The 56,926-nt window shown below is 70.1% G+C and carries 45 protein-coding genes and 6 pseudogenes (1 of these 51 cut by a window edge); 22 read left to right on the top strand and 29 right to left on the bottom strand.

Features of this window, described 5'->3' with window-relative positions; genetic code table 11:
* A protein-coding gene (locus ACIRPX_RS18255) for an SDR family NAD(P)-dependent oxidoreductase (RefSeq protein WP_404195134.1) crosses the window boundary here: on the bottom strand, positions 1 to 693 show its 5' portion. The gene continues 279 nt to the left of window position 1, outside the view; only the first 693 of its 972 coding nucleotides appear in the window; it begins with the start codon at positions 691 to 693; its stop codon lies beyond the left edge, outside the window.
* A 62-nt stretch (positions 694 to 755) separates the two neighbouring features.
* On the opposite strand from ACIRPX_RS18255, the gene ACIRPX_RS18250 reads away from it, so the two are divergent.
* Positions 756 to 1,328 carry a TetR/AcrR family transcriptional regulator gene (locus ACIRPX_RS18250; protein WP_404195131.1) on the top strand — a complete coding sequence of 191 codons (573 nt, stop codon included), beginning with the start codon at positions 756 to 758 and terminating at the stop codon, positions 1,326 to 1,328.
* Positions 1,329 to 1,673: 345 nt separating this feature from the next.
* Here the strand turns inward: ACIRPX_RS18250 and ACIRPX_RS18245 are convergent.
* Positions 1,674 to 2,001, bottom strand: a pseudogene (locus tag ACIRPX_RS18245) (transposase family protein); the annotation flags it as partial.
* Positions 2,002 to 2,099: 98 nt separating this feature from the next.
* Positions 2,100 to 2,678 carry a suppressor of fused domain protein gene (locus ACIRPX_RS18240; RefSeq protein WP_404195128.1) on the bottom strand — a complete coding sequence of 193 codons (579 nt, stop codon included), beginning with the start codon at positions 2,676 to 2,678 and terminating at the stop codon, positions 2,100 to 2,102.
* A 329-nt stretch (positions 2,679 to 3,007) separates the two neighbouring features.
* On the opposite strand from ACIRPX_RS18240, the gene ACIRPX_RS18235 reads away from it, so the two are divergent.
* On the top strand, positions 3,008 to 3,571 hold the full coding sequence (locus ACIRPX_RS18235; protein WP_404195125.1) for a DinB family protein: 564 nt from the start codon (positions 3,008 to 3,010) through the stop codon (positions 3,569 to 3,571).
* 480 nt (positions 3,572 to 4,051) lie between these two features.
* Here ACIRPX_RS18235 and ACIRPX_RS18230 read toward each other — a convergent pair whose 3' ends face one another.
* On the bottom strand, positions 4,052 to 5,278 hold the full coding sequence (locus ACIRPX_RS18230; RefSeq protein WP_404195122.1) for a serine hydrolase domain-containing protein: 1,227 nt from the start codon (positions 5,276 to 5,278) through the stop codon (positions 4,052 to 4,054).
* Between the two features lie 160 nt (positions 5,279 to 5,438).
* Between ACIRPX_RS18230 and ACIRPX_RS18225 the strand changes: the two are divergent.
* The 4 genes and pseudogenes from ACIRPX_RS18225 to ACIRPX_RS18210 form a co-directional block, all read left to right on the top strand.
* A pseudogene (locus ACIRPX_RS18225) lies at positions 5,439 to 5,921 on the top strand (IS5/IS1182 family transposase); the annotation flags it as partial.
* A 945-nt stretch (positions 5,922 to 6,866) separates the two neighbouring features.
* Positions 6,867 to 10,670 carry a helix-turn-helix domain-containing protein gene (locus tag ACIRPX_RS18220; RefSeq protein ID WP_404195120.1) on the top strand — a complete coding sequence of 1,268 codons (3,804 nt, stop codon included), beginning with the start codon at positions 6,867 to 6,869 and terminating at the stop codon, positions 10,668 to 10,670.
* 252 nt (positions 10,671 to 10,922) lie between these two features.
* Complete coding sequence (locus ACIRPX_RS18215) at positions 10,923 to 11,549, top strand: nucleotidyltransferase family protein (protein ID WP_404195117.1); 627 nt, start codon at positions 10,923 to 10,925, stop codon at positions 11,547 to 11,549.
* A gap of 238 nt (positions 11,550 to 11,787) precedes the next feature.
* The gene (locus tag ACIRPX_RS18210; protein ID WP_404195114.1) at positions 11,788 to 12,681 is read left to right on the top strand and encodes a MafI family immunity protein; all 894 of its coding nucleotides are present in this window, start codon (positions 11,788 to 11,790) and stop codon (positions 12,679 to 12,681) included.
* 4 nt (positions 12,682 to 12,685) lie between these two features.
* Here ACIRPX_RS18210 and ACIRPX_RS18205 read toward each other — a convergent pair whose 3' ends face one another.
* Together ACIRPX_RS18205 and ACIRPX_RS18200 are read right to left on the bottom strand one after the other, a co-directional pair.
* The gene (locus ACIRPX_RS18205) at positions 12,686 to 13,273 is read right to left on the bottom strand and encodes an Imm21 family immunity protein (RefSeq protein ID WP_404195111.1); all 588 of its coding nucleotides are present in this window, start codon (positions 13,271 to 13,273) and stop codon (positions 12,686 to 12,688) included.
* 76 nt (positions 13,274 to 13,349) lie between these two features.
* Entirely contained in the window at positions 13,350 to 14,243 is an 894-nt protein-coding gene (locus ACIRPX_RS18200; RefSeq protein ID WP_404195108.1) for a helix-turn-helix transcriptional regulator, read from the bottom strand.
* A 225-nt stretch (positions 14,244 to 14,468) separates the two neighbouring features.
* Here ACIRPX_RS18200 and ACIRPX_RS18195 point away from each other — a divergent pair, with 225 nt between their 5' ends.
* The 3 genes from ACIRPX_RS18195 (at position 14,469) to ACIRPX_RS18185 (ending at position 16,150) form a co-directional block, all read left to right on the top strand.
* Entirely contained in the window at positions 14,469 to 14,789 is a 321-nt protein-coding gene (locus ACIRPX_RS18195; protein WP_404195105.1) for a carboxymuconolactone decarboxylase family protein, read from the top strand.
* A gap of 72 nt (positions 14,790 to 14,861) precedes the next feature.
* Entirely contained in the window at positions 14,862 to 15,296 is a 435-nt protein-coding gene (locus tag ACIRPX_RS18190; protein WP_404195102.1) for a cupin domain-containing protein, read from the top strand.
* Positions 15,293 to 16,150 (top strand): aldo/keto reductase, encoded by an 858-nt coding sequence (locus ACIRPX_RS18185; protein ID WP_404195100.1) that lies wholly within the window; start codon positions 15,293 to 15,295, stop codon positions 16,148 to 16,150. Before ACIRPX_RS18190 ends, ACIRPX_RS18185 begins: the two co-directional genes overlap by 4 nt.
* Positions 16,151 to 16,337: 187 nt before the next feature.
* On the opposite strand, the gene ACIRPX_RS18180 is transcribed toward ACIRPX_RS18185, so the two are convergent.
* From ACIRPX_RS18180 to ACIRPX_RS18140, 9 genes and pseudogenes are all read right to left on the bottom strand, one after another.
* A complete protein-coding gene (locus ACIRPX_RS18180) occupies positions 16,338 to 16,799 on the bottom strand; it encodes an OsmC family protein (RefSeq protein WP_404195098.1) in 462 nt (153 codons plus the stop codon).
* Positions 16,800 to 17,466: 667 nt separating this feature from the next.
* Complete coding sequence (locus ACIRPX_RS18175; protein ID WP_404195095.1) at positions 17,467 to 18,807, bottom strand: phosphoribosyltransferase family protein; 1,341 nt, start codon at positions 18,805 to 18,807, stop codon at positions 17,467 to 17,469.
* A gap of 149 nt (positions 18,808 to 18,956) precedes the next feature.
* Entirely contained in the window at positions 18,957 to 19,211 is a 255-nt protein-coding gene (locus tag ACIRPX_RS18170) for an acyl carrier protein (protein ID WP_404195092.1), read from the bottom strand.
* 5 nt (positions 19,212 to 19,216) lie between these two features.
* Entirely contained in the window at positions 19,217 to 20,758 is a 1,542-nt protein-coding gene (locus tag ACIRPX_RS18165; RefSeq protein ID WP_404195090.1) for a dihydrolipoamide acetyltransferase family protein, read from the bottom strand.
* Position 20,759: 1 nt separating this feature from the next.
* Positions 20,760 to 21,815, bottom strand: coding sequence for an alpha-ketoacid dehydrogenase subunit beta (locus tag ACIRPX_RS18160; protein ID WP_404195089.1), 1,056 nt, complete (start codon positions 21,813 to 21,815; stop codon positions 20,760 to 20,762).
* Between the two features lie 2 nt (positions 21,816 to 21,817).
* Positions 21,818 to 22,870 carry a pyruvate dehydrogenase (acetyl-transferring) E1 component subunit alpha gene (gene pdhA, locus ACIRPX_RS18155; protein WP_404195086.1) on the bottom strand — a complete coding sequence of 351 codons (1,053 nt, stop codon included), beginning with the start codon at positions 22,868 to 22,870 and terminating at the stop codon, positions 21,818 to 21,820.
* The gene (gene acsA / locus ACIRPX_RS18150; RefSeq protein WP_404195083.1) at positions 22,867 to 24,669 is read right to left on the bottom strand and encodes an acetate--CoA ligase; all 1,803 of its coding nucleotides are present in this window, start codon (positions 24,667 to 24,669) and stop codon (positions 22,867 to 22,869) included. Before acsA ends, pdhA begins: the two co-directional genes overlap by 4 nt.
* A gap of 252 nt (positions 24,670 to 24,921) precedes the next feature.
* On the bottom strand, positions 24,922 to 26,034 hold the full coding sequence (locus ACIRPX_RS18145; RefSeq protein WP_404195081.1) for an acyltransferase family protein: 1,113 nt from the start codon (positions 26,032 to 26,034) through the stop codon (positions 24,922 to 24,924).
* A 348-nt stretch (positions 26,035 to 26,382) separates the two neighbouring features.
* A pseudogene (locus tag ACIRPX_RS18140) lies at positions 26,383 to 27,254 on the bottom strand (universal stress protein); the annotation flags it as partial.
* A 264-nt stretch (positions 27,255 to 27,518) separates the two neighbouring features.
* Between ACIRPX_RS18140 and ACIRPX_RS18135 the strand changes: the two are divergent.
* Both ACIRPX_RS18135 and ACIRPX_RS18130 read left to right on the top strand, forming a co-directional pair.
* Entirely contained in the window at positions 27,519 to 28,019 is a 501-nt protein-coding gene (locus ACIRPX_RS18135; RefSeq protein ID WP_404195078.1) for a cation:proton antiporter regulatory subunit, read from the top strand.
* A 4-nt stretch (positions 28,020 to 28,023) separates the two neighbouring features.
* Complete coding sequence (locus tag ACIRPX_RS18130; protein WP_404195075.1) at positions 28,024 to 29,199, top strand: cation:proton antiporter; 1,176 nt, start codon at positions 28,024 to 28,026, stop codon at positions 29,197 to 29,199.
* Between the two features lie 190 nt (positions 29,200 to 29,389).
* Here ACIRPX_RS18130 and ACIRPX_RS18125 read toward each other — a convergent pair whose 3' ends face one another.
* Positions 29,390 to 30,277 carry a universal stress protein gene (locus ACIRPX_RS18125; protein WP_404195073.1) on the bottom strand — a complete coding sequence of 296 codons (888 nt, stop codon included), beginning with the start codon at positions 30,275 to 30,277 and terminating at the stop codon, positions 29,390 to 29,392.
* A gap of 452 nt (positions 30,278 to 30,729) precedes the next feature.
* Here ACIRPX_RS18125 and ACIRPX_RS18120 point away from each other — a divergent pair, with 452 nt between their 5' ends.
* On the top strand, positions 30,730 to 32,250 hold the full coding sequence (locus ACIRPX_RS18120) for a SpoIIE family protein phosphatase (protein ID WP_404195070.1): 1,521 nt from the start codon (positions 30,730 to 30,732) through the stop codon (positions 32,248 to 32,250).
* Positions 32,251 to 32,961: 711 nt separating this feature from the next.
* On the top strand, positions 32,962 to 33,357 hold the full coding sequence (locus ACIRPX_RS18115; RefSeq protein WP_404195067.1) for a BlaI/MecI/CopY family transcriptional regulator: 396 nt from the start codon (positions 32,962 to 32,964) through the stop codon (positions 33,355 to 33,357).
* Positions 33,358 to 33,792: 435 nt separating this feature from the next.
* On the opposite strand, the gene ACIRPX_RS18110 is transcribed toward ACIRPX_RS18115, so the two are convergent.
* The gene (locus ACIRPX_RS18110) at positions 33,793 to 34,311 is read right to left on the bottom strand and encodes a hypothetical protein (protein ID WP_404195064.1); all 519 of its coding nucleotides are present in this window, start codon (positions 34,309 to 34,311) and stop codon (positions 33,793 to 33,795) included.
* Positions 34,312 to 35,102: 791 nt separating this feature from the next.
* Between ACIRPX_RS18110 and ACIRPX_RS18105 the strand changes: the two genes are divergently transcribed.
* A complete protein-coding gene (locus ACIRPX_RS18105; RefSeq protein ID WP_404195062.1) occupies positions 35,103 to 36,431 on the top strand; it encodes a glycosyltransferase in 1,329 nt (442 codons plus the stop codon).
* Positions 36,431 to 37,183, top strand: a complete 753-nt coding sequence (locus ACIRPX_RS18100; protein ID WP_404195059.1) for a polysaccharide deacetylase family protein — start codon at positions 36,431 to 36,433, stop codon at positions 37,181 to 37,183. Before ACIRPX_RS18105 ends, ACIRPX_RS18100 begins: the two co-directional genes overlap by 1 nt.
* Positions 37,184 to 37,455: 272 nt before the next feature.
* On the opposite strand, the pseudogene ACIRPX_RS18095 reads toward ACIRPX_RS18100, so the two are convergent.
* A pseudogene (locus ACIRPX_RS18095) lies at positions 37,456 to 37,662 on the bottom strand (undecaprenyl-diphosphate phosphatase); the annotation flags it as partial.
* Positions 37,663 to 38,015: 353 nt separating this feature from the next.
* Here ACIRPX_RS18095 and ACIRPX_RS18090 point away from each other — a divergent pair.
* On the top strand, positions 38,016 to 38,453 hold the full coding sequence (locus ACIRPX_RS18090) for a DedA family protein (RefSeq protein WP_404195056.1): 438 nt from the start codon (positions 38,016 to 38,018) through the stop codon (positions 38,451 to 38,453).
* 134 nt (positions 38,454 to 38,587) lie between these two features.
* Here ACIRPX_RS18090 and ACIRPX_RS18085 read toward each other — a convergent pair whose 3' ends face one another.
* The 3 genes from ACIRPX_RS18085 to ACIRPX_RS18075 form a co-directional block, all read right to left on the bottom strand.
* Entirely contained in the window at positions 38,588 to 39,631 is a 1,044-nt protein-coding gene (locus ACIRPX_RS18085) for a Crp/Fnr family transcriptional regulator (RefSeq protein ID WP_404195053.1), read from the bottom strand.
* 201 nt (positions 39,632 to 39,832) lie between these two features.
* Positions 39,833 to 40,654 (bottom strand): class I SAM-dependent methyltransferase, encoded by an 822-nt coding sequence (locus tag ACIRPX_RS18080; protein ID WP_404195050.1) that lies wholly within the window; start codon positions 40,652 to 40,654, stop codon positions 39,833 to 39,835.
* Positions 40,651 to 42,276 carry a radical SAM protein gene (locus tag ACIRPX_RS18075; protein ID WP_404195048.1) on the bottom strand — a complete coding sequence of 542 codons (1,626 nt, stop codon included), beginning with the start codon at positions 42,274 to 42,276 and terminating at the stop codon, positions 40,651 to 40,653. Before ACIRPX_RS18075 ends, ACIRPX_RS18080 begins: the two co-directional genes overlap by 4 nt.
* Positions 42,277 to 43,093: 817 nt before the next feature.
* Here ACIRPX_RS18075 and ACIRPX_RS18070 point away from each other — a divergent pair.
* Complete coding sequence (locus ACIRPX_RS18070) at positions 43,094 to 43,564, top strand: pyridoxamine 5'-phosphate oxidase family protein (RefSeq protein ID WP_404195045.1); 471 nt, start codon at positions 43,094 to 43,096, stop codon at positions 43,562 to 43,564.
* Positions 43,565 to 43,594: 30 nt separating this feature from the next.
* Here ACIRPX_RS18070 and ACIRPX_RS18065 read toward each other — a convergent pair whose 3' ends face one another.
* Positions 43,595 to 44,167: an SRPBCC family protein gene (locus tag ACIRPX_RS18065; RefSeq protein WP_404195043.1), complete on the bottom strand. Its 573-nt coding sequence runs from the start codon at positions 44,165 to 44,167 to the stop codon at positions 43,595 to 43,597.
* A 180-nt stretch (positions 44,168 to 44,347) separates the two neighbouring features.
* On the opposite strand from ACIRPX_RS18065, the gene ACIRPX_RS18060 reads away from it, so the two are divergent.
* Positions 44,348 to 45,007, top strand: a complete 660-nt coding sequence (locus tag ACIRPX_RS18060; RefSeq protein WP_404195041.1) for a CDP-alcohol phosphatidyltransferase family protein — start codon at positions 44,348 to 44,350, stop codon at positions 45,005 to 45,007.
* Positions 45,008 to 45,233: 226 nt separating this feature from the next.
* Here ACIRPX_RS18060 and ACIRPX_RS18055 read toward each other — a convergent pair whose 3' ends face one another.
* From ACIRPX_RS18055 to ACIRPX_RS18040, 4 genes are all read right to left on the bottom strand, one after another.
* Positions 45,234 to 45,749 carry a sensor histidine kinase gene (locus ACIRPX_RS18055; RefSeq protein WP_404195038.1) on the bottom strand — a complete coding sequence of 172 codons (516 nt, stop codon included), beginning with the start codon at positions 45,747 to 45,749 and terminating at the stop codon, positions 45,234 to 45,236.
* A gap of 665 nt (positions 45,750 to 46,414) precedes the next feature.
* A complete protein-coding gene (locus ACIRPX_RS18050; RefSeq protein WP_404195036.1) occupies positions 46,415 to 47,242 on the bottom strand; it encodes a ZIP family metal transporter in 828 nt (275 codons plus the stop codon).
* A gap of 524 nt (positions 47,243 to 47,766) precedes the next feature.
* Positions 47,767 to 49,017: an MFS transporter gene (locus ACIRPX_RS18045; protein WP_404195033.1), complete on the bottom strand. Its 1,251-nt coding sequence runs from the start codon at positions 49,015 to 49,017 to the stop codon at positions 47,767 to 47,769.
* Positions 49,018 to 49,789: 772 nt separating this feature from the next.
* On the bottom strand, positions 49,790 to 50,107 hold the full coding sequence (locus tag ACIRPX_RS18040; RefSeq protein WP_404195030.1) for an immunity 53 family protein: 318 nt from the start codon (positions 50,105 to 50,107) through the stop codon (positions 49,790 to 49,792).
* A 120-nt stretch (positions 50,108 to 50,227) separates the two neighbouring features.
* Between ACIRPX_RS18040 and ACIRPX_RS18035 the strand changes: the two are divergent.
* Positions 50,228 to 50,501: pseudogene (locus ACIRPX_RS18035) on the top strand (LysR family transcriptional regulator); the annotation flags it as partial.
* A 128-nt stretch (positions 50,502 to 50,629) separates the two neighbouring features.
* Here the strand turns inward: ACIRPX_RS18035 and ACIRPX_RS18030 are convergent.
* Complete coding sequence (locus ACIRPX_RS18030) at positions 50,630 to 51,763, bottom strand: FAD-dependent oxidoreductase (RefSeq protein WP_404195027.1); 1,134 nt, start codon at positions 51,761 to 51,763, stop codon at positions 50,630 to 50,632.
* Positions 51,764 to 51,874: 111 nt separating this feature from the next.
* On the opposite strand from ACIRPX_RS18030, the gene ACIRPX_RS18025 reads away from it, so the two are divergent.
* Positions 51,875 to 52,603, top strand: a complete 729-nt coding sequence (locus tag ACIRPX_RS18025) for a TetR/AcrR family transcriptional regulator (RefSeq protein WP_404195024.1) — start codon at positions 51,875 to 51,877, stop codon at positions 52,601 to 52,603.
* Positions 52,604 to 53,183: 580 nt separating this feature from the next.
* The gene (locus tag ACIRPX_RS18020; protein ID WP_404195022.1) at positions 53,184 to 53,690 is read left to right on the top strand and encodes a DinB family protein; all 507 of its coding nucleotides are present in this window, start codon (positions 53,184 to 53,186) and stop codon (positions 53,688 to 53,690) included.
* A 205-nt stretch (positions 53,691 to 53,895) separates the two neighbouring features.
* Here ACIRPX_RS18020 and ACIRPX_RS18015 read toward each other — a convergent pair.
* Positions 53,896 to 54,081: pseudogene (locus ACIRPX_RS18015) on the bottom strand (ISL3 family transposase); the annotation flags it as partial.
* Between the two features lie 431 nt (positions 54,082 to 54,512).
* Positions 54,513 to 56,003, bottom strand: a complete 1,491-nt coding sequence (locus ACIRPX_RS18010) for an MOSC domain-containing protein (RefSeq protein WP_404195017.1) — start codon at positions 56,001 to 56,003, stop codon at positions 54,513 to 54,515.
* 374 nt (positions 56,004 to 56,377) lie between these two features.
* On the opposite strand from ACIRPX_RS18010, the gene ACIRPX_RS18005 reads away from it, so the two are divergent.
* A complete protein-coding gene (locus tag ACIRPX_RS18005; RefSeq protein ID WP_404195014.1) occupies positions 56,378 to 56,809 on the top strand; it encodes a VOC family protein in 432 nt (143 codons plus the stop codon).
* Positions 56,810 to 56,926 lie beyond the last annotated feature (117 nt).

Below are 56,926 nucleotides of genomic sequence, written 5' to 3'. Positions count from 1 at the left end.
GTTCCGCTGCAGCCCGGTCGCGATGCCGCCGGGGTTCACCGCATTGGCGACGATGCCGTCGGACGCCCACAGGCGGGTCGCCTCGACGGCGAAGAGGGAATTCGCCGTCTTCGACTGGGCGTAGGCGATCTGCGGGTCGTAGCTGCGGCGCTCGAAGTGGAGGTCGTCGAAGTCGATGCCGGACCGCATGTGGGCCGTCGAGCTGACCGAGACGATCCGTGCTCCGTCGCGGTCGGCTGCTCCCCGGGCCAGGGCGTGGTGAAGACCGGTGGCCAGCGCGAAGTGGCCGAGGTGGTTCGTCGCGAATTGCAACTCCCAGCCTTCATAGGTCCGTTCGAGGCCACCGGTGACCACGCCGGCGTTGTTGATCAGCAGGTGAAGCGGGCCGTCCCACGCGTCGACGAACCGTGTGACGGTGGCCCTGTCGGAGAGGTCGAGCCGGACGACGCGGGGCCGGAGCCCCCCGGTCGACTTCCCGATCGTTTCGGCGACGGCGTCACCCGCAGCCGTGTTGCGTACGGCGAGCGTCACGTCCGCCCCGGCGGCGGTCAGTGCGCGAGCCGTCTCGATCCCGAGTCCGGAGGAAGCCCCCGTCACGATGGCGCGAACACCGGTGAGGTCGATGTCCCGCAGCACCTCGTCCGCGGTGCTGGAGGAGGAGAAGGGCGTGCAGATGAGTGGGCGAGTGTCCATGGCGCGACTATACGCACTAGGCTCAATTTGTATAGTGCGGCTATCGCTCGTATGCTCGCCCCATGAGCAGTCCCGACGCCGGCCACTCGCCGTCGACCGTCGCTGATACCGACCGTCGAACCATGGTTCTGGAGTCCGCCATGGCCACGTTCGCGCGATTCGGCTACCGGAAGACCTCGATGGAGGAGGTGGCGCGGGCTGCACGCATCTCCCGGCCCGGGCTCTACTTCCTCTTTTCCTCGAAAGAGACACTGTTCCGCGCTGCGGTCACCCAGGCCCTGGATCGCGACATCACCGCGGTCGAACAGGTCCTGGCCGACAGCGGCCGCCCCTTCTCCGAGCGCCTCGTGGAAGCGTTCGACCAGTGGGCCGGCCGCTACATCGGTCCACTGGCACGCGACGTCGCGACGGTGATCGAGGACAATCCCGACCTCCTCGGAGAGATCGTCGAGACCGCTCCGCGACGTTTCGAGGAACTGATCACCGCCGCGATCGCCGTCGAGTCAGGACGAGAGGCGGCCATCCCTGTCGCACAGACGATGATCAGCGCATCGATCGGCCTCAAGTACCAGGCGGCATCACGGGACTTCTACCTCGAACGCCTGGCCGTCGCTATCGGTCTCCTGATGCGCTGAAACGCTTGCGGCTTCCTTTTGGAACCGCCCGCGGTATGGAATCGCCCGCGGTTTCGGAGGTCGACGGGCCGGACCGCCCGTCAGATCAACTCGGGCGAATCGGCTCGATCGTCCCGGAACGCGCAACGTGCAACGAGGACGTTCATTCGTGCGCAACCGGGGAGAGAGATTTCGTACGCCGACACGCCGGATCGTGACGGGCGTTAGAAGCCCCGCGTCTGTGCATGGAACAGCCCCGGCTGGACGGGGGAGGCCAGCCGGGGCCGCGGGGTGGTGGCTGGCGGAGGGCGGTCGCCTCTCGGCGGAAGGCTCCACGGGGCTTCAGCCGGACGATCGTCCCCATGGGGTTACGTCCAGGATGACCACCGTGTCCTTCGCGAATCGCCCCCGCAACGGGAGTGCGAGATTCGGGCCAAGGTCGTGAATGACTGGTCGGCGTCAGACTTCGACACCGCGAACAGCGGCGCCAGTTGGCGCAGGGTGAGGTTGGTTCGCCAATACGCGGCGACCAACAGCCCCCGGTCTTCCAGTGCGAGCTTCCTGGGGCGGCCCTGCCTGTGCGCAGCGGCGCCCTCACGGCGCAGGGCGTCAGCAACCGACCGAAGGCGCGCGGGCTCATCCCGGTGAACGGAGCTATCCAGGACGCTTCCGATGCCGTGATCACACCAGCCACGATCAAGATCATGACACTTCAAGATCATGTGTGTGAGGGAGCCGATCCGTGCCGGGCCCCTCGCACATTACGAGCCGCGACCGCAGGAAACCCGGAGCTTAGGCGACCGATGCTCGGAAGGGATCAGTGGGGATGATCTCTGCCTCGTCGAAGAGTTGTTCCAACGCCTCGTGCCCGTGACGCCTGCGGAACTCGATCTCGGCGGTCGTCACCGGCAGGGTCCACAGGATGCGAGCGTGTCCCCCAGGCAGCGGGCAGTGTTCAAGGTCGGGTCCGTGAAGATACGGCAGGCTGATCAGCAAGTGGTCGCAGGCCGAACCCGGCACCCACGGTTCGCCGATCGGTATGCTGTGCTCCAGATCGAGTTGATGCCCTCCGCAGTGGTAGTAGGCAACCATCGTCATCAACTCGATGAACCGCTGGTCGCGGACGTACGCGGTCATGACGAACTCAAGTCCGTGACCGTGTTTCTCCACCGAGGCCCAGCATCCAGCGGTCACAAAGGCCCAGCTGTCGCTGCGGGGGCCGGGCTCCACCACGAGAACTCGCAGTTCGGGCACTACCTCTCGCCGATCTGCCCCGAGGTCGTAGTTGACGACCGCCACGGTATGCCCTGTGAAGAACGCCCGGACGTGTGACTCGACGGCCTCCACGGCCAGCAGCCTTGCATCACTCACCACGCGATCATCCCAGACTGCGATCTATCACCTTTGACGCTCACACAGCGCCATGGAGCTGCGGCCCCAGCCGCCGCTAGCCGGCACCCCAAGATGGAGCCTCACCAGCGTCGCAGCCGTAACGCGACAGTCCTCAGGATGATATTGGGTCATTGAACCCAACCCGGCCAGCCGGGTTGTGAATGTCGATCCGCCGTGGGCGGCGGCGCGGCCTGATGGGCGCATCAGCCCTCGCTTCAACTCCCGGTGCGGTATGCCCCGCCGCCCACGGTCGGCGACGGCGTCCGCGGGTGGCGTAGCCGGGTCTCGGTTGTATGTAGTGTGCGGACATGTCAAGAAGTGAGCGGCTCGCGGAGCAACTGGACTGGTACTGGCACAAGAACCTGCGGCCGCGGCTGGACGGTCTTACCGATGAGGAGTACTTCTGGGAGCCGGTGCGCGGCTGCTGGAGCATCCGCCCACGTGGCACGTCGGCAGCACCGATGTCGGCGGGTTCGGGGGAGTGGACCATGGACTTCGCGTCCCCTGACCCGGTACCGGCGCCGGTGACCACCATTGCCTGGCGGCTGGCGCACATCATCGTCTCGTGCCTGGGCTATCGGGTCGGATGGTATTTCGGCGGCCAGGACGGCGACTTGGAACCATTCGCCTACGCGGGGACCGCTGACGAGGCGCTGAAGCAGCTCGATGAGATGTATGGGAGATGGAACGCCGGAGTCCGCGAGCTCTCGGACACTGACTTGGAGAATCCGCCCACGAGGGGTCCTGAGCGGCTTCCCATGGAGAACAGGGTCCTGCACGTCAACAGGGAGCTGATCCATCACGGCGCCGAGATTTCCTTGCTGCGCGACCTCTACCGCTGGCAGGACGGAGCCGCACCGCGCCGGATGTGATCTTCCGGTGATTGGTGATCGAGCTTCGAGAACGTACGTGGACTCCATGTCGCTCCGTCGCTGTGCGCTCCGGCGAAGCTGCGCCCTCTTGAAGTAGCTGTTCAGGGTGGTGGCGTGGCAGTCGTTCGGGGTGGTCATGCTGGTGGTGCGCGGAGCCTTCTCGGGTGTAGGTCGTCTCTCAGCGGGCTCCTTCGAGATGCGCCAGGCCAAACAGGGCGCGGAGCAGGCCGTTCGCGCGGGCGGCATCGGTGTGGAGCTCGGTGAGGATGCGCATGTTCTTCGGCCTTTCGCGAGCATGCGTCTCCTGCGGCGGGGAGACCTGTGCGCGACGGTGGACCGTGCGGCATCGCAGCCCTGGCCCGCCGCCTGCTGCGATACCCCGCCTTCCCGCGGACGGGCTGTGACACGGTGCGGCTCCTGGGGACGGCGGGGGTGCCGGGGGCGGTCCGGGGCCGCGGCCCGCCCCCGGCACGGGCGGTGTCAGTCCGCGAGCGGGTGGCCGGGGTCCAGGAGGGCGGCGATGCGTTCGGTGATGGTCTGTGCGGTGTTGCCTGCGGGGGCGTTCGGGCCCACCGTCGTGGACACCGCGATGGACAGCCGGTTGTGCGGCTCGTAGGCCATGACGGCGGCATAGCCGAAGAAGGACGGGTTCTGCACCACCCAGCCGTTCTTGACGACGATCCCGAGCCCGAAGTGGAACTGCTCGGTCTGGGGCAGGCAGACGGTGGCGGGACAGGTGTCGGTGGGGCGGCCGAGGCCGACCGTACCGGGGTTGAGCTGGGTGCGGAACGCGGCGGGCGAGAGCAGTTCTCCGGCACCGATGGCCTGTCCGGAGCGGGCCAGGTCGCAGATGTCGGTGGTGAGTACGGCGCCGGGGGCGATGGTCCACGAGGGGTTGAAGTACGTGGACTCCTCGTAGAGGCCGCGCTCGTCGTCGTAGGCGTGCAGGACGGGCTGCGGGATCAGGGCCGTGTCGTTGTTCCGGGTGTTGCGCAGCCGGAGCGGGCCCGTGATCCGCTGCTGCAGCAGCCGGTCGAGCGGGGTGTGCGTGATCTGCTCCAGGGCGCGGCCCAGGAGGACGAAGTTGGCGTGCGAGTAGCTCCAGTTGGTGCCGGGCTCGTACCACAGCGGGTGGCTCAGCGAGATCCCGACCAGTTCCTGCGGGGTCCAGTGCTGCCAGGGGTCGGCGTAGAGCTTCTTGATGAACGCCGGGTCGGTGACATAGTCGTGCAGACCCGAGGTGGAGTCGCCGAGCATCCGCAGGGTGATCCGGTCGCCGTGCGGCAGACCGGGCAGCCAGCGGGAGACGGGGTCGTCCAGGCCGACTTTGTGCTCCTGAGCCAACTGGAGCAGGACGGTGCCCATGTAGGCGATGGCGACGGAACCCGCGCGGAAGTGCATGGCGGGCGTCGCGGGCACATCGGTGAGGGACTCGCCGTCCGCCGCCGTGACCAGTTCGCGGCCGCCGACCGTGACTTTCACCAGGGCGGCCTTGAGGTCCAGTTCCTTCCGGGCCTGGCGGACCAGGTCGACCACCTGACGTGCTTGGCCGCGCGGGCGGGCGGTGGCGGTGCAGGGCCGTCCGGGGCGGTCGGCGGTCCCGGCGGTGGCCCCGGCGCTGCTCGCGGTCGCGGAGGCGGCGCCGGTCTGGATCGTGGATGCGAGGAGGGTGACGGCGCACAGCAGCGCCGCGGTCGTACGCGTCATGCGTGCACTATGGGACGCCCGCCGTCACCCTGCGGGGGACAACACTCCGGGTGCGCCGCAGGGGACCCCGTACGGCGGAGCGCGGAGCGCAGCTTCCGCAGGGCCTGTCCGCTCAGGCCGCGGGGATTTCGTCGTAGAGAGGGGTGACTAGCCCCGGGCAGTGATTGAACCGCCGCCGGCGAAGCATGAGCGGCGGTTCCGGCACCCGGGGCGCAAGCGGATCGATGACCGTAAGACGCTGCGAGGTGCTCTCTTCGTCCTCTGCGCCGGGACCAAGGGGAGTACCTGCCATAGGAGTTGGGGTTCGGCTCGGGTCCTATCCGCTGGCGGCGGCCGGTAGTGGGGCAGGAGGCCGGCGTGGGGGAGGAACTCCAGTGGGTGCTGCTGGACGGCTGCGGGCGGCGGACCTTCTGGACTCCTCCCCTGTGACCGTGGACGCCTCGCACATGCAGGCCAGGCGGGGGGCGGGGCGGCCCAGAGGGCCGCTGCCGGTGTGGGGCAAGTGGGCCGCCCCCGGCGCAAGCCCCGGGCGCTCTACGTCGACTGCGGCGACGGCCACGACATCTGCCGACGTCGGCTCCGCGAGCGCGGCATGGCGGCCTCGGCGCCGTGCCGCGCGGAGTCCAGGGAGTCGCGCACCGGCTGCCCGGCCAGACCGATCCACGCCGCCATAATCCCCAGCACCGCACAGGCGATGGCTGCCAACAGCGGCCACGGCACGGCCAGTTGCCCGACCATGATGGAGGACGGCAGCTTGTCGGCCAGTACGGAGAGGACGCTACGGCGATTCGGCCGCCATGGGCCAGGAGCACGGTCTGCCGCCACAGCCACTCGGCGACGGCCCGCAGCAACGTCAGGCACGGATACCCGAAGGCCGGCAGCACCCCCGCGACGAAGGCCGCCGTCTTCAGGAAGGGGTCGAGGGCGTGTTCGCCGACCCGTCCGGGATCGGAACACCTACGCGCCCACGACCTGGCCGCCCGGCTGACCGGGGTCAGCAGGCCCTGCGTGCCCGGCCCGCCGACCGCACGCTGAGCCTCACCGTTCCTGAACCGGACGCCCCGCTACCGATGACCGGATGGGGCTGGCCCGCGACCGTCCTCGATCTTCAGCCCCGGCGCGCGTGGGCGGTGCTCGGCCGGCTGGACCGTACGGACGACCGGCCTGGACCGACTCACGGAGGGGCTGCTCCCGGGACCGCCGAGAGAGTGGCCGCCCACTCTCTCCGCCGTCCCGAGGTGCCCGCCCTGCAGACGCGCTGACGGGCCGTCGGCGGCGGGATGCCGAGGTCACCAGCGGTCGTCGGGCTTCTCCGGATCGGTGTGGCGGCGGGTCGACCGGATCTGCATGAGGACGTACATCTTCTTCCCCGAGGACGGCGGTTCGTGCGTGGATTTGAGGACGGCGGCGCCGGGCCCGCACGGCGGTGGCTCCCCCCGGTGCCGTGCGGGCCGGCGCCCTACTCGACGACAGCAGTTCCGCGTCGGCCGGGACACCCTGTTGCCCCGTCTGCGGGGGAGCCCGGACAGTGGGCGGACAAGCCCGGACAGCCCAGCCGTCCATGGACCGACACACCGGGGGAGCACACGTGCCAAAGGAGCAGGAGGGGCACGAGCGGCACGACAGATCCGATCCCGCGGGCATCGCCTCGGTGACGGACTTCGCGCACGCGCTGACGGTGCTGCGGCAGCGGGCGGGCCTGACCGTCCGCGACGTGGCCCGCGCGGTGCGGCTCGCGCCGAGCACGGTGGGCGACTACTTCTCCGGCCGTCACCTGCCGCCGGTCAGGGCACCGGAACTCCTCACCGGCATCCTGCTGATCTGCGGGGTCGAGGACTCGGGAAGGCTGGAGGCGTGGCACGAGGCGCTCGTCCGGGTCCGGATGACCCCCGGCCGCCCGCCCGCCGGGGCCGTACCGCCGTACCGGGGTCTGCAGGCCTTCGACGAGGAGCACGCCGAGTGGTTCTTCGGGCGGGAGAACCTGACCGCGGCCCTGACCGCCCGCGCGTCCGAACTCTCCGCGGCGGGCGGCGGACTGCTCGCGGTCGTCGGCCCCTCCGGATCCGGCAAGTCGTCCCTGCTGCGCGCCGGACTGATCCCCGCGCTCCGCGGATCCTCGACGGCGGAGCGACGGTCCGTCGTCCTGATGACGCCGGGGGAGCGGCCCGCCGACGACCTGACGCAGCGTCTCTCGGCGGTAGGCCCCAACCCTCTCGTGGTGGTCGACCAGTTCGAGGAACTGTTCACCGCCTGTGCCGACGAGACCGCCCGCGCCGACTTCGTCGACCTGCTCACGAGCCTCCCCATTGTCGTGGTCATCGGGCTGCGGGCCGACTTCTACCCCCAGGCGCTGCGCCACCCGCCCCTGGCCGAGGCCCTCCAGGACCATCAGGTCGTCATGCGTCCCCTGTCGGGCGAGGAGATGCGCGAGGCCATCACCGGACCGGCCGGAAAGGCCCGCCTGGAGGTCGAGAGCGGCCTGGTGGAGCTGCTGCTGCGGGACCTCGCGCCCCGCTCGCCCGCGACCGCCGGCGACGACGGCGCCGCCGGACACGAACCCGGCGCCCTTCCCCTGCTGTCGCACGCCCTGCACGCCACCTGGCAGCGGGCGGACCGGGGGCGTCTCACCGTCGCCGCCTACCGCGCCAGCGGCGGTATCCAGGACGCCGTGGCGCACACGGCCGAGGCGGTCTACGCCGAACTCCCCGACGTCCAGCGGGAGATCGCCCGTCAGATGTTCCTGCGTCTGGTACACGTCACGGACGACGCCCTGCCGACCCGGCGCCGTGTCCCCCGGACCGAACTGGTCGACACCGCGGACACCGCCCGCTCCGCGGAACCCACCGCGGTCCTCGCCGCCTACGTCGAACAGCGCCTCATCACCGCCGACCGGGACACGGTCGAGATCTCCCACGAGTCCCTGCTGACGGCCTGGCCCCGCCTGCGGGCCTGGATCGACACGGGCCGCGGCGGGCTGCGGGTGCACCGGAGGCTGACCGAGGCGGCCCGCGGCTGGGAGGAGTCCGCCCGGGACCCCGGACTCCTGCTGCGCGGCACCGCGCTCGCCCTGACCCGGGAATGGGCCGACGACCCGGCCGCCCCGGGAACCCTCAACACGTCGGAACGCGCCTACCTCGACGCGTCGATCCGCCACGAGGAGCGAGAACGGCGCACAGCGAGACGCCGCACCCGCCTGCTGGTCCAGTCCCTGTGCGCAGCGCTGGCCCTCCTCCTCATCGCCTGCGGCCTGTCCCTGTACGCGCGGCACCAACGGGACAGCGCCGAAGTCGCGCGCCGACAGGCCGTCTCCCGCGCCCTGGCCGCCGAGGCCGACCGCGTCGGCAGCCACGACCTGTCCGTCAGCGCCCAGTTGGCCCTCGCCGCCTACCGCACCGAAGCGACTCAGGAAGCCCGTGCCGCGCTGATGGATTCCTCCGCGGCCCCCACCGCCGCCCGGCTCACCGGGTTCACCGGCCTGGTGCAGTCGGTCTCGGTCGACCGCGACCACACCCTGCTCGCCGCGGGCTCCTCCGACGGCACGGTCCGGCTGTGGAACATCGCCGACCGGACCCGCCCCCGGCACCTGGCGACCCTGCCGGTCTCGTCCGATCTCGCGGTGTTCGCGGTGGCACTGAGCCCGGACGGCGCCACCCTGGTGGCCGGCGGCGGCATGGGCCTGCTGCGCCGCTGGGACATCGCCGACCCCCGGCAGCCCCGGCCGCTGTCCGCGCTGCCCGGCGCCCCCGACGCCACCGTCTACTCGCTCGCCTTCGCCCCCGACGGCCGCGCCCTGGCCGCCGCCGGTGCCGACCGTACCGTCCGCCTGTGGCGGGACGCCGGCGCGACCCCCACGGACGAGCCGACGGTCCTGCGCGGCAGCACCGACTTCCTCCAGTCGGTCGCCTTCAGCCCCGACGGCACCCTCGTCGCAGCCGCCGGACTCGACGGCCACGCCCGGCTGTGGCGCGCCCGCCCGGGCGGCCCCGCCCGCCCGCTGGCCACCCTCGACGCCTTCCACGAGGCGGCACTCACCGTCGCCTTCAGCCCGGACGGCAAGCGGCTCGCGGTCGGCAGTCAGGACCGGACCACCCGCTGGTGGGACATCTCCCGCCCGACCGCCCCCGGCCACCCCCACACCGCGGGCGACAAGGCCACCAGCTGGATCAACGCCGTCGCCTTCAGCCCCGGCGGCGACACCCTCGCCATCGGAGGCAGCGACGACGCGGTACGGCTCTGGGACCTCGACGCCGACTACGTCTCCGGTACGCTCCCGCACCCGGGCGCCGTCACCTCCATGACCTGGATCGACCGGGGCACCCTGGTGACCGGCTGCGCGGACGGCACCGTACGCCTGTGGACCCTGCCCTCCCCGGTCCTGTCCAGCGCGCAAGGGGTCAACGCCCTCGCCTACAGCCCCGACAGCCGCCTGCTCGCCGTCGGCACCCTCGAACTCCAGCTGTGGAACCTCGCCCGCCACGAACGCGTCGGCACCTCCTGGAAACCCGCCGGCGACACCTTCGTGCAGTCGGTGGCCTTCGCACCCCGCGGACGACTCCTCGCCGTCGGCTACGGCACCGGCCTCGTCCAGCTGTTCTCCTACGGCTCCGACGGCACCCTGCGCACCCGTGGATCCCCCTTCCAGGTGTCGGCCAAGGGCTCGGTGGAATCCCTGTCCTTCAGCCCGGACGGCGCTCTCCTGGCCTCCGGAGGCGACGACGCCACCGTACGACTGTGGAACGTGCGCCGCCCCGACACGGCAACTGCCCTGCGCACGCTCGACGGTGCGACGGACGAGGTCCTGTCCGTGGCGTTCAGCCCCGACGGACGGCACCTGGCCGCCGGAAGCATCGACCGGGCGGTACGGATCTGGCCGGTCCGGGGCGACAGCACCCGCCCCCTGGCCACACTGCGCGGTGCCACCGGGTACGTGTGGTCCGTCGCCTTCAGCCCCGACGGCGGCCTGCTGGCCGCGGGCAGCGCCGACCGGACGGTACGCCTGTGGTCCACACGCGACCTGCGGCACCCCGAGCGGGTGGGCCCCGACCTCACCGGGTTCACCAGCTACGTCTACTCGGTCGCCTTCAGTCCCGACGGCCGGACCCTCGCCGCGGGCAGCACCGACTCCACGGTCTGGCTCTTCGACGTCGCCCGCGTGGGCCACCCGGACCTACAAGCCGTCCTCACGGCGGCCACCGACCATGTGTACGCGGTCGCCTTCAGCCCGGACGGCCGGACCCTCGCCGCCGGGGGAGAGGACCACACCGTACGACTGTGGACCACCGACCCGGACGCCATCGCCCGACGCCTGTGCGAAGCCCGGGGCGACCCTCTGAGCCCATCCGAATGGCAACGCTTCCTGCCGACCTCACCACGGGTGTCCTTGTGCGCGTGATCTCACCGGTGCGTCCGGTTCCCCCGTCAACCGCGGTACGCGAGCGCCGTCGGCGGGCTTCGGCAGCCACCCCACGCACGTCCCGACGCCTTCGCACAGGAAGCGGGCCGCGACCTGGATCGCCTCGGGGCAGGTAGTGCGTACGGCCTCCGATGGTGGAGTCGGGTATGGGGACCGGCTGAAGGCCTCTGGGCTTTGGGGCCTCCAAGAGGAATTCGGACCCCCGCGGGCGACCTGTGGTAGGCAGTGCTGGTGATCAGCCGACTGCCTCTCGACCTGCAACTCGATTCCCTGCGTGCGGCGCTGTCCCGCAACGACGTATTGACGGAGGTGCTGACGCGGACCGCGACGCTGGACCTTCCCGGGTGGTACGTAACGGCAGGATGCCTGTTCCAGACCGTGTGGAACGTGGTCACGGACAAGCCGCCGACCAGTGGCATCAAGGATTACGACGTTTTCTACTTCGACGGCAGCGATCTGTCCTGGGAAGCTGAGGATACGGTGATCAAGGCCGGGCAGGAGGTCTTCGCGGACCTGTCGGCAGACGTTGAGATCCGTAACGAGGCACGGGTTCACCTCTGGTACGAGGACAAGTTCGGCGTCGCGTGTCCGCCGTATGAGTCGAGCGAGGCGGCGATCGACAGTTTCGCCTCGACGACCTGCTGCCTGGGTGTACGGGTGGAGACCGACGGCCGGTGGCGCGTGTACGCGCCGCATGGGCTGTCGGACGTGTTCAATCTCGTCGTCCGGCCGAACCCGGTACTCGCCCCTCGCTCGGTCTACGAGACCAAGGCAGCGCGATGGCAAGAGCAGTGGCCCGAGTTGACGGTGCTGGAATGGCCGTCCACGGACATCTCGAGGACCTGTTCCGGCGGTTGATGTCGGCTGCGTAGGCAGCCGCTCAGCGCGACCTCTTCGACCGCATGATCGGACAGCTCTGCCGCTGCCTCCGGCAGGGTCGCTGCTTCGACGAGGCCACGGCCCTTCCGGCGCCACCCTCAGCCGTCGCGGAGGTGGCCCGAATGCGGGAACCTCATAGGAGTCCGGCGGCCTGCCGAAGCGTCGCCCGACCGGCAGGGCTGATCAGCACCTCCGGCAGCCTCGCCACCACACTCGCATGTTCCGCGAAGACCGCCCTGCATCGCTCACGTTCGGGATGATCGCTGTCGCTGCCGAACCACCGCACCATTGCCTCATTGCGCGCATCGATCGGCTCGGAGAACTGGGCGGCTGTGACCAAGAGGTCCAGTGGCTCGGAACGTTCGGGGATCTGCGGGTCGTTGACCAGACGAAGCAGGAACGGCAGAGCTTCCGGCATGGCCGGGTTCATGTCGGAGATGCTGAACATGGTGTTGGTGAGCACACGCCGGGCCTCGGCAGCGGCAGACTCATCGAGAGGGCCGGCATCAGCTACCTCCGGGTAATCGTGGAGAAACCGAGCGATCGCTGCTTCCTTAGCGGCCAAATCCATCTTGCACATCTTGCACACCTGTCTGTCCCCTTGTCCCGCCGCCAAGCTCCTTACCCATCGCACTCTTGCGCGAGAAGAGATCCGCACGCACGCTTCAGACGGCGAGTTGACGCGCGCCTTGCACACCTTTCTGCGCTGGCAACTGGAGAAAAGCCGCGTGACCATACGAACAGCACCGGCGACACTGACGCCATGACCGTTGATCGTGGGGCACTTCAGTCCAGCTGGAACCGGACCCGTGGCCATCTCGAAGCCGCCCGAGTCCATCTGACGGGCCTGCGGAATTCTGACCTCTCGGCGACGCTTGAGTTCCTGGAACACAACGAGTTGGGGCTCGCCTTCGAGAGTCTCGTCGATCTCGGTGGCGACCTCGACCTGCCGCTCGCCTTCTGGCAGCACCTGGATCGAGCAGCGCGTGAGATGCGGCTCTACAGCGATGCGCTGCACACACCCCACCTCACGGCTGCCGACCTCTGCCGCCGCCATCTCGCAGCTGCGTGGGCGAAGACCCACGTGACCGCACCCGATCAAAGCAACTGACCGTTCAAGATTCGATCGGCAGGATCTGGACCAGGCCGACCCAGGTCTCTTCGTCCACCTTGGTATGGGTGGCTCGGACCCTCCAGCGACCGGAGCGCAGCGAAACCGATGCCTGGGAGGGCATCCCGCCGCCGGGATACTCGGTGCCCAGCGTGGAGCCTGATTCGGCAGAGTCCATGAGTGTGGCTGGACCGTCCGATGACCACGTGCCGCACTCCTCCCACTCGGTGGCGGGGTCTGCAAGAACAGCCCTGGCCGCCGCCTTCAGCTCGGCCTCGGAGTCAGCCGCAAGCCGGCGCAGGAAGACCCGATGCTCGGGTAGAAAACAGCTGGTGGCCGGTTCGTCGGCCAGCACCAGTGCCTGCGCACCGTTCTCACCAACGGTGATCACACCGGCCAGATCGTCCACCGCGCAGGCCCGGTCGTAGTCGTCTGGAGCGGTGGCGTCTCCCGCCATGACCCCGGCCTCCGTACACCCATGCCATGCGGCCAACGCGGAGACAGGGACGACGATCAAAGGGCCGCCCATCGACTCCACCCAGACTGGGGGGGTGTGGGATGTGTGGGCTTCGGTAGACGAAGAAACGCTCATGACGTCAGTGTGCCCGCGCCCACTGACAAACCTCATGGTGGCCGACTGGCACCAGGACAGGAACGCCGGCGACGGATCAGGGACGTATGGAGCCCTCGTCGTGGTCGGCTGCTGGTTCCTGGCCGGTAGCGGTCCAGGAGGCGAGCAGGCACAGGGCGTCGTGCTCGGGCGTTCCGGGCTCGGCGCTGTAGGCGGTGAGCGTCAGGCCGGGGCTGGCGGGCAGTGCCATGGCGTCGAAGTCAAGGGTGATCTCGCCGATGGCGGGGTGGCGGAAGGATTTGCGGCCGGTGTGGTGCAGGCGCACGTTGTGCTGTGCCCACGCGGCCCGGAACTCCTCGCTGCGGGTGACGAGTTCGCCGATCAGTCCAGTCAGTGCGGTGTCGCCGGGGGCCCGTCCCGCTTCGGTGCGCAGCAGGGAGACGGTGGTGTTGACGGACAGGGTCCAATCGGGGAAGAAGTCGCGGCTGGTGGGGTCGAGGAACTGGAAGCGGGCGATGTTCACCGGGCGTCCCGGACTCGTGAACAGTGGCGCGTAGAGGGCGCGGCCGAGCGGGTTGACGGCGAGGATGTCCAGGCGGCCGTTGCGGATGAAGGCCGGTGAGCCGCTCATGGAGTCCAGGACACGCCGGAGGCTGGCGGGCACGGCGTCCTTGGCCCTGCGGGCGGCGCGGCGCGACGGGCGTCGGCGCTGGGCGGCGGCCAGGTCGTGGAGGTGGGCGCGTTCGGCCTCGTCCAGCTGCAGTGCGCGGCAGACAGCGTCGAGGACCTCCTCGGAGGCACCGGCGAGCTGGCCGCGTTCCAGGCGGGCGTAGTAGTCGATGCTGACACCGGCCAGCATCGCGACCTCTTCACGGCGCAGTCCCGGCACTCTGCGGTTCCCCCTGCCGAAGGCGGGCAGGCCGGCCTGCTGCGGGGTGATCTTCGCGCGGCGGGTGGCGAGGAACTCGCGGATGTCGTGGGCGGTGTCCATACCACCCAGGCTATGCACGGCGGGGGAGTGCTGGGGTGCCCTGTCAGTACCTGTAACGGCAGTCCCTTCCGTGCGCCTGTGAGCTGCGGTTTCCTCGATGGTGGCAGCGGATGCGGTCCGCTCCGCAGGTGGTGGGAACCCGCCGGCGGATGCCGCCGGGCCCGGTGTGGCCGACAGTGGGCAGTGCCGCATCCACGCGTACGAATCGTCACAGGGAGTCACCGCATGGCCAAGCATTCCGCGCCACAAGAGCTGGCCGGCATCGCACCGAAGTTGGTCGACATCACCGACAACGTGCTGTTCGCGGACGTCTGGGAGCGTCCGGGACTGTCGCCGCGGGAGCGCAGCCTGGTCACGGTCAGCGTGCTCGCCGCGCTGTACCGCAGCGAGCAGCTGCCCTACCACCTGGGCGTGGCTCTGGACAACGGGCTGAGCGTGGAGGAGCTGTCCGAGGCCATCACGCATCTCGCCTTCTACGCCGGCTGGCCCAACGCCATGACCGCGATCACTCTGCTCAAGAAGATCGCCGACGAGCGCTCCTCCTGATCGACGGAGCGAGCAGCGCAACGACGCCTCCGCACGGTCCGCGGGGCGTGTTCGACCAAAGGAACGAACGAGATGCCGGTCAACGGATTTGATCAGATCTTCCCCCTCGGGGAGAAGAACGACGCCTTCGCGCGGTACTTCATCGGCCAGAGCTACCTGGCTCCGCTCGCCTCGGGGAGCGTTCCCGTCAGCAATGTCTCCTTCGAGCCGGGTTGCCGCAACAACTGGCACATCCACCACGGCACGGGCGGCGGCGGTGACCAGATTCTGCTGTGCACGGCGGGCAGCGGCTGGTATCAGGCGGAGGGCGAGGATCCCGTCAGCATGGATCCGGGAACAGTGGTCCGCGTCCCGGCGGGCACGAAACACTGGCACGGAGCGAAGGCCGACTCGTGGTTCTCCCACGTCGCCCTCATCACTCCGGGCCAGGACGTCAGCAACGAATGGCTCGAGCCCGTCACCGACGAGGTGTACGGCGCGCTGCCGAAGAACGGAGCGAACGCATGACCATCCTGGACGAGACCTACACCCTGTCCAACGGCGTCGAGATTCCCAGGCTGGGGCTCGGCACCTGGTTCATCGACGAGGACAAGGCGGCCGACGCGGTCCGGGCAGCCGTTCAGATCGGCTACCGGAACATCGACACCGCGCAGGCGTACGGCAACGAGCGCGGCGTCGGCGAGGGGGTGCGCACATCGGGGGTGCCCCGTGACGAGCTGTTCGTCTCGACCAAGCTCGCTGCGGAGATCAAGGACTACGACCGGGCGCTGGCCGCGATTGACGGCTCTCTCGAGAAGCTGGGCCTGGACCACGTCGACCTGATGCTGATCCACAGCCCGCAGCCGTGGGACGACTTCCGCGGCGGCGACTACGCCGAGGGCAACCGCGAGGCATGGCGTGCCCTGGAGGACGCCCACCGGGCCGGCAAGATCCGGTCCATCGGCGTCTCCAACTTCCAGCAGCACGACCTGGAGAACATCCTGCAGGGCGCGACGGTCGTCCCGCATGTGAACCAGCTGCTCGTGCACGCGGGCAACACCCCCTCCGAGCTGCTGGCCTATTGCGAGAGCAAGCAGATCCTCGTCGAGGCGTACTCGCCGATCGCCCACGGCGCGATCCTCAAGAACGCCGAGGTCCAGGCGATGGCGGAGAAGTACGGCGTGTCCGTCCCGCAGCTGTGCATCCGCTACACCCTGCAGCTGGACACCGTGTCGCTGCCCAAGACGGCGAACCCCGACCACATGCGGTCCAACGCCGCGGTCGACTTCGAGATCTCCGACGAGGACATGGGCGCCCTGCGGGGCCTGCGAGACGTGGACTACGGGGAGCACAGCGCCTTCCCCGTCTACAGCGGCAAGTGACGCCGGACGAGCGCCACCTCGCGCCGGCCCTGACGCACCGAGTCGGACGCATCAGCGCCGACGGCCTCGACGCCGAGGTGGTTCACCGACGCGTCGGCCGGGACCGTGCACCGCGCGGTGCACGACGTCCTCCGGTGAGCACAGGGCGGGGGTGAGGCACGCCCCTGAGCCGAGGAAAGGGCACCGTTCAGTCGACGTCGACGGCGATCTCGGGCGGCATGCGCAGGGTGTTGTGGACCGCGCAGCGGCCGACCACCGCGTGCAGGCCCTCGCGCAGAACCGGGCTGAGTTGGACGGGGAGCAGAATCCGCACGTGGACGTTCTTGATATGGGGCGCTGGGTCGTCCACCGCCGAGAACTCCGTCTTGACGCGCAGATGGTCGTACGGCAGGTGGAGGAGCTGGAGGAATCGGACCGCGTCGGAGGCGACGCAGGCGGAGAGAGAAGCGACGAACAGCTCCACGGGGGTGGGACCGTCGTCGTCACCGCCGGCCTCGACGGGCTGGTCGACGGTGATTTCGTGGTCGCGGACGAAGAGAGCGAGCGCCCGGTCGGCGACGTGCGTGACCTCGATCCGTCCGGGCGGCCCCGCGACGGTACGGGCAGGGTGCGGGAAATGGGTGTCGCGGGCCGGTGAGGCCACGTTCATGTCGCACCTCCTTCACTTCGATGTGCGCACATGGTCTTCTGGCCCGAACGGGTCAGGACCGATGCCCGAGGCAGCATCCCCGGGTGAGCCCGGCTACCTCTTCCGTCCGGCGAAGGCGCTGACGATGCCGGCGAAAGCGAAGATGGCGGCTATGACGACGGCGGCGGTCGGCCGGTTCATGGTGTCCTCCCTGCTGTTCTCACGCCCACTTGACACCGGCCGGGCCCGGGCTGCCAGGTACCGAACGGCCCGGAAGACCGTCCGGATGGACCCAAGGGAGTCCAAGGGAGTCCAAGGGAGTCCAAGGGAGTCCAAGGGACTGTCTCTCCGGCCGCGTTGGTCGGCGAAATGCCCGCCCAGCGGCCCGTCACACGGGCGATGCGGTGGTGACGTGCGGGACCGGGCGGTCGGCGAGCAAGCCGGTGTCGCGCCGGACGTGGCCGTCGGCCGGGTCCGGCCAGGCGGCCTGTCGCGGGCGCTGCGCGGGAAGAAGGCGTCGTACGAGGCGCATGGGGGCCGGGGGACTGCGGGACTCTGGGGCTTCGCCTGCGGCCCGTGCTCGGTGAGCTGTACGGCGACGTGTTCCGCGATCGCCTGAGTGGATCGACGCACGCTGATGTGTCCCGGCCGCCCCGAATACCCGGTGTCGTGCGGATCTCCGCCGTGGTCACGCCGAGCGGTGCAGCGGCGCTTCGGTCGCGGGGCGGGCCAGGTGAGCGGTGAACCAGTCTTCGGCCAGCTCGGCGACCGTGGCCAGGGCGCCGGGTTCGGTGAACAGGTGGGTGGCGCCAGGAACGACGCGGAGCCGGTGTTCGCAGCGCATCCGGTCGGCGGCGAGCCGGTTGAGTTCGAGCACGGTGGTGTCCCGGCTGCCCACGATGAGTAGCGTGGGCGCGCGTACCCGGGTCAGTGCGGTGGGGGTGACCAGATCAGGGCGTCCGCCCCGGGAGACGATCGCGCGGATGTCCGGGTCGGGAGCGGACGCGGCCTCCAGGGCGGCCGCCGCGCCGGTGCCGCGCCCGAAGTGGACGACGGGCAGGCCGGATTCGTGCCGAAGCCAGTCGGTGGCCGCGCGCAGGCGCCGGGCGAGCAGGAGGACGTCGAAGACCTTGGCCTGGTCGTGTTCCTCGTCCTCGGTGAGCAGGTCGAGCAGCAGTGTGCCCAGCCCCGCCCGGTTCAGGGCGTCGGCGAGGTACCGGTTGTGCGGGCCGTGCCGGCCGCTGCCGCTGCCGTGTGCGAACGCCACCACCGCCGGTGCCTCGGCGGGGAGCGTGAGGCGCGCGGCCAACCGCGTCCCGGCGGCCGGCAGTTGCACCTGCCTGCGCCACCACCGCGGACTCGGGGCGGCGGCCACGAGCGGGACGGCGGGCACGGGACGAGCGGCGCGGACGAGCAGGTCTGCCACCTCGGCGTCGGACGTCTGACCGAAGTGGTGATACCAGGCCCCGACCGAGTCCATGTGAAGAAGGGTCTGCAGACAGACGACGTCATCTGCCACATCGTGCAGCTCCGCCACGACGGCCGCCGGTCCGACGGGCACGGCGAGGACGACCTCGGCCGCCCCCCGGGCGCGTGCGACCCGGCAGGCAGCCTCCGCCGTGACGCCGGTGGTCAGCCCGTCGTCCACGATCACCACCGTACGCCCGGCCAGCGGCAGGGCCTGCCGACCGGCGCGGTAGCGGCGTACCCACCAGTCGAGTTCGACCCGCACCCGCTGTTCCACGGCCGCCCGCTCGGCGAGGCTCAGACCGGTTTCCTCGACGACGGCCTCGTCCAGGACCCGCACCCCCCTCTCGCCGACGGCGCCGAAGATCCACTCCGGCTGCCACGGCACACGCAGCTTGCGCACCACGAGCACGTCCAGTGGCGCGCCCAGCTCCTGGGCCACTTCGTAGGCCACCGGCACCCCGCTCCTGGCGAGTCCCAGCACCACCACGTTGTGGCCGCGCAGGAACTCAAGATGCCAGGCCAGCTGCCGCCCGGCCTGCCTGCGGTCGTCGAAGAGCATCCTCGCCACCCCCAGTCCTGACAGAAGTCCGGCGGCACTCAACCGTCGTATTACGGGGGCGATTTGTTCCTCAACTCTCATTGCATCGCGCTTCGCCGGACGCCGGTAGGGACATCCGGCCCGGATCCTGGATCGTCAGGCCCTGCCGTCTACCCGGTCCTGCCGACGAGGAAGTCCACGGTGTCGGCCAGGGTGGTGAGTTGGGGATAGTCGTCCTCGTCGATCCGCATCCCGGTGCGTTCCGACAGGATCTCCACCAGGCTCAGGAAGTCGAGCGAGTCGAGTTCCAGCACGTCGCGGAACTTGTCGTGCGGTTCGACGTGGGTGAAGTCGGCGTCCGGGATGATCTGGATGATGGACTCCTTGACGATGGTGAGCGCCTGGGCGCTGGTCAGGGACTTCATCTGGCTCACAACTCCTCCGGGTTCTGCAGCAGGCGGCCGATCGCCGTGAGGTAGCGCGCGCCGATCGCGCCGTCGGAGGCGCGGTGGTCGGCGGACAGGGTGACGGTCACCACCGGGCGTACGCCCAGCAGACCGCCCGTCGCCCAGGGCCGTTCCACGACGGCCCCGAAGCCGACCAACGCCACCTGGGGCGGATGGATGACGCCGTACACCGTCTCCACGCCCTGGTCGCCGAGGTTGGTGACGGTGAGGGTGGCACCGGACAGTTCGCTGCCGCGCAGCCGTCCCCTGCGGGCCCGCTGGACGAGGTCCTTGAGGGCGGCCATGAGGTCCTCGGGTCGCAGCGTGTCCGCGTCGTGGATCACGGGTGCGAGCAGTCCTCCGCCGCGGAGCGACACAGCGATCCCGAGGTGCACACCGCTGCCGGGTACGAATGCGCCGTCCTGCCAGAAGCCGTTGAGCTGCGGTACCTGACGCGCCGCGATGGCCGCGGCCTTCAGCAGCAGGGAGGCGGGGACGAGGCGGTCGGAGGGCGGGAATCCGCGGTTACGGCGTCGCAACCATTCGACGGCCACGGTCAGGTCGACGGTCGTGGACAGGTAGTAGTGCGGGATCTCCTTCTTCGAGCGGCTCATCAGCTCGCCGATGGCGCGACGCATGGCGGTCGTGCGCTGGTCCTCGCGGCTTGCGGCCGACGGGTGTTCGGCCACCCGCTCCTCGCGCCGCCGTCGTCCGGTGCGCTGTGGCTCGCGGATCTCGTGGAGCTCGGGGCCGCCGCGGGCGCGGACGGCCGCGTGCACGTCCGCCGCGCGGACGGCTCCGCCGTCTCCGGTGCCGCGCAACGCGGCCAGATCCACACCGAGTTGGCCGGCCAGCCTGCGCGCGTACGGAGTGACCCGAACCCTGGGCGCGGAGATCGGCATGGCACGCTCGATGTCGGCGCGGGTGATCCGCCCGCCGCGCCCACTGCCGTGCACGGACGCCAGATCGACGCCCCGTTCGACCGCGAGGTGTCGTACGAGCGGCCCGACCTCGACCACCGTCTCCTCCGCGGCGAACGATCGGGGAGTGGACGGTGTCACGGGAGCCGCCGCCGTGAGCGCGGGCTCCTTGGCGGGCTTCCCCGCACCGACCGCTGCGGGAGCGGACTCGGGGCCGGGTTCGACGGCCAGGTGGGGCGCCGGTTCCGCCGCGGCCTCCACAGGTGCGCTCTCCCGCGTGGCTTCCGCCGGCGCTTCTTCCCGCTCACCGTGGGCGGGAACGGCCTCCCGTACGGCCTCTGCCGGAGACGTCTCCCGTACAGCGGCCGTCGCGGTGCCCTCGATCACCGCCAGCGGCGTCCCCACCGGCACCCGCGTTCCGGGTTCGACCAGCAGCCGGCTCATGGTCCCCGACTCGAAGCACTCGACCTCGATGGCCGCCTTGTCGGTCTCCACGACCGCCACGACGTCCCCCTTGTTCACCCGGTCGCCGGGGCCGACGAGCCATTCCTGCAGGAGCCCTTCGTCCATGTCGGCGCCGAGCGAGGGCATGGTGAACTCGGCCATCTCAGCCCGCCTTTCCGGCGCCCGACTTCTGCTCCTCGTCGACGGTGTACGGCGCGGGGCCGACCGCGCGGCGTACGGCCGTGACGATCCCGGCGACCTGCGGCAAGGCCGCCTCCTCCAGCCGCCGTGCGTACGGCATGGGGACCTCCGCGCTGCACACCCGCTCGACGGGGGCGTCGAGGTCGTAGAAGTTGTCCTCGGTGATGCGCGCGGAGATCTCCGCCGCCAGGCTGCCGGTGCGCCACCCCTCGTCGATGATGACGGCGCGGTGCGTGCGGGCGACCGACTCGGCGATGGTCGCGTCGTCCAGGGGACGCAGGGTGCGCAGGTCCACGACCTCGGCGCTGATGCCGCCGCTGGCCAGATCGTCCGCGGCGGCCAGGGCCTTGGGCAGCGAGCCGCCGTAGGTGATGAGGGAGATGTCAGTGCCGGGGCGGCGGATCGCCGCGTGGTCGAGGTCGACGGGGCCCGCGTCGGCCGGGAGGTCGCCGGAGGTGTTGTAGAGGCTGCCGTGCTCGAAGATCAGCACGGGGTCGGGGTCGGCGAGGGCCGGAGCGAGCATGTGCCGGGCGTCGGCGATGGTCGCCGGGGCCAGCGCCCGCAGGCCGGGGATGTGCGCATACCATCCCTCCAGGCTGTGCGAGTGCTGGGCCGCGAGCTGCCGTCCGGCACCGGTGGTCATGCGGATGACGATCGGTACGGGCAGCTGGCCGCCGGACATGTGGAGCAGCGTGGCCGCGTTGTTGAGGATCTGGTCGAGGGCCAGCAGGCTGAAGTTGACCGTCATGATCTCGACGATCGGCCGCATGCCCGCCAGGGCCGCGCCGATGCCCGCGCCGACGAACGCGGACTCCGACAGCGGGGCGTCCCGGATCCGTTCGGGGCCGAACTCCTCCAGCAGGCCCAGGCTGACGCCGAAGCAGCCGCCGTAACGCCCCACGTCCTCGCCCATCAGGAACACGCGTTCGTCGGAGCGCAGTGCCTCCCGCAGGGCGTCGCGCATCGCTTCGCGGTAGGTCGTCTTGTGTTCGGCGGGGTCACCTGTGGTCGTCGGCATGGTCAACTCGCCTCCTCCGCAGGACTGGTGACGTATCGCAACAGGTCCTCGACCGGCTCCTCCGGAGCCTGCTCGGCGGTGTCCACGGCCGCGTCGATCTCGGCGCTCACCCGCTGCTCCAGCGCGGCGAGCGCCTTGTCGGCCAGCCCACCGCTCTCCCGCAACCGCCTGGCGAGCCGTTCGACCGGGTCGCGCTCCTTCCACCCCTCGATCTCGGCCTTGTCGCGATAGCGGTCGGAGTCGTACATGGAATGGGCGCGGAATCGGTAGGTGCGCATCTCCAGGAAGTGCGGCCCGGTTCCGGCGCGTACGCCTTCGGCCGCGCGCCGGGCCGCGTCCTCGACGGCCAGGACGTCCATGCCGTCGACGGCCCAGGAGACCATGCCGTACGAGGCGGCGCGCATCGCCAGGTCCGTCTGGGCCTGGTGGCGCTCAAGGGCGGTGCCCATCGCGTACAGGTTGTTCTCGCAGACGAAGAGCAGTGGCAGGTGCCACAGTGCGGCCAGGTTGGCCGTCTCATGGAACTCGCCCTCCGCGAAGGCGCCGTCACCGAAGAAGCAACAGGTGACATGGTTGCGGTCGTTCATGCGGTCCGCCAGGGCGAGGCCCGCGGCGAGCGGCAGCCCGCCGCCGACGATGGCGTTGCCGCCGTAGAAGCGGCGGGAGGCGTCGAAGAGGTGCATGGACCCGCCACGGCCGCGGCTGCAACCGGTCGTCTTCCCGAACATCTCCGCCATGATCGCCTCCGCGGGGACGCCACGGGCGAGCGCGTGCCCGTGCTCGCGGTACGTGGAAACGATCGCGTCCTCCTCGGTGAGCGCCTCGCCGACGCCGACGGCGACGGCCTCCTCGCCGATGTACAGGTGCATGAAGCCCCGGATGCGTGCGGCGCTGTACAGCTCCACGCAGCGTTCCTCGAAGCGGCGGACCCGCAGCATCGAGCCGAGCAGGGCGAGTTGGTGGGCCGACTGATTCTTCGACTGCGCCGCGGGCTTGGGGTTCGGCCTGGGCTGCGCCTTGGGCTTCGGCCCGCGCGGGGTTCGGGCGGTGCTCATGCAGACCCCTCCGTCCCCTCCAGAGTGGATATGTCGCCCTCGGGCAGGCCGAGTTCGCGCGCCCGCAGCAGGCGGCGCATGACCTTGCCGCTACGGGTGTGCGGCAGATGCTGGTCGAAGACGATCTGCCGGGGCGCGACGGCGGGCCCGAGCCGACGCCGGGCAAAGGCCAGGAGCTCCTGCCGGGTCGCGAGGGTCGCCTCGAAGCCTGGCCGCAGCGTCACGAACGCCTTGACGATGTTCCCGGCGACGGGATCCGGTCGGCCGATCACCCCGGCCTCCGCGACCGCCGGGTGCTCCATGAGCGCGCTCTCCACCTCGAAGGGCCCGATGAGGTGGCCGGCCGACTTGATGACGTCGTCCGCGCGTCCTACGAACCAGTACCAACCGTCCGCGTCACGTCGCACCAGATCACCGGTGAGGTACCAGCCCTCGGCGAAGGCCGCCGCGGATCGCTCGTCGTCGTGCAGATAGCCGCGGAACATGGACGGCCAGCCCGGTCGCAGCGCCAGTTCGCCCTCCGCACCGGGTTCCGCCAGCACGGTGACATGCCCGCCGGTGACCTCGGCCCGGCCGTCGGCCCCGCGCCGCAGCACCGCCGCCGTCACTCCGGGCAGCGGGCGCCCCATCGAGCCGGGACGGATGTCGCAGGCCGCGAAGTTCGCGATCATGATGGCGCCTGTCTCGGTCTGCCACCAGTTGTCATGGATCGGCAGCCCCAGGACGTCGCGCCCCCACACCACGGCCTCCGGGTTGAGCGGCTCACCGACCGATGCGATGAAGCGCAGCGCGCTCAGGTCGTAGGAGCGGGGCAGGTCGTACGGCCCGGTTCGCGGCGTCGTGCGCATCAGCATCCGCAGGGCGGTCGGGGCGGTGTACCAGACACTGACCCGCTGCTCGGCGAGGATGCGGTACCACCGCCGGGCGTCGTAGTCGCCCTCGTCCACCACGACCGTCACCCCGTGCATGAGCGGCGCGATGATCCCGTACGACATGCCGGTGACCCAGCCCGGGTCGGCCGTGCACCAGAACACGTCGTCCTCATGGAGGTCGAGCGCGTACGCTGCGGTCGCGTAATGGGCGACGGCCGCCTCGTGGACGTGCACGGCGCCCTTGGGGGTGCCCGTGGTCCCGCTGGTGAAGTGCAGCAGGGCCATGTCGTCGGGCGAGGTCGGCGGGACGACGAAGGCGTCGGAGGCGTCCGCCAGCAGCGCGCCGTACGAGACGGTGCCCGGCAGCTCGTGCGCACCCTCGCCGACGATCAGCACGTTCTGCAACTCGGTCAGCCGGTCGCGCTGCGCGGCGACCTTCCTGCGGTACAACTCAGCGGTGGTGACCAGCACTCGGGCGTCGCTGAGCTGCAAGCGCTGCGCCACCGGATCTGGGCCGAAGGCGGAGAACAGCGGGCACAGCACGCTGGTGTTCTTCAGAGTGCCGAGGACCACGGTGTACAACTCGGGACAGCGCCCCAGCAGGGTCACGACGCGGTCGCCCCGGCCGATGCCGAGCGTGCGCAGAACGTTCGCGAACCGAGCCGTGGAGCGGGCCAGCTCGGCGTACGTCACGGTGGTCACCGAGTTGTCGCGGCCCACGCAGCGCAGCGCGACCACGCTTCCGTGACCGGATGCAACGTGCCGGTCCACCGCTTCGTACGCGATGTTCAGGCCACGACCGCCAGGAAGTCCGTCGAGTTCGGTGCGCGCTTCCGACCAGGAGAAGTCCTCGCACACCTTCTCGTAGTCGTCGAGATTGGGCGGGACCTGCGGCGGAGTGTCCTTGCGAATCGTCTCCCAGGGCATGGCGACTCCCTTCCCTGACGGCCTACCTCGACCATCCGCCCGCCCGATGGCACACGCAACGGGCCGAATGGTCCCCGCTCCCGACCGGACGGCACCGCTCCCGCTTGCCGCCCTCCCCGGTCAGGCCGGGAGGCAGGAGACGCTCGGTCTGCATGGGGGCCGACGTGACCGGCGGGTCAGAACCGGTTGCCCCGTAGCCAGACGGGCGGATCCGGACGTTGCTCCTGATACACGCGGAGCCACCCGTAAGGGTCAGCGCACCTTCGCCAGCGCCGCCCGCATCCTCGGAGTCAGCGGCTTCTCGACGAAGCGGTTGATCAGCCAGGCGAGGAGGAGCATGCAGGTGACGGTCAGCAGGAACGTCCCGTAGGACGGGATGTGCAGGCCGCGGTGCAGGACCTTGATGACCACCCAGCCCAGGTGCTCGTGGACCAGGTAGAAGGGGTAGGTCAGCGCCCCGGCCACCGTCAGCCAGCGCCAGTTCACCCAGTGCAGCCACCCGAGGGCGATCACTGCGACCGCGGCGAAGCCCAGCGTCACCACCAGGATGATGCCGAACGAGGTGCGGTGGGCGAAGGCGTGCGGGTCCGCGGCGTTCCACAGGCCGCGCACGGCGTAGTGCTGCCCGATCAGCCAGCTGACGGCCACGATGCCCCAGGCGTAGACGTCATGCCGGTCGCGGTGGATCAGGAAGAGGCCGACGCCGCCCACGAAGAACGGTGCGTACTCCGGCATCAGCACGATGTCGAGCAGCGGCTGGTGCGCGCCCTGCGCGATCGCCGCCGTGAGGATCCAGCCCGCGCAGAAGAAGATCACGCGCCGTCGGCTCGCCCCGGGCAGGACGACCAGCAGCGCGAACAGGGCATAGAAGCGGACCTCGGCCCACAGCGTCCAGCACACGCCGAGTACCCGGTCCACGCCCAGCGGTTGCTGGAGCATGGTCAGGTTCACCAGCGTGTCACTGGGTGACAGCGCCTTGAAGGCGACCGCGGGCAGGGCGAACGTCGCCGTCACGAGGACGATGGCCACCCAGTAGGCGGGCAGCAGCCGGGACGCGCGGGAGGCGAAGAAGGATGTCAGGGACCGTCCCCAGCCGCTCATGCAGATCACGAATCCGCTGATCACGAAAAAGACCTGGACGCCGAGGCAGCCGTACGCGAAATACGTGTGCAGGGTGGGGAACTGGTGCTGCGCGGACGTCCCCCAGGAGCTGGTGACATTGCCGCCCCGGCCGCCGTAGTGGTAGGCGGCCACCATGAGCGCGGCGACCAGCCGCAGTCCGTCCAGTGCCCGCAGTCGCGGCTCCGGCCGGGGCCCGGCCCGTTCCGGCCGACGGGGAACCTCGATCGCCGGTCGGACGGTCATGCTGGTCACTAAATTCCCCTCGCCGGGCGTTCCTGTGGGTATACGGCAGCACATTAGTCCGATTCACAGACTTACCTTGGCTGACGCCCCACGATTGGCCGCCCCGACCCGGGGAGTTCATCTGAATGTCGTTTCTGCTTTCCGGCTGCTTTCGTAATTGCTCCGCTGAGTGGCAAATCCACGGACGCCTGCCGACGGCGGCGTGGTGGTGATGAGCTCGGCTCGCGCCCGAGTCGCACGGCCGTTTCTGCCGGTGGTGGCAGTCACGGCGGCATGTTGCAGCCACCATGTTGCTCGCTCTCCTCTGCGGCGATTCCGAATGGCCCCACGCAAGAGCACCCGTCGGCTACGGCAACACGCGACGGGGCGGTGGGCGTGGTGCAACAGGGCCTGGCTGACCGAACCGAGGAGCAAACCGGCGAAGCCGCCGAGGCGCGGGCTCCGGCCGCCACCAGCTGCGCATCCCGGCCGGCGTCGATCAGGGCGGGACGGATCCGGGAGCGCACCAGACGCCGATCGACAGCGACCTGCGCATAGGCCTCCTGCCAGGCGGCCACCGTCTCGTCCAGCAGGTTGCTGCTCGGCCTCGCGGAGACGGTCCGCATCCACGGCCACCGCGGTCAACGGGTCGGCGGGGCCTTCGTGGGCCCGTTCGCTCCGGGTGTTCCACATGTGCAGTGCCTGCCAGTGGCGCTTTGCGCAGGGTGGCCTCGGCGAACGCGAACGCCACCGCCGCCTGCCCCGCCGGGGAGCCGTCCACGGTCAGCAGCACCGGACCGGCCGACTCGGGACGGCCGCGCATCACCATCAGTGGGCAGTGGCCGTGGGCGCCCAAATGCACCGCGGTGGAACGGAGCAGCGGCCCGGCGAAGCCGGAAAGGCCCCGGCTGCCGGACCACTGACGGCGCCGCCGAACGGGTCTCGATCTCCGGCACTTCGAACGCCTCACCCGCCACCACGGACCGGGTGATCTCGATGTCCGTCGCCACCGCGTACGCCCGTTCCTCGGCGCGGGCCGGCGTCTCGTGCACCATCGGCTCAAGGCCCTGGTCGGCCGGATTCCATGGAGCCGCACCGGTCGACGGAGGCGGTGCGGGATGGCCGAAGGCGTGCACGATCCGCAGAGGTAGCCCGCGCACATGCGCCTCATGCGCCGCGCCATCCACCGCGTCGAGGCTGGAGGCGGAAGCGTCCACCCCGCCGAGCACCGGATCACGCATCGCGCACTCCCGTCCGGCAGAGCCACCGGCGAGCGGCTGCTTCATCTTTCAGCCTCGGAGCCGCCGCGCACCGGGGCCAGGGGCCATCCGGCCGCCTGAGGGACCGCACGGCCCTGCCGACACCCCTCGGGGAGCAGGGAAACTGGCAACAACCCGCACGGCTCAGGCCGGGCCCTTGCGCCCGCGCTCGAGTACCCGTCAGCACCTGCCGAATATGTGTGCAGAGCGGGCCGCCGGTACGGGGGTCCTACGGGTTCCGGATTCATGACTGACTGGGTGATGTGCGTGGATGTCAACGAGGTGCTGCTGCCCGGGGTGGGGCTGCGGTACGAGTTCGTCAACCGGGACGGCGACCGGATCGGGGTCGTGGCGCGGCGGTCGGGCGACTTCGAAATGGTCGTCTACGAGGGCGTCGATCCGGACGAGGCACGGTCAGTGCTCCGTCTGACCGGAGAGGAGGCCGACACGCTCGCCGAGATCCTCGGCGCCCCGCGCATCGCCGAACGGTTCGCCGATCTCACCAGGGAGGTGCCCGGCCTCAGTGCCGGGCAGGTCGAGGTGGCGTCGGGTACCCCGTTCGCCGGTCGGCGGCTGGGGGAGACCCGGGCGCGGACCCGGACCGGTGCGTCGATCGTGGCGGTCGTCCGGGGCGAGGAGGTGATTCCCTCCCCGGGACCGGGGCAGGCCCTGCGCGCCGGGGACGTCCTGGTGGTGATCGGAACACACGAAGGGATCGCCGCCGTGGAACAGATCGTCCGGGGCTGAACCGGTGCAGATCTCCATCGCCCTGCTGCTGGAACTGGGGATCATCCTGGCCGCCCTGAGCCTGCTCGGGGCACTGGCGCGGCGCTTCACCTTGTCCCCCATTCCGCTGTACCTCCTGGCCGGCCTGGCCCTGGGAGAGGGAGGCATCGCGCCGGTTCGGGCGGCCGGGGCGTTCGTGGAGACCGGGGCGGGTATCGGGGTGGTGCTGTTGCTGTTGGTGCTCGGCCTTGAGTTCACGGTTCCCGAGTTCACCGTCAGTCTGCGCCGTCATCTGCCCTCCGCGGTGGTCGACCTGGTGCTGAACGCGGCTCCCGGAGCGCTGGCGGGATGGCTGCTCGGGCTCGACGCCACTGGGATCCTCGCGCTCGCCGGCGTGACCTATATTTCCTCCTCGGGCATCGTCGCCCGGCTCCTGACCGATCTGCGGCGGATGGGCAACCGGGAGACCCCTGCGGTGCTGTCCGTGCTGGTGCTGGAGGACTTCGCGATGGCCGCCTACCTGCCGCTGCTTGCCGTCGTCGCCGCCGGCGGCACTTGGCGGCAGGCACTGCTGGGCGTGCTGCTGGCCCTCGGGGCGGTGCTGGTCGCGTTCACCGTGTCGTACTGGTGGGGGCATCACCTGGGTCGGCTGCTGGGGCATCCGGAGGCGGAGCAGTTGCTCTTGCGGGTCCTCGGCGTGACGCTGATCGTCGCCGCTCTCGCCGAGGCCGTCCATGTCTCCGCCGCGGTAGGTGCCTTCCTCGTCGGGCTGTCATTGACGGGAGAGACGGCACGACGGGCGCGGGAGGTCCTGAGCCCCCTGCGGGATCTGTTCGCCGCGGTGTTCTTCCTCGCCATCGGTCTGTCCGTGAGCCCTCGCACGTTGCTTCCGGTGCTGCCCGCCGCCCTGCTGCTGGCCCTGGTCACCACCATGACGAAAGTGGCCTCCGGCTGGTATGCCGCGCGGCGGGACGGTGCGGGGCGCCGGGGTCGGATTCGGGCAGGAGCCGCGCTCATCGCCCGGGGTGAGTTCTCCATCGTCATTGTCGGTCTGGTGGGGCTGCGTCATGACCGGCTCGGCGCCTTGGTGGCCGCCTATGTGCTGTTGCTGGCGGTGGCCGGACCTGTGATCACGCGTTTCGCCGGCGCACGTGCCGCGGGCACGGCCCGCCCACCGCGACACGATGGGGCAGTGCGGTGAGCGGCCGGTGGACGGCCATGAAGAGCCGGTGCCGCAGGCGCATTGCCGAGAGCGACGGCGAGCGCGGTGAGTACGGCGATGCCAAGGATGCCCAGCCATGCCTGGCCGGTGATCGGGAGGAATTTGGATCAGCGGATGGTGGAACTGGCGCAGAAAGCGCCACAGCAGCCCCCACCCGCTGCGGCTGAAATCAGCGACGCCCACCAGAACCCCGCACGACGGCGACGGGACAGTGCGCGTGATGCAGGACGGCCTGGCTTACCGACCCCAGCAGCAGCCCGGCGAATCCGCCCCGTCCTCGGGCACCGACCACCAGCAGTTGAGCGGAACGGCTCGCCTCGATCAGCGTTTCACGCGTCCGGCCGTGGGCCACGTGGTGCTTCACTGCCACCTCCGGGTACCGCGCCCGATGCCCGGCGAGCGCCTCCGCCAACAGTCGTTCCTCCTCCTGCCGGAGCTCGCCCGGCGGATTCGCGTACGGCGCCGCCGCGTCCTGCGGAGCGGGCAGCGGTGCGTTCCATGTGGTCCAGGCGTGCAGGGCCACCAGGTCGGCCCCACGCCAGGCCGACTCGGCGAAGGCGAAGTCGACTGCCGGCTCGCCCGTGCCGGAGCCGTCGACGCCCAGGACCACCGGCCCGGCGTCATCGCCCGTCTCCCGCACGACGAGCACGGGGCACATGCCGTGCGCCGCCAGATGCACCGCGGTCGACCCCACCAGGAGCCCGACGAACCCACCCATGCCCCGGGAACCGACGACCACGAGTTCCGCGGCGCGTGACTGTGCCTCCAGCACCGTCAGCGGCTCGCCCGTCACCACCGCATGGGAGACGTCCACCTCGGGTGCCGCCGACCTGGCACGCGCCACCGCCTCCGCCACCAGGTGTTCGACCATGTTCCGCATGCCGCCCTCAGACGGGCCCATCGGCGAAGGCCCCAGTGGTACGTGCGTCGCCGGCCACAGGACGGCATGCACGACACGCAACCCCGTCCCGCGCCATCGCGCCTCCCGAGCCGCCGTCTCCACGGCGGCAAGACTCGACGCGGACCCGTCCACGCCCACGACCACCAGACCGCTCATCTCGTCTCCCGCGTCCAGACGCTCGTTCTCCCACTCTCAGGGTCGCCCAGGGCGCCACCTCCTGCCGTGGGACCGACCGGCTGCCCCGCGGGCCATCCGGCCCGTACCGCCCCGCACGCCCCGGCGGGCAGCTCGGCGTGACGGTCAAACGCCCGCACGAGGATCTGGGCGTGTGTTGTCGGCTGTCTTGATGAAGTACGTCACGAGACGGGTGGCTGTGATCATCCCGAGCAGGGTTGGGCCGCCTTCGTCGTCTTCCGAAACCGGTAGCAACCCGCAGGAACAGACACAACAGGGTAGTAGCCTTGCGATAACGGCCCGCGGGCGTCAGCCGCGGCGAGGTTCTCGGCGAGCGCCGCGAAGGCAGGTGCTCGGCCCACCTGCCGCGTTGCACGGGGGTGCGGTCGTCGGAGTGCCCGGTTGGCGGGCGTGTCGCGGGTGGTGGTAGCCGGATGGGTGTACTCGTCCACAGTTCACCGCAACCGGACGCAAGCCGTCGGGTGCTCCTGGTACTGCCAAGCCTCGCGCTGGTGCTGGTCACTGTCGGCGTGCTGTTCGCGTCGCCGCGCGGCCACTACGGGTTGCTGCTGGCCGTGGTGCCGCTGCTGGCCGCGGCCGTGCACACGGTCCACGCCACCGTCTTCCTGGGGGCACTCACGGTCGCGGTGTACGCGGCTCTGCATCGTGCCCGGGCCGATGCCTGGGACGTGTGGACGATCAAACTCGGCCTGGTTGCCGGGGTCTGCCTGGTGGGGGTGCTGCTGGCCCAGGCCCGGTCGCGTGAGAGGCGCCTGAACGTGACCGAGGATGTGGCGTTGGCTCTGCAGCGGGAACTGCTGCCACGCGCTGTGCCCGCGCTGCCAGCCGTGGAGGTGTGCCACCGCTATGTCCCGGCTGACTCCTCGGCGGGCGTCGGCGGGGACTGGTTCGATGTGATTCCCCTGTCCGGCAGCCGGGTGGCCCTGGTGATCGGTGATGTCGTCGGTCACGGCGTCCAAGCCGCCGCCTTGATGGGGCGCTTGCGCACCGCCGTTCACACTCTCGCCGATCTCGACCTGGCTCCCGCTGAGCTGCTCGCCCGGATGAACGACCTCCTGATACGCCTGGGCGAGGAGGATCCGGAGCGTGAGCCCGGAGCCACGCTGCTGTTTCTCGTCTACGACCCCGTCTCGGGGGGATGCACCATAGGCGGAGCGGGGCATGCGCCTGCCGCCTTCCTGACAACCGACGGGAGCGTCGAGTTCCCCCGACTGCCCGAGACCCCGCCTCTGGGAATCCCGGGCACCGTGTTTGAGGACACGGAGTTTCACCTCGATCCCGGCACGGTCATCGCCCTGTACACCGATGGGCTGCTGGATCTGCGTGCTCAGGGGGCCGACGATGCTCTCGCCGGCCTCGGCGGTGCCCTGGCCGCTTCCGCGGCCGGCGCACCGCTGGACCAGCTGTGCGAACGGGTCTGCGCCGCCACCCTGGGCTTCGGCGGCAACGATGACGACGTCGCCCTGCTCCTCGCCCGAACACGACGCCTGAGCGAGGACCGTGTCGCGAACTGGGAGCTACGGGCTGATGTACAGGCCGCGGCCCACGCCCGCGCGCTGGTGTCCGAGCAGTTGCGCCTCTGGGGCCTTGAGCGTCTGGTCTTCTCCACTGAGCTGATAGTCAGCGAACTGGTCACCAACGCCGTCCGCTACGCTGTTTCCCCCGTGACCTTGCGGCTGATCCGCTCCCAGGTCCTGATCTGTGAAGTGAGCGACGGCACCAACGCCTCGCCGCACGTGCGCCGGGCCCACAGCACGGACGAAGGGGGCCGCGGCCTCTTCCTGGTCAGCCAGGTGTCCGACCGCTGGGGGACCCGTCACCACCGCGACGGGAAGACCATCTGGGTCGAACAGTACCTTCCCTCGGTCCCTCAGTCGCAGCACACCGTGTGGCCACGTGGCGTCCCGACCAGCGCCAGGCCCGTTCTGCCCTGACCTGACGCGGAAGCCGTGCAGCGCCCCGGTCGTGAAAGAGCTCATGGGCTGCCGGGACCTGATCGGCCGTGAGAAGGGTCGGCGCATGTCCGGCAGAGATCCGGGGCAGCGACACGCGGATGCTCTGCCGGTTGGGGTGATCGGCGACTCCAGGGCCGAGTTCAGCATTGCGGACCGCGTCTCCTGCCGGCCCCTCCCGGAGTGAGCATCGCGGAGGGCACCTGATCAAGCGGCGCAGGAGGAGTTCGACGCCGTCGGCGGCACCTACGGTTCGCCGAGATCTGGATCAGGCTGGTCCGCAAGCGCCGGCGGGCCTCGGTGACCACCTCGCGAAGATCATGGCCGAGTCCGCCCTGGCGGGCCGCGCGGTCCGCCAACACCAGGAGCTGACCCGGCCCGGGAAGCGGCCTGCCGCACCCGACTTTGTGCGCGGCGATTTCACCGCGGAGGCTCCCGACCTGGCTACAGCAACCCCGCCCTCACGTCTTCCCGGAGGGCGGTGGCTCCGTATCCCGAAGCACGCCGGAGGGGCACGCTGCGTCTGTACCTCGCGACATCGCCGCCGAGGCCCAGCGATGGGACCCCTACGCCGTGTCGGCCCTCACAGAGAATGTCGAGCCCACGTTCTGCCGCCGCTGTATTTCTACGCCTTGTAGTAGCTTGAACGTGGCGAAAACGGAGCTTGCTGGAACGGGTAGCGGGAGGTGCCGGATGACCGGCGGTGCTGACGGCCGAAAAGAGTCCCGGCGCCGTGCCAGGGGTGAGCTGGAGAGGGAGGTGCTGGCGGCCCTGTGGGCGGTTGGCGGACCAGCGACGGCTGTGGTGGTCCACGAGAAGGTGGGGGACGATACGGCCCACACCACCGTGCTGACCATCCTGACGCGGCTGTGTGACAAGGGGCTGGTGACCCGGCGGCGTGAGGGGCGCAGTTTCGTGTACACGCCCGTGGACGACCGGTCAGGGATGGCCGCAGCCGGGATGCACTCGCTGCTGGACAAGGGTGGGGACCGTGCGGCGGTGCTGGCCCGGTTCGTGTCGGATCTGTCGGTGGAGGACGAGCAGCTGCTGGAGCAGCTGTTGCACGGTGATGACCCCCTGCGGGGCTGAGGTGCGTTCTGGCCCGTACCGATGCATCTGCCGCTGCTGGTGAGCGTGGTGCAATCGCCGGCGGCGCTCGGGGTGGCGCATCGGATGCCGCCGTGCGCAGAGGACGTGGGCGTTGGCTCGCGTGGTCACCGTGGCGGCCGGTGCGTGGGCGACCGAGCCGGCGATTCTGGACTTCATCGTGGTGGGGCAGGCGCCGCTGGTGGTGGCACAGGAGCCGTGGTCGGTGGGTGTGCTCGCGGCAGAGGACCCGGTGAACCCGTTGCGCGGTGGCGGCCGCGGTCATGGGCAGGTCCTTCTGGTGGCATCGCGGTGCATCAGGGGCGGCCGCCGAGTCAATGTACTACATGTTGTAGAAACTCCGTCTGTGGCCAGGTCGGTCGACGGCTCACCGGATCATGCCTGGTCGTCGGCCGGGGGTGCGCTCCTGCGGCCTGCTTATCCCCGGACTCGTGTTCCGGCTCCGCGTTGCCGCGGCCTCGTAGCGAAGGGGTCGCCCGCGGGGCGGGCAGGGGAGGCCGTGCTGTGTCGGCCATGGACGAAGCGGATGGTGGAGATGGTGAACACGACGGGGCGATGCGGGGAGTCGAGGTTCACCGTGATCTCGTGGGCGGGGCGGAGGTTCCGTGAGCGCAGTGTCACGCCCGCCCAGTGGTGACCCGGTGGGAAGCGCCAGTCGACGTGACCGGCCAGGCGGGGCGGGACGTCGACCGCGACGAGGCCATCGCGCAGGTGCTCGCGATGGGTGCCGAGCCTGGCCAGGAAGGCGTCCAGCCCGGCGGGTGTGGTGGTGAACTGCACGAACAGCGAGTCCTTCTCCCAGGAGTTGTCCTCGAAGAAGGCGATGTCGTTCGCTCCGGCCGGAATCGGTACCTGGTAGACGTCGCGCCGCACGGTGGAGGGGGTGTCGTGGACGAGTCCCGCCCGCTCGGCCCGCAGTTGTCGCGTGGCGGCCACGTTGTGACTCTGGTCGGCCGAGATCGCCAGATATGCGGCCGGGAGGGCGACCAGTAGCGCGGCGGCGGTTCCGCGGCGCAGGCGAATCGCCGCGGCGCGGGGTCGCGGACCGACGGGGTGGCTTCCGGTGGGCGGCCTGGTCCGTGCCGCGTTCGGTTCGGTCACCGGACTGGGGTCGATCTGCCGCGGGAGCGGTGAGTCCGTTCTGCCGACGGGTTGAGCGGGTTCCCTGAAAAGTACGCGTCGCGAGTCCGCATTCCCGTCCTCGTTTATGGTGTGGCCGACGCGCCGAACCCTGAGAGCATCCCCTGTGGATCCGGCACTTTCGCCGCCACTGTGATGCGTGGGGTCATCGATGAATCGTCCTTCCGTCCGTGCCGCCGGCAACGCAACGTGATTCTACATCATGTAGTAGTTTTCTGGTTGTTCTCGTGTCCGCCGAACATGTGGACGACGTACCCGTGATCACTGCCGCCCCGCCTCTCCTCGTCATCGCCTCGCTGTGCGAGGTGGGAGTGCGTCACCGATTCGGGTGCGCTGCTTGCCTGTTCATGTCGGCCATGTGTGCCTTGGGGCCGGTTTCGATCCGTGCGGCGAGACGGCGGGCCGAGAGTTTTCGGTGTCCGCCTCCCTCTAAGTTCTACATCATGTAGTAGCTTCAGTTCTCGGTGCCTGCCCAGACCGAGTGACCTCGCTCGGCCGTGAACCGGTGCGGCTCCGCCCTGCGCACGCAAACCTCGGGTCCGGGCATCTCCGGCCGTGCGCCCATCCCGTCAGGAGGCTGATCCGCTGTGGCCCAACGCGACGACCTGATACCGAAGGCGGAGCCTTCGGCGCTCGCCACAGACCTGCCGGACTCATCCCCCCGGCGCATCGCGATCATCTCCGCGAGCGTCGGCGCGGGACACGACGGCGCGGCGTCCGGGCTGGCCGACCGGCTGGCCACGCACGGCTTCTTGGTGGACCGGTACGACTTCCTCGACCTCCTCCCCGCACGCACCGGCAGGCTGATCTGCGGTGTCTACCACCGCATGCTGACCTGGATGCCGACGGGTTATCAGCGCCTGTACGCGTCGACCGAGCACGCCTCGCGCCCCGGCGCGGTGTGGCGGGCGCTGTTCCGCGGGGCCGAGCAGCGCACCGTGCGGGTACTTGAGCCGGGCACCTGCGCGGTCGTCTCCACGTACCCGGGTGCCAGCCAGGTCCTGAGCAGGCTGCGGCGCCGCGGCCTGCTGCAGGTGCCGACCTTCACCTATCTGACCGACTTCTCCGTGCACGCCCTGTGGGTGGCCCCCGGTATCGACGCACACCTGGCCGTGCACGCGATACCCGCGGCCCAGGCCCACGCCCGGGGCGCGGCTGCGGTGAGCGTCGCCGGTCCCGTCACCGGCCGACGCTTCGCCCCCGCCACCGACGACCAACGCAGAGCAGCGCGTGCCCGGTTCGGCCTGCCCGGGCAAGGGCCGCTGGCCCTGTTGGTCGCGGGTTCGTGGGGGGTCGGGCCGGTGCGGCGGGCCGCCACCGAGATCCGGGAGACGGGAGTGGCGGTGCCGGTCGTGGTGTGCGGCCGCAACCAGGCCCTCGCCGACGAGTTGCGGCGGGACGGCATCGAGTATGCCTTCGGCTGGGTGGAGGACATGCCGGGTCTGATGCACGCCTGCGACGTGCTGGTCCAGAACGCCGGCGGACTGACCTCTCTGGAGGCGTTCGCCGCAGGGCTGCCGGTGGTCAGCTACCGCTGCATCCCCGGCCACGGCCGGACGAACGCCGCTGCCCTGGACGAGGCGGGCCTGGCGGCCTGGATCCGCGACCCGGTGGACCTCGGCCCCGTGCTCGCCGAACTCCTTCACGGTCCGCGTGGTGAGGCACAGCGAGCGGCCGGACTCGAACTGCACCGCTCCGCTCCCGGCCCGGTCCCCGCCATTGCCGCCGGCGCCGGACACCATTTTGTCCCAGGCACGCAACCCGCGACGAGGCGCCGTCCCGCGAGGCTGCGGCTGAGCCTGGCCGCCGCCAGCGCGGCTGCCACGGTGTCGCTGGGCATCGCGGTCCCGATCGCCCATGCCGAGGCCGCCGCGCGCCTCTCTTCCGTCACCCACTACCTGGAGTTGGACTGGTGATGTCCCCGGTTCGTCTGGCCCCTGCCGCCGCGCTCGTCTCGGCCACGGCACTGCCCGTACTCGCCGCCCTCCACGTGGCTCCCGTCGTCTCGACGTTCGGTCCGCTGCGCAACAGGGTCATGCCGTGCCTGGCCGGGCAGGGCCGCCCGGACCATGTCGCCCTCACCTTCGACGACGGCCCCGACCACCTGTCCACTCCCCACTTTCTGCGCTTTCTCGACGCGCGTGGAATCCGCGCCACGTTCTTCCTGCTCGGCTCGATGCTGGTCCGCTCGCCCGCGCTGGCGAAGGAGATGGCGGCCGCCGGGCACGAGATCGCCGTGCACGGCTGGCGCCACCACCCACTCCTGGTGCGTGGTCCCCGTGCCACGTGCGACGACCTCGCCCGCGCCCGCGACGCGGTGGCCGACGTCACCGGCCGGCCGCCGGTGCTCTTCCGGCCTCCGTACGGGGTGATGACCACGGCCGCTCATCTGGCCTGCCGCAGACTCGACTTGACCCCTGTGCTGTGGACCTGCTGGGGTGCGGACTGGCGCAAGCGGGCCACGCCTCGATCCGTCGAAAACACCGTCCTGCGGGACCTGCGCGGCGGTGGCACCATCCTGCTGCACGACTCCGACTGCACCTCCGCGACCGGTTCCTGGCGCACCACCTTGCGAGCGCTGCCCCGTATCCTCGACACCTGCCAGGAGCAGGGCTGGACGGTGGGCCCCCTGCGCGAGCATGGACTCCGCGGGCTGCCGATGGGCTGAGTTGCGGGCCTGTCGTCGTTACGGCATCGGGGTCCGTGGCCTGTGACGACCGGCCCCGGCGGACTGGGCATCACGCGCCGTTGACCATCGTCTTGCCGCAGCAGGCAGGCGCCCGTGAGGATGCCCGCCAGGCCCGGCGGCATCGCCCAGCCCAACCCAGCCCCGCGACGCCAGCAGAGGTCCGCGTAGGCCGTCGCCTTGGGCGCCGACCAGTAGCGGCGGTTCAGCAGCGCCGCTGCGCCGATGACTGGTGTGGCGAGCAGGAAAGCGAACCGTGCGGGGTTCTCGTGATGGAGCCCCCTGAAGATACCCGTACTGATGGTCGATCCGGAGCGGCTGATGCCCGGGAGCAGGGCGAGGACCTCGGCCGTGCCGACCGGTCCCCGTACACCGCTGCGGCGATCAGCACCGTATCGCCGCGGGAGGGGACACCAAAGTCCTCCATGAAGATCAGGCCGCCTACGGCCCAGTAGCCCCACTGGCCGCGCCTCGGAAGTTCCGGATCGGGTGGTTGACCCGGGCGGGACGATGAACCGGTATGCCACGCAGTCGGCGGCCGGGCCGAGCGCCACGAAGGCTGCGGCCGTCAGTCGGGCGCGGGTCGCGAGCCACTCGCACGTCTTCCCGGAGACGAAATCCGCGACCTCGATCTGGGTGAGGGAGCAACCAGTCGCTGTTCACGGACACAGCAGCACCTCGGACACCTGTTTCGGGCTCCTCCGGCGTTCAGCACCCCGACGTCCCGCCTGCGCGCGGGCGAAGCGAGGAGATCAACACCTTGGCGGGAAGCTACTGCCCGTCCCGGTCTGCGCCGCAGGCGGCAACATCGCCGGTGCACAGGTCGGGTTCCGGGCCGACCGACGAGCGGGCCGCGCCGTTCTCGCCGGAGTGCGTAACCGCCGCCTTCGCGCGGGAGCGGACCGGGCGGAAGTGCTGCCTGGCCCGATACGGGTACGCCAAGGCCGTGGTGCTGGGACGGTTCATCCCGGTCGTGCGCACCGTCCTCAATCCGGTGGCCGGGGCACTCGGCGTACCGGCGTCCACCTTTACTGTCTGGCAGGTGATCGGCGGCCTGGCCTGGTCACAGTCGCTCGTACTCGGCGGGTACTGGCCGGGTGGCTCGGTCCGCCATCCGGACGCCTACCTGGTACCCGCCGTGGCCGCGGCGGTCACGGGCTCCCTGGTCCCCGTCGCGCCGGAGATGCTCCGCGGGTGCCGGACCGAACGCGGCCAAGAGACATTGCGGGGCACCAAACCGCTACGCCCATGAGTGGACGCCGACTGCGAAGTGCAAGCCGAGGGTTTGGGTAGCCGCCGAGTATGGCGACGTTCTTGCACAGACCGTGCGCGGCGTCTGCCATGGGCCGGATGGCCGCCGATGCCGTCCGACCGCTGCTCGGCGTGTCATCCGGCCTCGTCCTGGAGCCGGGCCGGGTCCAGGACGGTGATGCGGCCGCGGGCCAGGCGGATCAGACGTCGGTTGGCGAAGTCGCGCAGGACCTTGGTGCAGGTCTCGCGGGAGGTGCCGGCCAGGGCGGCGAGTTGTTCGTGGGTCAGGGCGATCTGTGGATGGCTGGTACCGGGCCGCAGAGGCCGGGCCGGGGGCTGGGCGGTGGCGAGGGTGACCAGGGTGGTGGCGACGCGCTGGGCGACAGACTTGAACACGCTGTCGGACAGGCGCTGTTCGAGGTCGGCCAGGCGGCGGCCCAGGATCGCGGTGATGCGGGCGGAGATCCGTGCGTCCGCCAGCAACAGACGGTGCACGTCCGCCCGGCTCATCACACACACGACCGCGTCGTCGAGGGCTTCGGCATAGTTGTCGTACATGCGCTGCCCGAGCAGCACCATCTCCCCGAAGATGGTGCCAGGGGTGATGATCGCCGTAGTCAGCGCCCGGCCGTCGGCCGAGACCCGGAAGATCCGCACGCGTCCCCGTTTGAGGATGAACAGCACCTCGCAGGGCTGGGTCGGTGAGTAGAGCATCTGACCGGACGCGTACGTCTTCATCGGTGCCGCGGCGGCGATGGCCTCCATCTCCTGCGCGGACAGATCACAGAAGATGTCGACCTCGGCCAGGCACCAGGTCCGCTCGGCTGCCTCGGTGCCGTCCCCGGAGTCGGCCATGCGATGCGTCTCCTCACGTCGTCCCGGCGCCCACGGCGGGGGTGCGGCACCCCACGCCGGGCTGGTGAGCGCGTCGGCTCCCTCGGCCAGACAGTAGGGCACAGTGCCCCAGGCGGGAGGGCCGCATCGTGACAGACAACCCAGTGGGGGTATACCTGGGCCAGGCGCCGAGTCCGGCGCCCACCACCGGACGTACTGCCCGAGCAGGACGCCGAAGCCGGTGGCCGCGAAGACCGCGATGCCCAGACGGACCAGTCGACTGACGGCGGCGTTGGCGGAGCCGAGCCGCCCGGCCACCATGGTGGTCATCGCGGTGCCCGCCATCGGCCGGGACCCTGACATCCAGATGGCGAACCGGATGCCCCCGACCAGGCCGGCTGCTGCGCCCCGACCATGTGGAGCGGGTTGATCGCGGAATTCGGGAATGTCTGAACGCTGGATGCCATGATCTTTCGATCCTTTCCCTTCTGGTTCCTTCTCTTCGCCCCCTGACGTGAGAGCCGCCGGCCGGTAAGGGCGAGTGTGTCAGCCGGTTTTCTCGGCGATGAGCAGGGCGTAGCCGAGGGCGTGGTCGGCGACGGCGGCACGGGCGGCGGCCAGCACAGCCGGAGTGGCGTCCAGGTCCACGCCGGCATCGGCGAGCTTGGCCGCGGCGGTCATGCGCAGCAGGTTCAGCCGCGCCTCGATCTGGTCGATCATGCGGATCATCGCGGCATCGTGGTGCTCGGTGCGGAGTGTGCGCAGTCCGGCCTTGGCGAGGATCCGCTCGTACCCGTCCAGCGGGCGGGCGTCGGCGATGCAGGCGATCCGTGCGGCGAGTGTGCCGAGTTCTGGGGGCAGTTGGTCGGGGGCGGCGGTGACGTCGGTGATGCCGAGTCGGCCGCCGGGTTTCAGGACGCGGGCGAATTCGGCGGCGGCCTGGGCCTTGCCGGGGAAGGTGCACAGGGCGCATTCACACACCACGGCGTCGAAGGCGCGGTCCGGGTAGGGGAGATGTTCGGCGTCACCGGTGGTGAAGGTCGTGTGCTCGATCAGTCCGGCTGCCGCGGCGGCGCCCTGGGCGAGGGCGGTGTTGGCCGCCGAGTAGTCCACCCCGTCCACCTCGACGCCGTAGGTGGCGGCCAGCAGGAGGGCGGTGGTGCCGCGCCCGGAGGCCACGTCGAGTACCCGGTGGCCCTCGCCCAGGTCCAGGCCGTCCGCCAGACGCCTGGTGAGGGAGGTGCCGCCTGGATGGTAGGAGTCGCCCAGCAGGAGGGCGACCACGTCGGACGCATACGCGGCGGCGCAGCACGCCTTGACCTCGTCGTCCTCCGTCCCGGTCGGGTCGAACACGTTCTCGCCCGTCATCGTTCGCCCTCCCTGACCGCGGCGGTCTCAGAGGTGCTGGCATGGGCGGTCTTGGAGCCGTACCGGGTGTCGGTGAGCCGGTCCGCGAGGGGCAGCGCGTTGGGGACGACGTGAGCCACGGGAACGCCGGACATCTGCGCCCGGACCTGCTCGCGGTAGCCGACCGAGTTGTACGCGCAGAACGGGATGAGCCGCCCGTCCGGGGTGATCTCTTCGACGCAGCACTTCATCAGCTGCTTCACGTTGAGGGTGTAGGGGTCCTGGAAGTCCTGCACCACGATCATGAATGCCTTGTCCCTCAACTGCCCTACGGCGGACGGAAGATCGATCCCGCAGCTGTCAGCGCAGTCCAGCGCCTGCGCGGTGGCGCGCAGTTTCTCCTCGGTCGTTGCGGAGCCCATGAACGCGGAGGCCGACCAGAGTTTCTCCAGCGCCTCGCGGATGCCGGGCTCGGGCAGGACACGGTTGGTGACGTAGTCGAGGTAGTCCTCCACGTTGAGCAGGCGCGGGATGGGCACGACGGTGCGGTTGCCGGGCACGCCGTCGACCAGTAGGTAGGTGACGGAGCGGCAGGTCGGGAAGCAGCACGGGACGGGGAAGAAGTCGCCCTTCGCGAACCAGCCCGGCAACTGCTCGCCGATCAGTCGGATCACGTCAGGGTTGGTCAGCCGGTTCAGCGGATCGAAGGGGACGTGTCGCCCGGAGTGGGTGACCGGCTGGAAAGCCACCGAGCGGACGGCCGGGTGGTCGATGCCGTACTCGACGACGGCGCCCAACTCGTGCTCGTTCAGGCCCCGCTCGACGGCGGCGACCAGGGTGACGGTCAGCCCCGCCCCGGCACAGTTGTCCAGAGCCCGCTGCTTGAGGGTACGCAGGTCTCGGCCGCGGATCTCCAGGTGGGTGCGCTCATCGAAGCCGTCGAACTGCAGGTAGATGGTCACCGATTTGCCGGGGATCCGATTGCGTTTGGCGAGTTCCGTGACGAAGTTCGTGTCGGTGGCGAGGCGGATGCCGTTGGTGTTGACGGTGGCGTTCTTGATCGGGCGTGCCTGGGCGAGGTCGATGAAGTCCAGGATGCTCTTGTGGATGGTGGGCTCACCGCCCGAGAACATCACCACTTCCGGTTCGCCCTCGGAGGCCACGAACGCGTCCAGCATCCGCGTGCACTGCTCGTGCGTGATGGAGTACCCGTCGCTCTGGTGGCCGGAGTCGGCGAAGCAGATCGGGCAGTCGAGGTTGCAGCCGGTGTTGACCTCGATGATGCCCAGGCATGCGTGCTGCTTGTGCTCCGGGCACAGCCCGCAGTCCGACGGACAACCGTCCCTCACCTCGGTCTGGAAGGTGAGCGGAATCGTGCCGGGCTTGTTGAATCGGGCCGAGGACAGGTACTCCTCGGCATCTCCGTAGACCAGGGCCTCGAACGCGCCGTGCTCGCGACAGGCTTTACGCAAGTACACCTTGTTCTCACGGATGTTGACCTGCGCGTCGACGGGCGTCTTGCACATCGGGCAGATGGACTTGGTGAACTCGATGAACACCTCGTCCCGGTCCTGCTTCGTGCGGGGCGGAGCGGCCGACTGCTGCTCCGCGTGCGCCGATCGTGCCGTGGGACGTGCTGTCATCGCGTGGCCGCCTTTCTCTGCTTGACTGTGTGCTGTGTCGTCGGGTCGGTCGTGTCGGGCGGAGGTCCGGGCCCGGAGCACGCCGCGATGGTGATCCTCGGGCCGCGCACATGCCCCACCGCGCTGTTACACCGCCAGGGCGCTCCACGCCGGCGACATGCCCACGTCGCCGGGGAAAGCGTCCTCGACCTGGGCCGGCTCAGGAACCACGCCCCGCACAGCAGCTCACGGACGATCCACCCGCCGGCCAGGACGACGGCAGCGGACCCGTCCACCAGCCCGTAGGCGGACAGGATCCGTGACATGCTGCCGGCGAAGGCGAGCAGGCCGGCTGCCATCGCCGTGTAGATCGCGCCGGGCGCGAGTTGTAGCACCACGGCCGTGACGCTACGGCGTGGCCACCGCCTGGGAATGTAAGCGCGCTCACAGAGTGCGAAGGAAGCCGACGTAGCGTGCGGCAGGGCCTTCACACCCGACCGGATCGCAGGCGCCGAGCGCCGGCTGCGACAAGCCCGCGCCGCCGCCCTGGACAGGTGACGGCGTGATCGACGAAGGGGCGTGGGCGCGGTCGCGGCAGGTCCGTCGGCACGGCCATCATCGAGTGGGGGATGGGCCGTTCGGCCCTGGCGTCGGCCGCCGCTGCCTTGTCTGCTGGCATCCACGGACCTTCCGACGATGGCGCATGCCGTCCGCGTGAGAACGCCAACACGCACGCACGGAAAATCGGTGCGTCCAGGGAAGCCGTCGATGCCGCAAGCTGCCGTCCCGGGTGCCCAGCCACCGAACGGCAGATGTCGTGCCCCGACGGGAGCGGACGATGAACGACGAGCGGATTCCACAGCATCGGACGCGGGGCCAGGAGGGCGCCCCCGGCCCCCGCCGCGCTGGGGAACTCGACCGGGCCGAGGCCCTGCGGCTGCTGGACAGCATCTGCCTGGGCAGGATCGTCTTCAGCCAGAACGCGCTGCCCGCCATCCGCCCGGTCAACCACATGGTTGATGAGGGCGACGTCATCATCCGGACTCATGTGGGCGCCGTCGTGGCCACCCACGGGAAGCAGGCCGACGCCCCGGGCACCGTCGTGGCGTACGAAGCCGACGCCATCGATCCTGTCACCCAGCTCGGCTGGAGTGTCGTCGCCACAGGCCATGCCCAGCTGATCACCGACGCCATCGACCTGGCCCGCTTCGAAGCGATGCTGCACCCGTGGGTGGCTCGGCAGATGGCCTACACCGTCCGCATCCACCCGGACCTGGTGACGGGCATCCGGCTGATCGAGGCGGCCTGAACGCGCGCAGGGGCCATGGCTACGGGTCCGTCACTGCCGACCGGTCCGCCGCTCGGCTTCGGCCTTGATCACGGCGAGGGAGGAGGCGACCGTGTCCTCCCAGCGGACGGCCACCGCCGTACCCCACCACTCACCCAGGCGCCACAGATCGGTGCCCAGCAGTCCCTCGTACACGAGCCGGGTGCCCGCCGAGCCGGTCTCGGTCAGCACGAAGGACTCGGTCACCTGCGGCACCGGGCCGCGCACGAGCCGGAAGTCGATGCGTTCGGGGCGGGTGAAGCGCACCGTCTCCACAGTGGTCGCCGTCAGCCGGCCGCCCGCGATGGGGGTGAAGTGCTCGGCGAGCACCAGGTCGCTGCCGCGCTCCAGCACGTTCACCTTCGCCCGCATCGACCGCGGGGTACGCCCCAGATACGGCCGGGCCACCACGTCGAAGACGACGTCGCGGGATGCCGCGATGTCGACGGCCTGCGGGCCCAGTGGCCGGGTCCGTCGCCCCACGCCCACATCGACGGGCAGCGCCCCGCTCACCAGCCCCAGACAGCCGGCCAGCACCCCGCCTCCCGCCATCGCCACGGCCGTCAGTCGCCCGATCCACGCCATGAGTCACGCCCCTTCTCCCGCTGGTACGGGAATGCCCTCCAGCAATGCCGCACAGGACGCGAGGCTACGGCCGACCGGGCTGCGGATCGGTGAGCGCGCTCACGTTTCCCGAGCGTCACGATCGCTTACGGTGGGCCCAGTTCCTCTCACGCGTCCGGAGAAAGGCCGACCGAGGTGTCCGTGTCCGACCTCACCGACAGCCGCGCGGCCACCGATGCGCTGCTGGGGGTGCTGAGCCAGGGCCGCTTCAAACCGAGCGCCGTCGGGCGGTTCCTGGGGATGGCGGCTCACCGGTCCCTACGGCAGGCGGCGTACCGTCCCCGCGCGCTGATCCAGGTCACGGTCGTACACGCGCTGTTGCTGGCCGTCTCCCGGGACCGCGCTGGGCGCCGATGGGTGACGGCCGCCTGGTGTCTGGCCGTCCTGCACCTGGGACTGCTGGAACATCGTGACCGGCTCTCGTCGGCCGACGTGCTCACCCTGCTCCGGGGCAACCTGCCTGCCACGGCCCTCGGTTCGTGCCGCTGGTCGGGGGTCCTGGCTCTGTCCTCGGACCTGGCCGACGGCCGCCTCGCGCGCCGGCAGGGCACATGCACTCCCTTCGGCGACTACGCAGACTCCCTCGCCGACGCCGCCTTCTGGACCTGGCTGGTGCTGCGGTACGAACCCAGCCGGACGGTGCGCACGGCGGCCCTCGCCGCGTGGGCGGCACCGGTCACCGCGGTGACCGCCGTCGCCCTCCGCCACGGCGCCATGCCGGAGCGCCCCCGCCCCGCCCTCCTGCGCCCGGCCGCCGCCCTGCAGGCCGTCGTCGCCGCGCGTCGACTCGCTCGCCGCTGAACCATTGCCCCTGCCAGATGCCCTGGAGCGTGCCCTCACCCTTGCGGTGCAGCGTCCCGTTCACCCGCCGACACAGAAGGAAGGCGGTTCAATGACGAAGCGGCCTTTGTCGCGATCCGCCGGCGGGCCGGTCCACGACGAAGGCGTGTGCCCTGGCGACGGCCGCTGCGACGTCCCATCGCACGGTCACCCACCGCGAGCCCGGCACGACCGAGATCCCGCGCGCTTACATGCTCTTCGATCCGTCGGTGTCGACGGTGCCCTCGTCGGTGACGTCAAGGGCGAAAGCGTCCTGGAGGTCCCGGACGGTGACGGACACGGTGCCACGTTCGTGGACGTACGCGTTGTCCAGCAGCACCTCGAGGATTTCGGCGACGGGCCCGCCCGGGACGCGTGCATCGTCCGGGACGTCCTGGACGGCGAGCCGCAGCCGTCTGCCGTCGCGGGCCGGCAGTCCGTGCCACCGTTCCTCGGTCCGTGCCAGCAGTTCCCTCACCGGCCTGTCCGGCGGCGTGGCCCGGCGCAGACCGGCGGTGCGCGACAACCGGAGCACTTCCTCCACGGTCTCGTGCAGTCTGCGGGTGGCTTCCAGTGCCTCCTCCAGCGCCGGCCGGGCATCCTCCTGGTCGAGTCCGGATTCCAGGGTGAGCTGAGGCCCGGTCAGCGGGCTGCGCAGCCGGTGTGAGGCGGTGGCGGTGAAGTTCCGCTCATGACGCAGGAGTTCGGTAAGGCTGTGCGGCATGTCGTTGTGGGTGCGGGCGACCTGTCGATCTCGGCGATGGCACTGGGTGCCGCACGCGCGGTCAGATCGCCCTCGGCCACCGCCCGGCAGTGCCGGGAGAGGCCCTCCAGAGGCGCGGCGAGTGCTTGCGTCTGCCGGCGGGCGACGAGAACCGCAACGGTCAACGCGGCCACCGCCAGGCCCGCCAGGCCCGCCAGGGCGGCCCAGCCGGCGAGTACCCGGCCCCGTACGTCGGCTCGGGGGGAGGACGCGCGGACGACGCCGATGACCTGCTCGGCGTGCGAGACATCGCCACGGGGTCGACTCGAGCAGATCATCAACCACCTGCTCGCCCACGCGGTGAGGGTGTCTGCCCGGCACCGCCATCGCCACCGTGCCCGCACCCGCCGGCCACGGCCGAACACCGCCCATGGTGGGGCGTCACAGCGCGACAGCCGCGCCGGGCCACCGCAGCCGCCCGTGTGCCGGGTCCTCGGCCCCGGAACACGGGCAGGCGCGCATCCTGGGCTACGGTCCGGCGCAGAGGTCCGTGGGCGACCGGCGTCGCCGTGTGGGGTCCGCACAGACGGGGCAGGCGATGACGCCGTCCAGGCTCGACCTCACTGGTTGGGAAGCCAGGGCAGGAGCGGTTGGGAGATCCTCGGCGCCGGTGCGCCTCCGCTTGCTCAGGCGCCGGCCGCCGTGACGACGGCGTCGGTGGCGAAACCAAGCAGGAGGCCCAGCAGGAGGCACCAGGTCGTGAGCGTCTTGAACCCGGTCCGGCGGGCGACCGCCAGCAGTTCGATGACGACGTAGAGGATCGAGCCTGCGGCAAGGCCGAGGAAGGCGATTGACAGGGTGTCGTTGACCAGGTGCTGGCCGAGGAGCGTGCCGAGGAAAGTGGGGCCGCCGCCGATCAGGCCGAGCCACAGCAGCGTTGGCCAGGACGGGCGCTCGCCCTCGGCGGCCAGCGGGGCGACGATGCCGAAGCCCTCGGTGGCGTTGTGCAGGCCGAATCCGACGATCAGCAGGAGGGCGAGGGACAGCTCCCCCTGGGCGGCGGAATTGCCGATGGCCAGGCCCTCGGCGAAGTTGTGCAGGCCGATTCCGGTGGCGATCATCAGCGCGAGCGAGCCCGCCTGAGTACGGGTCCTCGGTGCCAGCTCGGCGGTGGCGGCGGCACCGGGCCCGGCCGGGCGGGCAGCGGCGGCCCGGCGGCGGCTGACCCAGGCGTCGTAGTGGACGAGCCCGGCCAGTCCGACCGTAAGGCCTACGACCAGGGTGACACCCCCGGATGCGACGTTCGCCCATGCGTGCTTGCTCAGCGCCTCATCGACCGGTTCCCAGGCGTGGGTCAGGACGTCCCAGACGAGGAAGGTCAGGATGCCGATGGCCACGGCGTTCAGGCCCGCCTTGAGACGCGGTGTGGGCGTGCGCAGGCGACCGAGGGGAAGGCCGAGGTAGATGGTGAAACCCGCGATGGCGCCGAGCAGGGCGATGTTCGCGCTGGACATGGGGGACTCCGGTCTTTCGTGCACAGGAAGCACCCTGAAGCTAAGTCAGGCAAGGCTCGCCTAACAAGCTGAGGGCCTTCGCCGGCCGGAGATTTGGCGAAACCATTACGGCCGGAACGGCACGGGTGGCTTTCGGGTGGCTTCGATCAGGCTTCACGTGCCGTTCGTCGGCTCTCGTGACTGAGCCGTCTCTCACCCCGGATGTCCGGACTCACGGCGTCATGAGGCGTTGCGTTCCTGGACGACGCAACGCGTAGCCGGCCGATTCCACGGTCCGCACCACGTGACGGTGCATGCCGTTGTGGCGGTGGCGCCGAACCACCCCGCGGGGGACGGGCGCGCCCCACCGCAGAGGGTGTCGGGTGACGTGCGGCATGGGCGCGGGCCGTAGGCTCGCGTCACCGGGTTCGCCCCGCCGAGATCGAAGTGCCGGCGACCGGAGGAGCGCGAACTGTGGGCCGCCAAGGAGCGGCCATGGCCCCGGACGGCGTGGATGTGGTCGCCCTTGTCGCTCGCGGACTCAGCTAAGGGGGAGATATCCGCCTGCCCGACCTCGCGGCCCGGGTGGTCCACAGCAGGGCGAGTGCTGCGGCCTGGATACCTGCGACGACGATGACCAGAATGGGGACGGAGACGTCGTACAGCACCCCGGTCAGCGCGCCACCGGCCAGCGCGGTGGCGCCCATGATCCCGGCGAAGACGCCGTAGGCGGTGGCCCGGCGGCCGGTCGGCACCAGATCGGCGACCGTGGCGCGCAGAGTGGATTCCTGGACACCGACGGCGGCACCCCACGTCAGGGCACCCACCACGGCGATCCCCACCGTATTGGTAAAGGCGAGCGCCGGAACGGCGGCAGACAGGAGCGGCAGGACGACCAGAACCCGGGCACCGACCCGGTCGTAGAGCCAGCCGGTGGCCAACGCGGCCAACGCGTCCGCGGCCATGGCCGCCGCGTACAGCACCGGCACCGTAGCGGCAGCCATGAGGTGGCGGGTCACCAGGTGATAGGAAAGCACACCGAAGGTGGCGAAACCGGTCAGGGTCGCGGCGGTGAAGGCCGCATAGGCCCAGAAGGACTGCGGCAGCCTCGAATCCTGGGGTTCGCCGAGGGGTCGGGTTCGAGGTGCAGGTGAGCCGGCGTCCGTCTCGTAGGCGATGGGATCAGGAACCCTGGCCCGCAACCACAGGAGCAGGGCGATGGCTGCCACACCGGGCAGGGCGAGCACTCCGAGAGCGGGCGCGTAGTCGTCACCGGTGAGGGCGAGAACGCCGGCCACCGTAAGCGGTCCGAGGAGCGCGCCGACCTGGTCCATCGCCTCGTGCACGGCAAATCCGCGGCCTCGCCCGGTGGCGGCGGTGGCGTGCGAGAGCAGCGTGTCCTTGGCCGGAGAGCGCACCGCCTTGCCGACCCGTTCGGCGACCACAAGGGTGCAGGCCACCCACAGGACTCCGGTCAGACCGAGCACCGGGACGCTGGCCGCTGTGAGCATGTATCCGGCAATCGTCCAGGCCCAGAAACGGCGGCTGCGGTCGGCCAGGGGGCCGGAGACCAGTCGCAGTCCCAGCGCGGCGGCCTCTCCCGCCCCGGTGACCACGCCGACCACGGCCGCCGAGGCTCCCAGGTGTGCGAGCAGCGGGCCTGTGATCGAGCGGGCACCCTCGTAGACATAGTCCATGAGCAGGCTGACGCCCCCGAACACCATCACGAACCGCCACGGCGACAGACGCCGGACCGGTCCGTCCGACGGCACGGACCCCGCGCGGGCGAGCTTCACATGTCCTCCCGGAGGTGTCGCGCGCCCGGTACTGCCAATGCCGACAGGTCTCCGTCGCCACCGCTACTGCCCAACAGGGAGCGTTCGTGCGCCCCTCCTCACCAGGGGCTCATTCCGCTCGGTACGGAACTGGCTTCAGGAGCACCGGGCGAGACCGTTTCGCGGTCAACGTAACAGGTACCCGACGGCGCTCTCTCCCGGCTGCGGCCGGTGTTCTCGCCGCCTCGGGCGGGCTGCCGGTATGGCATCGCGGCTCGAGGACAGCCGTGTCCAGGGGACCGAGGACGTCATGGGCAAGGGCAACGCCGCTTTGCGTCTTCGTGGCGGGTGAGCCGCCACATCCGCAGCAGAAGACGCTGATCCGCAGGAACAGGGGATTTCTGAGCGTGAGGGGTTCAAGATGCACCTGACGGCGGGATACCCCGGCGCCGAAACAGCATCCGCATCGTGTTCCCAAGGCCTTTGAGAGACCGGGTTCCGGCGGGCGCGACGGCTACCCCAAGCAGGCCGCTCGCGTCGTCGGCCGAGGAACTGCCGGGCTCGCTCGCGGTGAAGGGCTCGAAGCGCAGGGTGCGGGGTGCGGGGGTCTTGACGGTGGGGGCGGCCTTGCGGGGGACGTCGTCGTCGCGGACGGCGTGCCCCAGGCGTGCGGGTACGTCACCGGCCGTCAGGGCGCTCACGCGTTCGATGGCCTCTGATGGCGAGAGAGCACAGGAAGCCTCTGGCGCGGCGTCCGTCGGCAGGCCCGCGTTCGCGGCGTGAGCAGTTCCGATCAATGGTGTTCCGTGACGTGCCTGGAGGCCCAGGTCCGGAACAGCGAGAGTGCCTCGGTCAGGTTGCCGGGCCCACAGGTGACGTGAAACGTCTGCCCGGACGTCCACGCCATGGCCCAGTCGTGTTCGTCTCGGGTGATCCGTCGACGCGGATGGTTGCGGTCAGCCAAGTCCGTCTCGGCGAGATTGATCTTGACGAGCCACCCCGGGTTGTCGATCGTCTCGATCGTCACGCCCCATTCGTGTTCCCAGTCGCCATCACACTGTGCCGAATACCAGCTCTGCAGCCACTCGAGGACGTGCTCGGGTCCGGACATCGACGCGATGCTGGTGCTGGATTCCGCGTTCGGTGGGTATAGCCGCTGGTAGTGGGGGTGGTTACGGGTGCTCGGGGTGGGTGCTGGGGCATGGTGCTGAGGGCGGATCGAGCGCGCGTCGACGCCCTCGCGCGGCTCGGCCTCACCCCGCCGCGCGGTGGCGTCCGCGCCCACGGAAGCGGCCGCGCTGGGTTCGCGCGCGACTCCGAGCTCCTGATCGACGTCCCCGAAGCCACCACACGCTCAGCCGTCGCCGACCCCGGCATGGTCGTCTCCTTTCCCGTTCGAACTGCCGTCGGCACGAATATGTCTGACGTGGCATCAGCGTCACGACACCGATCAGGTTCACTCCTGGCTGCGCGGGCTGGCGCGAACCACGCCGACCCGGTGCTGAGCGGCGTGGTCGGTGCCGTCCGCCCGCCTCACCTCTTCCCCGTCAGCAGCGGCTGTCCGCACGGGTGTTGGCCGCGGGGAGGCCAGAGCGACGCCTGCGGTTCACGATCACGGATCTGTGGGCCCTGCTCACTCGGTCGGTTCCTGGCCGGTGAGCAGATCGAGCAAGCCGGCGGGGGCGTTGTCACCGAAGATGAGCTGGTGGTTCTTGGCGGATTCGGCGGCGAACCGGGCGCTGCGGTCAAAGAGCGCCTGTTCGTACTCCGCAAGGGCGCCTTCGATATCGCCGGGGTGTGCGGCGATGGCTTCGCCGAGTTCGGCACCGTCGAACATGGCGAGGTTGGCGCCTTCCCCGGCGAACGGTGACATGAGGTGGGCGGCGTCGCCCAGCAGCGTCACTCCGGGGACGCGGTCCCACCGGTGGCCGATCGGCAGGGCACTGATCGGGCGCGGGGCGAGGGCGGTTTCCCCGTCAGTGATGAGTGCGGTGAGTTCAGGTGCCCAGCCGGTGAATTCGGCCGCGACCTGGGCCGCCGCCGTTTCGGGACGGGCGAGGATGGCGGCGATCCATTCCTGCGGCTTGGTGAGCGCGACGTAGGTGTGAAGAACGGCGTGGGCCTCTCGATGGCCGAGGATCCCCTTGCCGGCCGTGACGGCGAACAGGGAACCGTCGCCGGTGGCTTTGGCGGCTCCGGGGCGGCGCTGGTCGACGTCGTACAGGTAGGTCTCGATGAACGACGTGCCGACGTACTCGGGCTTCGCGTCGGACAGTAGTGGCCGGACCCTCGACCAGGCGCCGTCCGCGCCCACGAGAAGGCTGGTCGTCACGGTCGGCGCGTCGGCGAACGTCAGCTCGTGCCGTCCGTCCCCCAGGGGGTGGACACCGGTGACCTTGTGTCCCCACTGGATCACCTCGGCGGGCAGCGAGTCGATCAGGATCCGACGCAGGTCTCCGCGGAGCACCTCGGGACGCCCGCCCGTGCCGTCGTCGGGCTGGTCAAGCAGGACCGCGCCGTGCTGGTCGAGCACACGTACGGCCTCGCCACCTTCATGGATGATGGCGCGGAACTCGTCGGTGAGGCCGGCCGCTTCGAGGGCGAGCCGGCCGTTGTACTCGTGGATGTCGAGCTGGCCGCCCTGCGTGCGGGTGTCCGCCGATGTCTCGGCTTCGTAGATGGTCGCGGGGATGCCGTGCAGGTGCAGGACCCGGGCGAGGGTCAGGCCGCCGAGTCCGGCGCCGATGATGGTGACGTGCGGGTTCATGGTGGTTTCCCTTTCGGTCGGACACGCTCTACTCGGGTACACTGTTCGCAGTTATGGCCTCACGATAGCACTACTGCGAACGGTGAGCGCAGTAGTGAGGAGGGAAACCCGATGGACGACGTTCACACGGTGGTCTGGAGTCGGCCGGAGCGGGCCGCGAAAGGCCCCGCGCCCTCACGCACCCGGACGGAGATCACTGCCGCGGCCATCGCGATCGCCGACGCCGAGGGCATCGACGCGCTGTCCATGCGCCGCGTAGCCAAGGAACTGGGAACGGGCACAGCCTCGCTCTACCGATACCTGGCATCCAAGGACGACCTGCTCGACCTCATGCTCGACGCCGTAGTGGCCGAGGACGGCGGCCCGCCTGCCCCCACCGGCGACTGGCGGGGCGACTTGCGGACACTGGCCCATCGCTCCCGGGCCACCATCCACCGGCATCCCTGGATGACCTCCCTCGCGGCCGGGCGCCCATCGCTCGGGCCGAACTCCCTCGATGCCACCGAACACGCGCTCGCCGCCCTCGATCCCCTCGGCTTCGACATCGACGTCATGATCACCGTCGTCGATACGCTGCAGGCCTTCGTCCGCGGCTACGCCATCGGCGAACTGGCCCAACAGGAAGCCGTCCGGCGCTCCGGAGTCGGCAACCAGGAGTGGATGGACGCCCACGCGCCCTACCTCGACAAAGTCGTCAAGGCCGGGCGCCACCCACTCCTCGCCCGCGTCATTCGTGACGCCGAACTTCCCCACGCCGCCGACAGCGCCGAGCGCGGTTTCGAAATGGGACTCGAGCGCCTTCTCGACGGTTGGGAGGCCAACCTCCCTGTCCGCCCGTGACGATTCGACGGCATCAACTGGGCGGTGTCCCTGATGCCGCCCTGGGTGCCGCCCTGGGTGCCGGCCTCCCGGAGCTGGACCCCCGACACAGCGCCCAAGACGGCGTCCACACGTCGAGCGGTTGGCGCGTTCGCGAGTGTGGCTCGTCGGGGTCCAGGTAGTAGGGGAGGCGCTTTGCGACCGGCTTCCGGCCGGGTGAAGGCGGCCGTCAGCACGCTGAGTGTGGAGCGCGCCAACAGCGCCTCGCCGATGGCCTGGACGGTGCGGGCGGTGATGAGCCAGCCGTTGGAGGCGAGGCCGCCCGGATGCTGAGGAGTGTCAACACGCTCAGTCCGGCAAGCATCATCCGGCGGTGGCCGATCAGGCCGGCGGCGCGTGCCGGCCTGGGCTTCGAGGAGCGCTCGGCACGGGCTCACGATGACGGCGAGGGGAGCTCCCCATCCTTCTGAAACGAGCTCACAAAACCCCGGGCACTGCCCATGTCAACGAGTCTCATGACGAGGGACGGCCGGGAGTTGGCAACCGGCTTCCTGCGGGAAGGTGTGGCCTGCGGGCGGGTGTCCTTGCCATCATCGTTTGGGTGACCGATGATCAGCGCATACCCCCCTCGAAGGTGGCCGACGACCGCGCGTCGCTCACCTCGTTCCTCGACTACCAGCGGGCCACCTTGGCCATGAAGTGCCGGGGACTGACCGGTGAGCAGCTGAAACAAAGGGCGATCCCGACCTCAGAGCTCACACTCTTGGGCCTGGTACGCCATGCGGCCTCCGTTGAGCGAACCTGGTTCCGCTTCGTCCTCAACGCCGAGGACGTCAAGTCGCTCTGGCCTGGCGAGGCCGACGGCACGTCCGCCGAGTTCCACGTCGAGGACGCCGACGTGGACGAGGCGTTCGGAGCCTGGCGCGAGGAGTGCGACCGTGCACGCGCAGTCGCTACTTCCTTCGCCTCCCTCGATGACACTGTCAACTGCGGTGGCGTGGACATCTCGCTCCGGTACGTTCTCACCCACATGATCGAGGAGTATGCGCGGCACAACGGTCACGCCGACCTGCTGCGCGAAGCGATCGACGGTGCTGTCGGCGAATAGCGCAGCCCAGTACATGATGACTCGCGTGCCGGATGGCCTACGAGTTCTCCTGTTGCCTGGCGAAGGCTGGGTTGCGCATGCGGACCATGCCAGGCATGGCGTTCTGGATGCCGGGGCCCCATTTGGTGCGACGAACGCAGAAGCGGCGTCCGTCCCCACAAGAAAGCCTCGGAGGGCTCCCGTGCCGCATTTTCGGGACAGTCCTGAGGAGGACGCGGTTGCGGAGGAGATCGGTTCCGGCGTGGCCGTGCATCTGCCTCCCAAACCGTTTCGTTCTGGTGTTGCCGTCATCGGAGCGGCCGTTGTGGTAGGGCAGGGTGAGGCCGGCATCAACGGCTGAGCGTTCGAGGCCGTTGGTGAAACAGTGCAGGTGAGGCCGGGGCGTGCCGCGGTGATTTTCTCCAGCAGGATGGCGCGTGAACATCGGTGAGGGGCGCTCGGCGAGTTCCGAGAGCCGTTCCGCACGGGCGAGCAAATCCAGGTGTCACAGCTTGTTGTCGTGCCTGGAGCAATCGGCGGAGTAGCACTCGGCGTGCGAGCTTGCCGACGCGATGGCCGCATCCTCATTCCGGCGCTGTGCAGCTGCCCGGGCCTGCTCAAACTCGCCACAGGACGAGTATCGCGTACGGCGCTGCCGCGTCGTGGGAGTGGTCACCGACGAACGTCCGCCGGGATCGAGCGCCCACCGATGGCATCCGAACACTCTCAAAACGACCTCCTACAGGTCGAGGACGACCTCGGTGGTCGGTGCGCTGCAGCAGGCGAGGATGGTGCCGGCTTCGGGGAGTTCCAGGGGTGCGGTGGTGTAGGTGATGTCGCCTGTTACGAGGTGGGTGACCAGGTGTGACAGACGCCGGTGCGGCAGGACCAGCGGGTCGGGATGTCGCAGGCTTCGGCGAGATCGAGCAGGGAAGCGTGGGCGGGTGACCAGGGGGTGGTGATGCCGCTGCGGGCGAAGGTGACGAGGGGGCCGGTGCCCGTGGGACCGGGTGGTTGGTGCGGCCGGATCGTGGCGGTGGGTGTGACGCCGGGGTTGATGGCAGGAAGGGCGCCGAACCGTTCGGTATGGATCTGCTCGGGGCGCAGGCCGTGATCGTGCAGGAAGCCGCCGAGGTCGCTCATGAAGGCAGGGGGTCCGCAGAGGTAGGCGTCGGCGTCGGTGGGGATGCCCATGGCCGTGAGGGATGAGGCACTGGGGCGGCCTGGGGTGATGTGGGGCTCGTCGGGGTGCGGGGTTTCGGAGGTGTAGTAGATGTGCTCGTGGGCGTCGGGGAGTTGGGCCAGCAGCGCGTGGGTCTCGTTCGCGAAAGCGTGGTGTGCTCGGTCGCGGGCGGTGTGGATCCACCAGACGGGGCGTGGGTCTCGTGCGGTGGCCAGTTGGTGGAGCATGGCGAGTACGGGAGTGGCACCGATCCCTGCCGAGACGAGGACGATCGGGCGGGTGTCGTTTGGGAGTACGAACGATCCGCGGGGGCCGGCGACGTCCACGAGGTCCCCGGGGCGGAGCGCGGCATGGATGTAGCCGCTGATTTTCCCGTGGGGCTCGTGCTTGACGCTGATGCGGTACGTGGTGGCTGCCGGCGCGGAGGACAGGGAGTAGCTGCGCACCGTGGGGGTGGCCTTGTCGAGGGTGAGGCGGATGGAGAGGTACTGGCCGGGGCGGGTCTCGGGCAGGGGGGTGCCGTCGGTGGTGTCGAGACCGACCGATGAGACGGTGGGAGTCTCTGGGACGATGCGGGCGACGCGCGTGCTTTTGAAGCCTGGCGATGCCGGCTCTTCTCCGGGCTGCTGGGCTGCGGCGAGTTCGCGGAAGGACCGTTGCCAACCGGGGCTGAGGGCGGGGATGTTGAGTGCTTTGGCCAGCGCCGCGGGGGCGCGGTCGGGGAGGTAGAGCAGTGCGTCGGTGTCGGCGACGCTGAGTTCTTCGGGGCCTTTCCGGGTGAGGGTGATCTCGTCGCCGGCCCGGACGGGTCCCTCGGTGATCACGCGCATGCAGAAGCCGGGCCGGTGGTGGGCGACCAGCAGGGACGCCATGGTGGGTTCACCGATGCGCATCCCGACGCGGTAGCAGGTGACGCGGGGCTGGGTGACTTCGAACTCGGCCTCGCCGACGCGGTACCGGTCGCCGATGCATACTTCGTCGTCGGGCAACCCGTCGACGGTGAAGTTCTCTCCGAACATCCCGAAGCGCAAATCATCGCGGTCGAGGTGTTTTTGCCAGTACTCGTAGGACTGCAGCTGGTAGACGAGGACAGCACGTATCTCGCCCCCGTGCCCTGCCAGGTCTCCTTGGCCGTCTCCGTCGATGTTCACCGCCGGGCCATGCGGGGGCCCTTGACGGGGGCCTTCCAGGCTCCCGTACGGACAGTTCTTCCCTGCCAGGTGGTCTCCCTGGGCATCCCTACGTTGACGGACAGCAGCGTCGCCATTGCGGACCTCCTGCAAGGTGGGCGGCCGGGGCGGCCCCTCGTGGGTCTGTGATCCGTGCGTTCGGGCCGAGACGGGTCTGTTCGCCGGCGCCGCCGCAAATTTCGTGATCACGAATCGCGTGGTGCGTTCGCTGGGATTCTTCGAAGGGAGGGAGCGGCATGGAAGACCGTGCCCATTCGAATTTTCTCGGTGGAGCATTCGTATCGCGCATGCCTGCGGGGTGGCGAGGCGGTGCCGCGCCGTACCAGAATGATCATATGGAGTACAAGCTCGAGGTCGTCATCCTGCCCGTGAGTGATGTCGAACGCTCTTTGGCTTTCTATACCGGGTGTCTGGGTTTCCACCTTGATGTGGACTACGGGCCCGGACCCGATTTCCGTGTCGTGCAGTTGTCGCCTCCTGGGTCCGCGTGCTCCGTGCAGATCGGAGTGGGTCTCACCGAGGCCGAGCCTGGCTCGGTACGCGGCCTGTACCTGGTTGTTCCCGATGTTGAAGCTGCGCGGGCCGAGCTGGCGGAGCGTGGCGTCGATGTCGGGGAGATCAGGCACAAGGCACCCCTCGACGCGTGGCAGGGGGGCTTCGCGCCGGGTGTCGACCCGGAGCGCCGCGACTATGCGAGCTTCGTGGAGTTCGCCGACCCGGACGGCAACGCATGGACACTGCAGGAGCGCGGTTTTCGTCTCTCGTGAGGTGGTGCCGGCGTATCCGCCTTTCTGACTCTGCCGTGTTTTCTCCGGGCCCGTGCCCGCTCATTCCGGCTCGTGAGCGTGGCCGTATGGCCGGGAACGCCGGGGGTCGATGACGAG

Origin of the sequence: Streptomyces sp. NPDC101225 (genome assembly GCF_044767585.1) — a bacterium.
GTDB lineage: Bacteria > Actinomycetota > Actinomycetes > Streptomycetales > Streptomycetaceae > Streptomyces.
Note: the sequence above shows the minus strand (reverse complement) of the source record. Positions and strands in the feature narration are given on the sequence as shown.

Excerpts from the sequence above, each read along its gene's own strand:
- ACIRPX_RS18200 (WP_404195108.1), bottom strand. The coding sequence starts at position 14,243 with ATGGACACCGCCCACGACATCCGCGAGTTCCTCGCCACCCGCCGCGCG.
- ACIRPX_RS18100 (WP_404195059.1), top strand. The coding sequence starts at position 36,431 with ATGTCCCCGGTTCGTCTGGCCCCTGCCGCCGCGCTCGTCTCGGCCACG.
- ACIRPX_RS18050 (WP_404195036.1), bottom strand. The coding sequence starts at position 47,242 with ATGTCCAGCGCGAACATCGCCCTGCTCGGCGCCATCGCGGGTTTCACC.
- ACIRPX_RS18120 (WP_404195070.1), top strand. The coding sequence starts at position 30,730 with ATGGGTGTACTCGTCCACAGTTCACCGCAACCGGACGCAAGCCGTCGG.
- ACIRPX_RS18230 (WP_404195122.1), bottom strand. The coding sequence starts at position 5,278 with ATGACGCGTACGACCGCGGCGCTGCTGTGCGCCGTCACCCTCCTCGCA.
- ACIRPX_RS18205 (WP_404195111.1), bottom strand. The coding sequence starts at position 13,273 with ATGAGCGTTTCTTCGTCTACCGAAGCCCACACATCCCACACCCCCCCA.
- ACIRPX_RS18160 (WP_404195089.1), bottom strand. The coding sequence starts at position 21,815 with ATGCCGACGACCACAGGTGACCCCGCCGAACACAAGACGACCTACCGC.
- ACIRPX_RS18040 (WP_404195030.1), bottom strand. The coding sequence starts at position 50,107 with ATGTCCGGACCCGAGCACGTCCTCGAGTGGCTGCAGAGCTGGTATTCG.
- pdhA (WP_404195086.1), bottom strand. The coding sequence starts at position 22,870 with ATGAGCACCGCCCGAACCCCGCGCGGGCCGAAGCCCAAGGCGCAGCCC.
- ACIRPX_RS18075 (WP_404195048.1), bottom strand. The coding sequence starts at position 42,276 with ATGACAGCACGTCCCACGGCACGATCGGCGCACGCGGAGCAGCAGTCG.
- ACIRPX_RS18190 (WP_404195102.1), top strand. The coding sequence starts at position 14,862 with ATGCCGGTCAACGGATTTGATCAGATCTTCCCCCTCGGGGAGAAGAAC.
- ACIRPX_RS18085 (WP_404195053.1), bottom strand. The coding sequence starts at position 39,631 with ATGGCGGGCACCGCGATGACCACCATGGTGGCCGGGCGGCTCGGCTCC.
- ACIRPX_RS18025 (WP_404195024.1), top strand. The coding sequence starts at position 51,875 with ATGGACGACGTTCACACGGTGGTCTGGAGTCGGCCGGAGCGGGCCGCG.
- ACIRPX_RS18195 (WP_404195105.1), top strand. The coding sequence starts at position 14,469 with ATGGCCAAGCATTCCGCGCCACAAGAGCTGGCCGGCATCGCACCGAAG.
- ACIRPX_RS18180 (WP_404195098.1), bottom strand. The coding sequence starts at position 16,799 with ATGAACGTGGCCTCACCGGCCCGCGACACCCATTTCCCGCACCCTGCC.
- ACIRPX_RS18055 (WP_404195038.1), bottom strand. The coding sequence starts at position 45,749 with ATGCCGCACAGCCTTACCGAACTCCTGCGTCATGAGCGGAACTTCACC.
- ACIRPX_RS18030 (WP_404195027.1), bottom strand. The coding sequence starts at position 51,763 with ATGAACCCGCACGTCACCATCATCGGCGCCGGACTCGGCGGCCTGACC.
- ACIRPX_RS18145 (WP_404195081.1), bottom strand. The coding sequence starts at position 26,034 with ATGACCGTCCGACCGGCGATCGAGGTTCCCCGTCGGCCGGAACGGGCC.
- ACIRPX_RS18005 (WP_404195014.1), top strand. The coding sequence starts at position 56,378 with ATGGAGTACAAGCTCGAGGTCGTCATCCTGCCCGTGAGTGATGTCGAA.
- ACIRPX_RS18250 (WP_404195131.1), top strand. The coding sequence starts at position 756 with ATGAGCAGTCCCGACGCCGGCCACTCGCCGTCGACCGTCGCTGATACC.
- ACIRPX_RS18070 (WP_404195045.1), top strand. The coding sequence starts at position 43,094 with ATGAACGACGAGCGGATTCCACAGCATCGGACGCGGGGCCAGGAGGGC.
- ACIRPX_RS18210 (WP_404195114.1), top strand. The coding sequence starts at position 11,788 with ATGTTCCGCGAAGACCGCCCTGCATCGCTCACGTTCGGGATGATCGCT.
- ACIRPX_RS18185 (WP_404195100.1), top strand. The coding sequence starts at position 15,293 with ATGACCATCCTGGACGAGACCTACACCCTGTCCAACGGCGTCGAGATT.
- ACIRPX_RS18125 (WP_404195073.1), bottom strand. The coding sequence starts at position 30,277 with ATGAGCGGTCTGGTGGTCGTGGGCGTGGACGGGTCCGCGTCGAGTCTT.
- ACIRPX_RS18175 (WP_404195095.1), bottom strand. The coding sequence starts at position 18,807 with ATGCTCTTCGACGACCGCAGGCAGGCCGGGCGGCAGCTGGCCTGGCAT.
- ACIRPX_RS18065 (WP_404195043.1), bottom strand. The coding sequence starts at position 44,167 with ATGGCGTGGATCGGGCGACTGACGGCCGTGGCGATGGCGGGAGGCGGG.
- ACIRPX_RS18115 (WP_404195067.1), top strand. The coding sequence starts at position 32,962 with ATGACCGGCGGTGCTGACGGCCGAAAAGAGTCCCGGCGCCGTGCCAGG.
- ACIRPX_RS18165 (WP_404195090.1), bottom strand. The coding sequence starts at position 20,758 with ATGGCCGAGTTCACCATGCCCTCGCTCGGCGCCGACATGGACGAAGGG.
- ACIRPX_RS18135 (WP_404195078.1), top strand. The coding sequence starts at position 27,519 with ATGACTGACTGGGTGATGTGCGTGGATGTCAACGAGGTGCTGCTGCCC.
- ACIRPX_RS18080 (WP_404195050.1), bottom strand. The coding sequence starts at position 40,654 with ATGACGGGCGAGAACGTGTTCGACCCGACCGGGACGGAGGACGACGAG.
- ACIRPX_RS18235 (WP_404195125.1), top strand. The coding sequence starts at position 3,008 with ATGTCAAGAAGTGAGCGGCTCGCGGAGCAACTGGACTGGTACTGGCAC.
- ACIRPX_RS18170 (WP_404195092.1), bottom strand. The coding sequence starts at position 19,211 with ATGAAGTCCCTGACCAGCGCCCAGGCGCTCACCATCGTCAAGGAGTCC.
- acsA (WP_404195083.1), bottom strand. The coding sequence starts at position 24,669 with ATGCCCTGGGAGACGATTCGCAAGGACACTCCGCCGCAGGTCCCGCCC.